The organism is Aliiglaciecola sp. M165 (assembly GCF_007197995.1).
Classification (GTDB): domain Bacteria; phylum Pseudomonadota; class Gammaproteobacteria; order Enterobacterales; family Alteromonadaceae; genus Aliiglaciecola.
Genome location: NZ_VKKH01000001.1, coordinates 461,372 through 506,043 on the forward strand (window position 1 = coordinate 461,372; position 44,672 = coordinate 506,043).

41 protein-coding genes (1 of these 41 cut by a window edge) are annotated in these 44,672 nt (G+C 43.1%); 13 read left to right on the forward strand and 28 right to left on the reverse strand.

From position 1 onward, the window contains the following. The 3 genes in view from FM019_RS01995 to FM019_RS02005 are tightly spaced (at most 21 nt apart) and all read right to left on the reverse strand, a layout consistent with a single transcriptional unit that may run on beyond the window. Positions 1-1,694, reverse strand: the 5' portion of a protein-coding gene (locus FM019_RS01995) for a methyl-accepting chemotaxis protein (RefSeq protein WP_143834210.1). The gene continues 253 nt to the left of window position 1, outside the view; the window shows 1,694 of its 1,947 coding nt (coding positions 1-1,694); its start codon is at positions 1,692-1,694; the stop codon falls past the left edge of the window. Positions 1,695-1,715: 21 nt separating this feature from the next. After that, on the reverse strand, positions 1,716-2,573 hold the full coding sequence (ubiA, locus tag FM019_RS02000; RefSeq protein WP_143834211.1) for a 4-hydroxybenzoate octaprenyltransferase: 858 nt from the start codon (positions 2,571-2,573) through the stop codon (positions 1,716-1,718). After that, positions 2,574-3,152, reverse strand: a complete 579-nt coding sequence (locus tag FM019_RS02005; protein WP_260681496.1) for a chorismate lyase — start codon at positions 3,150-3,152, stop codon at positions 2,574-2,576. A gap of 158 nt (positions 3,153-3,310) precedes the next feature. On the opposite strand from FM019_RS02005, the gene FM019_RS02010 reads away from it, so the two are divergent. Beyond that, positions 3,311-3,715, forward strand: a complete 405-nt coding sequence (locus FM019_RS02010; RefSeq protein WP_143834212.1) for a flagellar basal body-associated protein FliL — start codon at positions 3,311-3,313, stop codon at positions 3,713-3,715. On the opposite strand, the gene glpG is transcribed toward FM019_RS02010, so the two are convergent. From glpG to FM019_RS02045, 7 genes are all read right to left on the reverse strand, one after another. Then, positions 3,696-4,571, reverse strand: a complete 876-nt coding sequence (gene glpG / locus FM019_RS02015) for a rhomboid family intramembrane serine protease GlpG (protein WP_143834213.1) — start codon at positions 4,569-4,571, stop codon at positions 3,696-3,698. The genes FM019_RS02010 and glpG overlap by 20 nt on opposite strands. Positions 4,572-4,574: 3 nt before the next feature. Further along, a complete protein-coding gene (gene glpE / locus FM019_RS02020) occupies positions 4,575-4,901 on the reverse strand; it encodes a thiosulfate sulfurtransferase GlpE (protein ID WP_143834214.1) in 327 nt (108 codons plus the stop codon). Positions 4,902-4,930: 29 nt separating this feature from the next. Next, a complete protein-coding gene (gene tdh, locus FM019_RS02025) occupies positions 4,931-5,953 on the reverse strand; it encodes an L-threonine 3-dehydrogenase (protein ID WP_143834215.1) in 1,023 nt (340 codons plus the stop codon). After that, positions 5,950-7,146, reverse strand: a complete 1,197-nt coding sequence (locus FM019_RS02030; protein WP_143834216.1) for a glycine C-acetyltransferase — start codon at positions 7,144-7,146, stop codon at positions 5,950-5,952. The genes tdh and FM019_RS02030 overlap by 4 nt, the downstream gene beginning before the upstream one ends. Positions 7,147-7,295: 149 nt before the next feature. Further along, positions 7,296-9,749: a bifunctional diguanylate cyclase/phosphodiesterase gene (locus FM019_RS02035; RefSeq protein ID WP_143834217.1), complete on the reverse strand. Its 2,454-nt coding sequence runs from the start codon at positions 9,747-9,749 to the stop codon at positions 7,296-7,298. A 2-nt stretch (positions 9,750-9,751) separates the two neighbouring features. Beyond that, positions 9,752-10,933, reverse strand: a complete 1,182-nt coding sequence (locus FM019_RS02040) for a TonB-dependent receptor (protein ID WP_143834218.1) — start codon at positions 10,931-10,933, stop codon at positions 9,752-9,754. Between the two features lie 3 nt (positions 10,934-10,936). Next, the gene (locus tag FM019_RS02045; protein WP_143834270.1) at positions 10,937-11,377 is read right to left on the reverse strand and encodes a hypothetical protein; all 441 of its coding nucleotides are present in this window, start codon (positions 11,375-11,377) and stop codon (positions 10,937-10,939) included. 185 nt (positions 11,378-11,562) lie between these two features. Between FM019_RS02045 and waaA the strand changes: the two genes are divergently transcribed. After that, positions 11,563-12,873, forward strand: coding sequence for a lipid IV(A) 3-deoxy-D-manno-octulosonic acid transferase (gene waaA / locus FM019_RS02050; RefSeq protein WP_143834219.1), 1,311 nt, complete (start codon positions 11,563-11,565; stop codon positions 12,871-12,873). 33 nt (positions 12,874-12,906) lie between these two features. On the opposite strand, the gene FM019_RS02055 is transcribed toward waaA, so the two are convergent. Further along, positions 12,907-13,944 (reverse strand): glycosyltransferase family 9 protein, encoded by a 1,038-nt coding sequence (locus FM019_RS02055; protein WP_260681497.1) that lies wholly within the window; start codon positions 13,942-13,944, stop codon positions 12,907-12,909. Positions 13,945-14,025: 81 nt separating this feature from the next. Here FM019_RS02055 and FM019_RS02060 point away from each other — a divergent pair, with 81 nt between their 5' ends. Continuing rightward, positions 14,026-14,739 (forward strand): 3-deoxy-D-manno-octulosonic acid kinase, encoded by a 714-nt coding sequence (locus tag FM019_RS02060; protein WP_143834220.1) that lies wholly within the window; start codon positions 14,026-14,028, stop codon positions 14,737-14,739. Positions 14,740-14,742: 3 nt separating this feature from the next. Here FM019_RS02060 and FM019_RS02065 read toward each other — a convergent pair whose 3' ends face one another. From FM019_RS02065 to FM019_RS02075, 3 genes are read right to left on the reverse strand one after another with little or no spacing between them, the layout of a single operon-like run. After that, positions 14,743-15,522: a glycosyltransferase family 2 protein gene (locus FM019_RS02065; RefSeq protein WP_143834221.1), complete on the reverse strand. Its 780-nt coding sequence runs from the start codon at positions 15,520-15,522 to the stop codon at positions 14,743-14,745. A gap of 4 nt (positions 15,523-15,526) precedes the next feature. Beyond that, positions 15,527-16,300, reverse strand: a complete 774-nt coding sequence (locus FM019_RS02070; protein WP_143834222.1) for a glycosyltransferase family 2 protein — start codon at positions 16,298-16,300, stop codon at positions 15,527-15,529. A gap of 12 nt (positions 16,301-16,312) precedes the next feature. Then, a complete protein-coding gene (locus tag FM019_RS02075) occupies positions 16,313-17,779 on the reverse strand; it encodes a capsule assembly Wzi family protein (protein WP_143834223.1) in 1,467 nt (488 codons plus the stop codon). A gap of 179 nt (positions 17,780-17,958) precedes the next feature. On the opposite strand from FM019_RS02075, the gene coaD reads away from it, so the two are divergent. After that, entirely contained in the window at positions 17,959-18,441 is a 483-nt protein-coding gene (gene coaD, locus FM019_RS02080; protein ID WP_143834224.1) for a pantetheine-phosphate adenylyltransferase, read from the forward strand. A gap of 163 nt (positions 18,442-18,604) precedes the next feature. Here coaD and mutM read toward each other — a convergent pair whose 3' ends face one another. From mutM to radC, 5 genes are all read right to left on the reverse strand, one after another. Then, positions 18,605-19,420: a bifunctional DNA-formamidopyrimidine glycosylase/DNA-(apurinic or apyrimidinic site) lyase gene (gene mutM, locus FM019_RS02085; protein ID WP_143834225.1), complete on the reverse strand. Its 816-nt coding sequence runs from the start codon at positions 19,418-19,420 to the stop codon at positions 18,605-18,607. Continuing rightward, a complete protein-coding gene (locus tag FM019_RS02090) occupies positions 19,420-19,884 on the reverse strand; it encodes a hypothetical protein (RefSeq protein ID WP_143834226.1) in 465 nt (154 codons plus the stop codon). Before FM019_RS02090 ends, mutM begins: the two co-directional genes overlap by 1 nt. Before the next feature lie 148 nt (positions 19,885-20,032). Next, positions 20,033-20,188, reverse strand: a complete 156-nt coding sequence (gene rpmG / locus FM019_RS02095; RefSeq protein ID WP_026376527.1) for a 50S ribosomal protein L33 — start codon at positions 20,186-20,188, stop codon at positions 20,033-20,035. A gap of 11 nt (positions 20,189-20,199) precedes the next feature. Continuing rightward, positions 20,200-20,436 (reverse strand): 50S ribosomal protein L28, encoded by a 237-nt coding sequence (gene rpmB, locus FM019_RS02100; protein ID WP_143834227.1) that lies wholly within the window; start codon positions 20,434-20,436, stop codon positions 20,200-20,202. Between the two features lie 324 nt (positions 20,437-20,760). Continuing rightward, positions 20,761-21,435, reverse strand: a complete 675-nt coding sequence (gene radC / locus FM019_RS02105; protein ID WP_143834228.1) for a RadC family protein — start codon at positions 21,433-21,435, stop codon at positions 20,761-20,763. Positions 21,436-21,599: 164 nt separating this feature from the next. Between radC and coaBC the strand changes: the two genes are divergently transcribed. Together coaBC and slmA are read left to right on the forward strand one after the other, a co-directional pair. After that, complete coding sequence (gene coaBC, locus FM019_RS02110) at positions 21,600-22,790, forward strand: bifunctional phosphopantothenoylcysteine decarboxylase/phosphopantothenate--cysteine ligase CoaBC (protein ID WP_143834229.1); 1,191 nt, start codon at positions 21,600-21,602, stop codon at positions 22,788-22,790. Between the two features lie 60 nt (positions 22,791-22,850). After that, positions 22,851-23,441 carry a nucleoid occlusion factor SlmA gene (gene slmA / locus FM019_RS02115; RefSeq protein ID WP_143834230.1) on the forward strand — a complete coding sequence of 197 codons (591 nt, stop codon included), beginning with the start codon at positions 22,851-22,853 and terminating at the stop codon, positions 23,439-23,441. Between the two features lie 77 nt (positions 23,442-23,518). Here slmA and FM019_RS02120 read toward each other — a convergent pair whose 3' ends face one another. Next, positions 23,519-25,171 carry a M28 family metallopeptidase gene (locus tag FM019_RS02120; RefSeq protein ID WP_143834231.1) on the reverse strand — a complete coding sequence of 551 codons (1,653 nt, stop codon included), beginning with the start codon at positions 25,169-25,171 and terminating at the stop codon, positions 23,519-23,521. Between the two features lie 210 nt (positions 25,172-25,381). On the opposite strand from FM019_RS02120, the gene FM019_RS02125 reads away from it, so the two are divergent. The 4 genes from FM019_RS02125 (at position 25,382) to FM019_RS02140 (ending at position 29,009) form a co-directional block, all read left to right on the forward strand. After that, positions 25,382-25,951: a TetR/AcrR family transcriptional regulator gene (locus tag FM019_RS02125; RefSeq protein WP_143834232.1), complete on the forward strand. Its 570-nt coding sequence runs from the start codon at positions 25,382-25,384 to the stop codon at positions 25,949-25,951. A 257-nt stretch (positions 25,952-26,208) separates the two neighbouring features. After that, complete coding sequence (locus FM019_RS02130) at positions 26,209-26,535, forward strand: DUF1820 family protein (RefSeq protein ID WP_143834233.1); 327 nt, start codon at positions 26,209-26,211, stop codon at positions 26,533-26,535. 130 nt (positions 26,536-26,665) lie between these two features. Continuing rightward, the gene (locus FM019_RS02135; RefSeq protein WP_143834234.1) at positions 26,666-28,417 is read left to right on the forward strand and encodes a DUF885 domain-containing protein; all 1,752 of its coding nucleotides are present in this window, start codon (positions 26,666-26,668) and stop codon (positions 28,415-28,417) included. Positions 28,418-28,496: 79 nt separating this feature from the next. Then, positions 28,497-29,009 (forward strand): hypothetical protein, encoded by a 513-nt coding sequence (locus FM019_RS02140; RefSeq protein ID WP_143834235.1) that lies wholly within the window; start codon positions 28,497-28,499, stop codon positions 29,007-29,009. A gap of 35 nt (positions 29,010-29,044) precedes the next feature. Here the strand turns inward: FM019_RS02140 and FM019_RS02145 are convergent, their stop codons facing one another. Further along, positions 29,045-29,512 (reverse strand): EVE domain-containing protein, encoded by a 468-nt coding sequence (locus FM019_RS02145; RefSeq protein ID WP_143834272.1) that lies wholly within the window; start codon positions 29,510-29,512, stop codon positions 29,045-29,047. Positions 29,513-29,618: 106 nt separating this feature from the next. Here FM019_RS02145 and imuA point away from each other — a divergent pair, with 106 nt between their 5' ends. The 3 genes from imuA to FM019_RS02160 are packed head-to-tail and all read left to right on the forward strand — an operon-like array spanning position 29,619 to position 34,816. Then, positions 29,619-30,302, forward strand: a complete 684-nt coding sequence (gene imuA, locus FM019_RS02150; RefSeq protein WP_143834236.1) for a translesion DNA synthesis-associated protein ImuA — start codon at positions 29,619-29,621, stop codon at positions 30,300-30,302. Between the two features lie 2 nt (positions 30,303-30,304). After that, complete coding sequence (locus FM019_RS02155) at positions 30,305-31,729, forward strand: Y-family DNA polymerase (protein ID WP_143834237.1); 1,425 nt, start codon at positions 30,305-30,307, stop codon at positions 31,727-31,729. Between the two features lie 12 nt (positions 31,730-31,741). Further along, positions 31,742-34,816, forward strand: a complete 3,075-nt coding sequence (locus FM019_RS02160; RefSeq protein WP_143834238.1) for an error-prone DNA polymerase — start codon at positions 31,742-31,744, stop codon at positions 34,814-34,816. Positions 34,817-34,856: 40 nt separating this feature from the next. On the opposite strand, the gene FM019_RS02165 is transcribed toward FM019_RS02160, so the two are convergent. The 7 genes from FM019_RS02165 to FM019_RS02195 all read right to left on the reverse strand — a co-directional run bounded on the left by FM019_RS02165 (position 34,857) and on the right by FM019_RS02195 (position 43,490). Next, the gene (locus tag FM019_RS02165; RefSeq protein ID WP_143834239.1) at positions 34,857-37,808 is read right to left on the reverse strand and encodes an Ig-like domain-containing protein; all 2,952 of its coding nucleotides are present in this window, start codon (positions 37,806-37,808) and stop codon (positions 34,857-34,859) included. Positions 37,809-37,921: 113 nt separating this feature from the next. Continuing rightward, the gene (locus FM019_RS02170) at positions 37,922-38,341 is read right to left on the reverse strand and encodes a thioesterase family protein (protein ID WP_143834240.1); all 420 of its coding nucleotides are present in this window, start codon (positions 38,339-38,341) and stop codon (positions 37,922-37,924) included. 7 nt (positions 38,342-38,348) lie between these two features. Next, positions 38,349-39,512, reverse strand: a complete 1,164-nt coding sequence (locus tag FM019_RS02175) for an iron-containing alcohol dehydrogenase (protein WP_143834241.1) — start codon at positions 39,510-39,512, stop codon at positions 38,349-38,351. A gap of 57 nt (positions 39,513-39,569) precedes the next feature. Continuing rightward, positions 39,570-41,672, reverse strand: a complete 2,103-nt coding sequence (locus FM019_RS02180) for a YjbH domain-containing protein (RefSeq protein WP_185969148.1) — start codon at positions 41,670-41,672, stop codon at positions 39,570-39,572. Further along, complete coding sequence (locus FM019_RS02185) at positions 41,669-42,391, reverse strand: capsule biosynthesis GfcC family protein (RefSeq protein ID WP_185969149.1); 723 nt, start codon at positions 42,389-42,391, stop codon at positions 41,669-41,671. Before FM019_RS02185 ends, FM019_RS02180 begins: the two co-directional genes overlap by 4 nt. After that, positions 42,388-43,059, reverse strand: coding sequence for a YjbF family lipoprotein (locus tag FM019_RS02190; protein WP_143834243.1), 672 nt, complete (start codon positions 43,057-43,059; stop codon positions 42,388-42,390). The genes FM019_RS02185 and FM019_RS02190 overlap by 4 nt, the downstream gene beginning before the upstream one ends. Positions 43,060-43,130: 71 nt before the next feature. After that, a complete protein-coding gene (locus FM019_RS02195) occupies positions 43,131-43,490 on the reverse strand; it encodes a hypothetical protein (RefSeq protein WP_143834244.1) in 360 nt (119 codons plus the stop codon). Positions 43,491-44,672: the final 1,182 nt, after the last annotated feature.

Consider the following 44,672-nt stretch of genomic DNA (forward strand, 5'->3'; position numbering starts at 1 on the left):
CTAGCTTCTTGCACACTCAAGTTCATTTGCTCACGGCTTTGTTCCATGCTTTCACGGGTATCCTGTGTTGCTTGCTGTAGCTTACTGATAATTTCATGGATTTGATTCGTTTGCGCCTGAGTTCTTTGTGCCAAGGTCCTTACTTCATCAGCGACGACTGCAAATCCTCGACCTTGCTCTCCTGCTCGCGCTGCTTCAATGGCAGCATTGAGTGCAAGTAAGTTAGTTTGTTCAGCGATTTCGTTGATTGCACTTGATACCTGACCAATATCTTTGCTGTCTTCTACCAGACGGTTTAGAGCTTCTTGCGAGCGGCTTGATTCGTTTTGCATGTCTTTCATCACTGTCTGCAAACCATTGACCAGTGTAAGGCCTTGTTGAGCCTCTTTTACCGCGTTGATTGCTGACTCGGAGGCTCTTTCAGACAATTCGTCCACATCTGAAGCCACTTGAGTCAAGGTCGACATTGAGCCAGAGATAGAATCAGTCCCAGATTTTTGCTTCTGTACGCCATCAATGGTTCGTTCAGTTACTGATTTTAAATTTAGCGAAGATTCACTTAGTGTTCGAATTGCTTCACTCAACCTGAAAACCAGATTTTCGAAGTTTTCTGCCATGTGATTCATATCATTCGCTATGTCGCGCATTTCGTCACGACCTTCAACACTTACGCGGGTTGAGAGTTTACCTTCGGCTATGCAATGCACGCCCATAACAACCCGTTTGATATTTTCAATCACAGATTGGTACATACCCGTAAAGAGATAGGCTGCAAGCAACACAGCAATAAGTGAGATCGTAAATATAATCCGATTTTTAAACACCGCGCTATCGATTCTTTGGGCTAACTGCTCCGCCAAAACTGGCTCTAAGGAGGATTCAAACTCATAGAGTTTTTGGTTGGTATTTAAACTTACACGATTCAACTCGTCTCTTTGAATTTCAAAGCTATCTGGGTCTAGTATCCGTTCCTGGATCATCGATTTGTATGCTTCAAGTTCTGACTTGAGACTTTTCCATCGATTTGCCAACTGCGCGGCTATCTGTCTATTAGATTCAAGGCTAACGGCTAAAGATTCATCGACATTCATGATCATCAAAGATAACTTCTGGTTAGCGTTGGATAAATCGATGTACGTATCTGGAGTAAAACTGCCGCTGTCCAGAACAACTCGCGCTAAGTCAGCAGTTTTGGCAACCTGCGCCTGTGCTTGCGGTAAAGTTTCAACCAAAGTTGTTACCAAATAGCTGGTCGCTAGCTCTAAATCTAATTCGAGGTTGCTGTAGTCAGCAATAGACTGATTCAATGCAATGAGCGCACTAAAAGACGTGTTCCTGTCTTGCTGCGTCAGCGACTGTTGATAACGATTCAATCTGCTTGAAACAGGTTGCGCATCAAGTTCACTAAGTTGTTGTGTGATACTGGAAAGCCCACTGGAAAAATTGCTGCTGCCATTTATTAGTGCCTCAGCGAGCTTGCGCTGTTCAACACTTATTTGATTTACAAGCTCAAGACCTTCAAGCTCTTTTTCGGTAAAGCGGATTTCTTCGCTATATTCGAATTGCAATAGCGCTAAGCTCAGCACAAGGGGAACAATAAAGATGATACTAATGAGGATAAATTTAACGGAGTAATTAAATTGGGCCATTAATCGTTTAGCAGGGGCACACAAACTTACAAGCATTTCACCCATATTAAATTTACCTTGTCATGTTCAGATCAAATAGTGGCAAACTAATCCTATGGTGATTACCATGCCTACATAGTGATTGTTCAAAAACGATTTAAAACATTTTGTTTTATCGCGCTCATGAATTAAAAATTGTTGATAGCCAAATAATATTGCACTGACTACCAAAGAAACATAAAACGGCCAAGACAACATCATGACTTTTGCTATTAAAAACAATAGCCCCAAGGTCACCAATTGCAAGAATCCAATGATTAACTTGTCCATTGGACCGAACAAAATGGCCGTTGATTTCACACCAATGCGTAAATCGTCATCTCGGTCTACCATTGCGTACTGAGTATCATAGGCCACAGTCCACAATAAATTAGCGCTATACAACACCCATGCTATCCACGGAACTTCTCCAGACACTGCCATAAACGCCATTGGTATTGACCAACTAAACGCCGCTCCCAGGACCACTTGTGGAAAATGTGTGTAGCGCTTCATAAAGGGATAGACCGTCGCCAATAATAAAGCGCCAAACGACAAAATTATGGTCTGCACATTTAACGTGAGCACTAACAGCAAGGCGATGATTAGCAAGCCAACAAACAAGCCAAGGGCTTCTCGCTCGCTTACCTCACCAGACACTATGGGTCTTGCTTTAGTGCGCTCAACTGAACCGTCTACATGGCGATCAGCATAGTCATTGATGACACAGCCCGCGCTGCGCATCACTATCACACCCAACACAAATACAACCAATACATCTAACGGCGGTTGAGCTTGGGATACTATGACAAGCGCCCAAAGTGTTGGCCATAATAACAAATAGATACCAATGGGTTTATCGGCACGCATGAGCCTAATGTAAGCGGAAATTTTTGAGCGAGACATCTATTCTCCGTTTAATTGTCGATACGCCGGACATCGAGGAAGGAATATTTCAGCAACCATAAGTTGTAATCGATTGAATTGAAATACCGAACGTCTACCCCAAAGTTGAAAGCGCGGATCGACATGAATATGAGTTTGGAAAGGATCTCCAGCGTCAATTTTAAGCAATTGAAAGGGCTGTCGAACAAACCTTTCGTCATTAAAAATAATTTGTCCTAACGGCCGCCTACCCAAGTTAGCCAAATCCATATCGCACAAAGCCTGCGGCAAAACTGAGCGTGCAAACACCCAAGGCTGACCATTGCCCGACAAAATGACTTCACGAATCTGAAATCGCCCATCACCAGACAAAGAAAGTTGTTTCATCTCCTCAACTTCTGGCTGCATTTGCCGTTGACCTATAAGAGTGAGGTCAAATCTCATACATTGAGATTGCAGCCGTTCCGTTAACGAACCGGTATCGAGTAACCAATTTTTAAGTAGAGGATCGGGAACAGAAACTCTATCTGCGGGGTTCCATGAATTGGGAACATCGACAGGAAATGAGATGTGCGTGGGCGAAGAAACCTTATTATTCAATTTCACAGCTGGGTATGGTTAGTTATGCTTTATCATATCAACAGCAAAGGATAGACTAAAGATACTAGACTAAAGTTGTGTTCAAATAATTAAGCTCTTAGTCAATAATTGCTAAACTTGACGACGAATAATCAAATAAGGTGTGCAGAGAACAAACTATGAGGCGAATTTTTTCGACAGTTACAATTTTGTTTGTCTTGAGCTTCAGTGCGAATGTCGTTCAGGCGCAAAATAATTTTGCCTATTATGGTTTGGAGCCAGACATCGTAACCAACTTTTTAGGTCCAAACGCGAACAATTTGGGCTTTGTGCGCACGACTATGGAGCTAATGCTAGAAGACGTTGAGTATATCGAAGCAATAGAGCACCACTCTCCCCTTCTCAGAGCTACCATTATCGATATTATCGGTCGCCAACCTAAAGACAAGGTAAAGTCGCTGACGGGCCGAGAAGATATTCGCCGTATGAGTCTAGAAAGGATCCGTGAGCTGATGCAACAAGAAACCGGTAATCCTATGATCAAAGATTTGATCATCACCAAGTTTATTGTTCAGGGCGGCTAGCGTTTTTGTTTCCGATTTGAACAAACAGCCAAGCAAGAATACAACCTATCACCAAGCCAATGGTATGCGCTGTGTTAGCCACAGACACCCACAACCAGTCTAAATAGCCTAACACTAACCAAACTAACGAAAAGCCGATAATAAAATTGGGTAGGCTGAGCCCCCAAGACGGACGCAACCAGCCGCACCACCAAACAAAACCGATGATCCCGTAAACCACACCAGACAAGCCGCCAAAGTTTGGTCCGGACATCACTAATTGCGCAAGATTGGATAAAATAGCGGTGCTTAGCAGGATTAACAATAAAGAAACGCTGCCAAATTTGCGCTCAATTTGCGCCCCTAAACTGCCCCACCACATTAAGTTAAATATAATGTGTAGTTCAGAAAAATGCATAAACGCTGGGGACACCAAGCGCCACCATTGTCCACTTTCCACTAACTGAGGCAAAGTCTGAATTCTAAAGTTATTTAACACCCAGGAAAAACCACCCATAACCGATAACAAATATACGGCTATGCATAAGAGTAATATGGACCAGGTAAGTGGCGCAGAGAATAATGATTCTTTTAAATTAAAGCGTCCTAGCCCTGGCAATTGACTTGTTAATTTGACAGGTTGTTCATTTTGCCAGGCCGCCGACTGATATTTTGGATCATTGGGTCTGTCCAAAAATTCCTTGGTAATTTGATGTGCTTGATGAATATCTTTTGGATCAGACAGTACGATCTTGTGGGGGAATGGGGGTTGCCCATTTACATATTGTGCGTTGATATTTTGATTGTTGAGATAAGCGGTTAAAACCCGAGCCGCATTTTCCTGTTCAAACCCTACAAGTTCACCGGTTTCATTCATTGATTATGATTCGTTACTTGAGACATAAGGTTTTGATTGTCGCCACGCTTCAAACCCGCCATCCATGCTATACACTTGCTCAAAGCCTTGATGAATAAGAAATTGTGCAGCTTGCTGACTACTGATTCCGTGATAACAGCAAACAATCACAGGCATTTCAAAATCGGTCTCATTCATGAAATTGTGCAAAGTACCATTGGTTAAATGAACAGAACCTTCTATGTGGCCCGCCTCAAACGTCTGCTCGTCGCGAATATCAACCAACTTTGCTTTGTCTTGACTTAACAACTCAAATGTCTGATCAACCGATATATGTTCAAACTGTTCCAACTGCTTTCCCACTTAACTATTGTTTGAGATTACCAACTTAAAATCACTTTGCCCGATTGACCAGAGCCCATTACATCAAAACCTTTTTGAAATTCCTCAACCGGATATTGGTGAGTAATAATGGGTGCCAAATCCAAGCCAGACTGGATCAAACTTGCCATTTTGTACCAGGTTTCAAACATTTCCCGTCCATAAATGCCTTTAATTGTAAGACCTTTAAAGATTACTTGATTCCAGTCTACCGCTACATCTTTGGGAGGTATTCCCAACATGGCCACTTTACCGCCATTATTCATTTTGTCCAACATATCACGGAACGCTACTGGAACACCTGACATTTCCAAACCCACATCAAAGCCTTCTGTCATGCCGAGCTCAGACATAACACTTGCCAAGTCTTCTCTGCTAACATCCACTGCGCGCGTGGCGCCCATTTTAAGGGCCAAATCCAAACGATATTCGTTAATGTCAGTGATGACCACATTTCGTGCTCCGACGTGCTTTGCCACGGCAGCCGCCATGATCCCAATGGGTCCCGCACCGGTGATCAGCACATCTTCGCCAACTAAATCAAAGGATAGAGCGGTGTGCACAGCATTACCAAATGGGTCAAATATTGAAGCCAAATCATCACTGATGTTGTCGGGGATCTTAAAGGCATTAAACGCAGGAATAACCAAATACTCAGCAAATGCGCCAGGTCGATTAACACCGACACCTTCAGTATTGCGGCACAAGTGGCGACGTCCAGCACGGCAGTTACGACAATGTCCACAAGTTATGTGACCTTCACCAGACACGCGGTCACCAATGCTAAAGCCGCGAACTTCTTCTCCAATTTCAATTACGGTACCCACATATTCGTGACCCACGACCATAGGTACCGGAATGGTCTGTTGAGACCACTCATCCCAGTTGTAAATGTGCATGTCTGTGCCACAAATAGCGGTTTTTTTAATTTGAATTAACAAGTCATTGTGGCCAACTTCTGGTTTGGCGGAGTCCGTCAACCAAATCCCTTTTTCAGGATGCAGTTTTGCAAGGGACTTCATGCAATCACTCCTAACTCTTTACCTACTTCAATAAAGGCGTCGATCGCTTGATCGACTTGCTCTATTGAGTGTGCCGCCGACATTTGGGTTCGGATCCTAGCCTGACCCTTGGGTACTACTGGGAACGAAAACCCCACAACATAGATACCACGTTGCAACATTTTATCAGCCATCTCGCTTGCCAATTTAGCATCCCCTAACATGACTGGAATAATGGCATGATCTTTCCCACACAAAGTGAAACCAGCTTGCTGCATTCTTTGACGAAAATGCACGGCGTTTCGGTTTAAACGTTCGCGTAATTCGTCGCCGTTGCTCATCATATCGAACACCTTGATTGAAGCAGCAACGATTGGTGGCGCAACGGAATTGGAGAATAAATAAGGACGAGAGCGTTGTCGAAGCCACTCTACAACATGCTTTTTACCCGAGGTATAGCCACCAGACGCTCCTCCTAACGCTTTGCCAAGAGTGCCGGTAATGATATCAACACGTCCCATCACATCATTGTATTCATGGCTGCCGCGCCCCTGTGCACCTACAAAACCCGTTGCATGACAGTCATCAACCATTACCATGGCGTCATATTTCTCTGCTAGATCGCAGACGCCTTTTAGGTCAGCAATGACGCCGTCCATTGAAAACACACCATCGGTAGCGATCAATTTGAACCGTGCGCCGTCTGCGTCGGCTTGTTTTAGCTGGTCTTCCAAAGCCGCCATATCATTGTTCGCATAACGATAGCGCTTCGCCTTACACAAACGAATACCGTCTATGATACTTGCATGATTCAGCGCATCTGAAATTATAGCGTCTTCAGGCCCCATTATGGTTTCAAAAAGTCCGCCATTAGCATCAAAGCAAGAGGGGTACAAAATGGTATCTTCCATACCTAAAAACTGACTGATCTTCTGCTCAAGTTCTTTATGAATATCTTGAGTTCCGCAAATGAACCTGACTGAAGCCATACCAAAACCGTGCTCATTCAGACCTTGTTTCGCTGCGCTAATCAGTTCATCGTTGTTGGCCAACCCTAAATAATTGTTAGCACAAAAATTCAGCACATGACCACCGTTACGCACGTCAATGTCAGCCTTTTGGGCAGAGGTAATAATTCTTTCTGATTTGTATAATCCGTCTTGTTTGACTTGCTCAATCTGGTCACTGAGATGTTGGTAAAAGGCCTGGCTCATAAATACCCCTAAACGAAATTTGTCTCTATGGTAAAAGAAAACATCGCTTGGGCATACGATTAAAGCAGCGTGATTGAATCATTCTATTTGGAAAATCAGTTTTCAATCTGTAATGTTTTGATTACAGCGAGTTATTAACTTGACGCTAATTAAGTCTCGACTTGTGCGTTGCCATAACACCATACACCGTCTTTGCAATAGTTCTCAAGATCAGCAAATAAGCGAGATTGAGGGATAGGCTTAGCAATATGATAACCCTGTGCCATATCGCAACCAAACGCCTTTAGAATTTCAATTTGCTCAGGCTCTTCGATCCCTTCGGCTATCACTTTCATATCAAGGTTCTGCACCATTGCAACGGTCGATGCTACGATTTGCCTGTCAGCATTGCTTTTCAACATGCCATCAATAAAGGCGCGGTCTATTTTAATGTATTGAGCAGGCATTTTTTTGAGATAACTTAGCGAAGAATACCCCGTACCAAAATCATCAATTGAAATCAGAAAACCTTTATGAATTAGGGTGCGCATTATTTGCGTAGTGCGCTCAATATCAGACACCAGCGTTCGCTCGGTTAATTCCAATTCAAATAGATTGGGATTGAGGCCCGTCTCGTGAATTTTTTCTTGCAAGTACACTATTAGGTCAGGGTCTAAAAACTGGATTCCCGCCATGTTGATAGCGATCTTCAAATCTGGATAGCCCTTATCACGAAACGCTATCAATTGAGAAAACGCGTTTTCGATACACCAGTAGCCCAAAGACAACATAAACTCGGTGTTCTCTAGCATAGGAATAAAATATCCCGGCGAAACCTCCCCACGCTCTGGGTGATCCCATCTGAGTAGCGCCTCAAAACCGATTAACTTACCGGTACTTAGCTCAATTTGTGGTTGCAAGGCAAAACTGAAGTGATCATCGATCAAGGCCCCCCTTGCTTCGTCCTCCAACGCGACTTTATCCATTGCTAATTTCGACATACTCTCATCGTAAATTTTGTAGCTATTGCCTCCGGCAGCTTTCGCTTGATACATAGCAATGTCGGCATGACGGATGACCTCTGCAACCTCCGTATTGTGGGAAATAGTAATGGAAAGCCCAATGCTTGTTGAGACATAGAAACGCGTAGCGCCCACGTTAATCGGTGCTCGAAATCTATCCAACAACTTGTCTGCTACTTTAATTGCTCCATCTATCTCGTCTAAGTGGGCGAGTAATATGGCGAATTCATCTCCCCCCAGGCGATAAGCCATATCGGTTTCTCTGACCACGCTCTGAAAACGAATGGCGGCTTCAATTAGCAATTCGTCACCCACTGTGTGTCCATAGCTATCATTGACCTTTTTGAAATCGTCCAAGTCAAATAACAACAAAACAACAAACCCTGGCTTGCGTTGCAGGTTAGCGATAGATCTTTCTAAATCAAAAAGTAGCATGTTGCGATTCGGTAAATTGGTAAGCTGGTCGAACATGGCGATTTTTTCAAGCTCACTGGTTTTGGCTTGAACTTCTTCATCCAACTGTTCCAACTGAATCGCCAATTCGTTTGCAGAGTCATTTAAGCTATCTAATTCGTCTTTGAAATAATGAGAATTGGTTTGCGATTGAGTTTTAAAACTCTTGTACTGTCTCTGTGACAACAAAGGCAGTCTTGCAGCGAGCAGGATGAGTCTTTTTCGCACGCTGTTAGTCAACAAATACAACAACAATATAGCACTAACAAATACTACCGTTGCCGTAACAAAAATACTTTTTTGGTAGTCTTTATGGGCTTTCATCACCGGCGTAATGTTATGTGCTGCAAGCACAAAATCTCGTTCCGAATTGACGGTAGACATAGGGATTAGAGCGACAAAATAGTCTGCACCATCTAAATTAACGTGCGCTCCCTCTAACAACAACCTGTCCAGTGACATGGACTCAGGAAGTGAGGCAATTAATGGGGCAATAAGCTCGTATTGTCGCCTTGCCAGAGGACCCCGAATGAATAAAGATTTTGCGAATTGCACTTTTGGCTCACCAGCCATGTGCACCAAGGCCAACGTTGCGTCGGTTGAACGATTTAAAAATGCAAAAGTATCGAGTAGTCCCATGCTCAACGTGAGCACTGACATGTCGCTATTCCTTTCTAATATCGGGACTGAAATAACCTGAATGCATGTTTCGGAGCAATAGGTGATCGCTTCAGAGCGTTGAGTATTGAAAACATCTTTTGTTATGTTCTTTACATAGTCAGGAACAGTAGTTTGAGTACTGAAGACTTTGGATTGACTGCTATCGTACAACCACATATCTTCAATTTGCCAATTGAGTTGCAGATACTCATAGCGAGATTGTAGTGTTTCTGCCAAAGCATTGATTTGTTCTGGTTGGTTCTCATGAAGCCTGACAAAAATCTCAACCCACGCTTCGATTCGGTTTCGAAACATCTGATTTAGTAGTAAATACTGGCTTTGATTTTGTTGTTTGATTTCCTGCTGTTTAAGCACAAAATCCTGATTAGTTTTTTGCAACCACAAAATCGACATAGACGCGCTAAGGGCAAGTAGAACACCCAATAGAAGAAGTATCATTTTTTTAGGGAGACTGATAAACGGCTTCATATCTAGAACCAATACATCAATTGGGCTGCCCAAATATTCCAGTACTTTTGGTCATTAACTTCGACATTAGGTATTAGCACTGGGGCCAACCGTCCAGTTCCTTTCACTCGGTGAAATTCCAATTGTGTGCGCCAGTTTGGCGCTGGATCCCAACTTAAACCCAATGTAAAGGTGTCTTGAAATCCAAAGTATGCAGGAATGGCACCCATGGTGGCCGCTTCTCGAATTCGACCATCCCGATCTTTACGATTTTGGTCATAAAGGCTTAACCTTGCTGTGAAAGTCAAATCAGAACTATAAAGGTAGCGCCCTTGAATATAGCCACCTTCGGCCGTAGCATCGTCAAAAAAGTTCGGAAAGAGAATATCTGTGTAAGCCGTTCTTTCGCGGAATAGTTCTCCGGCAATTTGCCAATTGGAAGCTGCATAGCTTGCTTGGATCAGTAGGCGTTTTATCGAAACGTCACCATCGACAAATGAGTCATCTGCTCCTTGAGTATACTCAAAATCCGAATCGAGTATTCCAATTCCCAAGCGAACATTGCTGCGTTGCCAAACCGTATTAAATTGTTGCACAAATTTTTGTTTAAAATCGCCTGTGAACCGCTGTCCGACAAGATTAGACGTCTGCTCCCGGCTGATTGGCGAGCTGCCATAGCTCCAATAATATTCCCAATCACCCCAACTATTTGATGTATTGGCGACAACGGCCAATCCGTCTACACCCAAGGCAACGTCTCTGAAGCTATCGAAATAGATAGATTGTGGCAAAATAATTGTAGGTCGAGTATGAGGAACGTCTCGCGTTGCAGAGTACATCCAATGATAATTTTTGACTCTACCTGCGTGCACATTCACCTGCCAATCAAGCGAAGCAACTGCTTTCCAGTCAAAAAACAAGTAGTCAGCCCTGATGCCCTCCGGGTAACGGTTTCCGCCATTAAGATACACCGCTTGACCAGCAACTCTGAAGCGTGAGCCTAAACGATAAGACCCGTTAATTCCAATTTCGGTAAGCTTTAAAGAAATATCACCATGATCGTCAACAAAATTACTATTTTGAGCATCTATAAGCCCTTGAGCGACAAAACCATGCCATTGCAACGCTTTGGGCGAGTCTGCTCGAGAGGTCAGACAAACAAGTGCTGTCGAAATGGCAAACAAGACATAAATGGGTCCTTTCATTAATTAGTCCTCCACCACTATGATTTTATGAAGCGATGTTAATTTCGAAATATCTGAAACATAACCTATGGCACCAGGTGTTTTGGCGATGAATTCAAGCATTTTTTTCTCGCTTTCTACGTTTATCGGCTTTTCACCAAGACCTGAGTAAGCAAGCTTCTCCCAAAGCCTTTCAACTTGATAAGGAAACATGTTGAGGAGGTCTATGCATAACGTTTGGTGCACAGGGTTATTTGAATCGAGCGTGTAGACAACAATTGGCTGCCCGTTTGGCCAGACCGTTTGCCGCATGGAAACAATTTTTCTAAGCTGCGCGGAAGAAAGTTTAATAATATTAGTGTTTGTGTGAGCAACGACATAAACCGACGACTCGTCGGCATACGTGGGTGGCAGCACAAATAGCGTGAGCAATAATAAAGTGACTCTGGCCAGTCGACTTATCAATCCTTTCACCTATATTTCAATGCAGGAACTCTCCTGAGAATGTAAGATTAGCTCAAGCCAGTTAAACTTGCGTGATAACCTAGCGGTTAGTCGCAGATTTAATTGACTTTTTTCCTGTTTGATCAAATTAAATTTACAAACAACAGATAATTCGATTCTTTGTATAGAGTATATTATTTACCAACATGTCACAATCTCATCAATCACATACAGCGCTATCCTTATCCTTTTCTGAACGAATGGCGCTTCTGGCATACTCTTGCCTGTTCTATCTGATTTTACCGGTACTTTTTTTACACTGGCTCTTTAATAAAGTACTTAGAAAAGCCGATTTTGATCAAAAACGTCTTTCGCGATTTGCTTTTTACAACAACGAGTTAAGGCCTTGTGATCTAATGATTCACTGTGTTTCCGTTGGCGAAACAGCCGTTGCAGCGACCTTGGTAAAACAGTTGTTGGAACGACAACCTCAATTAAAGATTACGCTGACAACTACGACTCCAACAGGTGCAAAAAATGTCAGTAATTTGCTCGCTGAAAAGGTTCAGCATATTTATTTGCCATTTGATACAGGATGGTTGATGTCCCGCTTGCTCAACAGACTGAAACCTAAATGTGTACTGATCGTTGAAGTGGAGTTGTGGCCAAACCTCATAAGGCAGTGTACAAAAAGAGGCATACCGATTAGCGTTATCAATGCGCGCATGACCAAAAATTCAGTAAAAAGTTATCTCAAACTCAGCCCATTGGTGCAACCAATGATGCGCGGCTTAGAAAAAGTCTCTGCACAATCTCAACGGGATTACGACAATTACCTAGCCCTCGGATTTCCTGAAGATAGGCTCATTAACGCAGGCAATATAAAGTTCGAGTTAGCTGCGACAGAAACCCCTGTCACCCATCCATTAGTGGAATTACTCAACCAATCCACTCGACCAATTCTCATCGCAGGAAGCACCCATGAACCCGAGGAAAAAGTTTTACTTGATGCGGTTAAGATACTTGCAAAAGACTTTCCCCAAATATTACTAATTTTAGTGCCGAGGCACCCGCAACGTTTTGACAAAGTTGCCGAGATATTAAACACATCCAAGATATCATTTAGCCGCTGGAGTCATACAAACGAGTTACCTAGTTCTACGTCAGTGTTGCTGGTAGACGAAATGGGCTTGCTAATGTCTTTGTACGCTTGCGCTGATATTGCATTTGTGGGTGGCAGTATCGCTGACCGCGGTGGGCACAATGCATTGGAACCAGCATCTCTTGAGCTACCAGTTATCATGGGACCCAATCAATACAACAATCCAGAGATTTGTAAAATACTGCTTGAGAACGGCAATTTGCGTAAGGTTGCCGATGCTGCCGACATTGCTCAGCAGTGTCAGTTGTGGTTTCGCGATGAAGCATTAAGACAAACAGCAGGGCAAGCAGGCACGACTGTCATAGCTCAAAATCGCGGTGCCCTTTCAAACACTATCGCGTTTTTGGGTTTGTAGCCAACGCCACTGAGCGTGAAGAATTAGGATTGTCTAGACCTTTTCAACTAACAACTTGTCAAATATCTTGACCACTGCCCCAACCTCAATACGCGCCATTAAATTTTCGCCTTTGGCGCGTTTTCCCCAAGGTAGCTCAGGCCATGCTTTGCCAGTTTGCTCCTTGATTGCCTCGTCATACACAGAAACCACATGGGCCAAATCGTTGTAGGGCCCTGTACGTTTTGGATTACTGTGAGCATATAAACCGATAACAGGCGTAGCAACCGTTGTTGCCATGTGCGCTGGCCCGGTGTCTGGCGCAATGACCAGTTCAGCGTGTTTTAACACTCCGAGCATTTCTTTTAATGAGGTTTTTCCAATCAAGTTTTGGCAGGAGTTTTCCATTGAGGACTGGATCTGTTCGCCCAGTTGTTTATCAATCGCAGCCGGACCACCACACAGCACAACCGTGAATCCACAGTTATGAGCATGGTCAGCGACCGCTGCATAACGTTCTGGTAACCAATTACGCTCGGCTTTGCTTGCAGCTGGACTAATGACAACATATTTGTTGAACTGGGTTTTAAGCTGACAACCCATTGCTTCTTCGTCTTGTGTTAGAGGGACATTCCAATTGATTGATGAGCTTTTGGGCATACCAATGGCATCAGCAAAGCCCATGAAGCCCTCCAATACGTGAGCATGTTTTTGTGCTGCAATACGCTTGTTGGCAAACAGCCAATGCAACTCTTTACTGCGAGCCCAATCAAAGCCTATTTTCACTTTGGCGTTTATGACCCGAGACACCCAGTTTGCACGAAAAGCCACTTGCATTAAAAACAGTGCATCAAAGTGCTCTTCACGAAGGGATTCTCGCAATGCTAAAACCGCTTCTTGGCCTTTGCTTTTATCAAATATGATAAATTTCACATTCGGCATGCCCTTCAAAAGCTGATATTCCACTTTGCCAATGATCCAGGTAATTTCAATACTTGGTGAGTGTTCAATTATCCGCTCAACCATAGCAGCTGCGTGGCATACATCACCAATGGCAGACAAGCGTAAAATGCAAAGTTTCTTAATATTCAAAGTATTGCCAACAAACAAGGCTGTAAACTGTGGCTAATTTCATTACACTTTGCATCAATAAACAAGGGCTAGACACATTCAATGCATTCACAACCACTCCAATGGCAAGATAATCAGGTAATTTGGCGCGCCCCGGACTTGCTGCCGAATATCGATGTAAACGGCTTTGACGGCCAATGGTGGAAGCATAACGGTAACTTAACAGGTGAGTCGGTAGGAAGAGGAACGACTTACTTCTTTCGTCACCAGCAGCACGAGTTTGTCTTGCGCCATTATCTGCGAGGCGGCCTTATTGGCAAGCTCTTAACCGACCAATATCTATACACCGGGCTGGAAAACACACGAGCCTGGCAAGAAAAAGACTTATTGAGCCGTATGATTAATATGGGCCTACCTGTCCCGACTCCTGCCGCTGCAAGAGTAGAAAAAGTAGGCCTGTTTTATCGCGCTGACCTTATCACAGTTAAAATTCCCGATGCCCGCGATCTCCACCACATGTTGTTGGAGTCAGAGCTTTCTGACGACGTCTGGCATAACATCGGCGCCACCATTGCATGTTTTCACAAACAACAGGTCTACCATCACGACCTAAATATTCACAACATCATGTTGGATGATGCAGGCAAAGTCTGGCTGATAGATTTCGACAAATGTGCGATTAGGGCGGGCGATTATTGGAAACAGCAGAATATTGAACGTTTACGCCGTTCATTGGGAAAAGAAACGAGCAAATACAACAATTATCAGTTTACCCAACAAAACTGGCAAAAGCTTCTCAAGGGTTACGAGAACTAAACGCTAGTCTTGCTGCTTCTTAGAGCGCGTTCTGTAATGCAGTTCATGCAATTTAGCTTCTTTCAAAAAACCATACATTGCATCGATGGTTGCATGCACTAGTCCTCTGCGGCCTGATAAAAACATCTTGCGCAAGAAATAAGCTTTGATAAACATCAATGGAAATATCAAGAGCAGTTTCAACCAAGAGGGTCGCTTCCCATTGTTAAACTTCTCCTGAGCTTTTAAAGAAGAATATTTATTCTGTTTCGTCATTAAAATATCTGAACTATGGTAGCCGTAGTGGATTACGCGGCCAGGAATAGACGACAATTTTGCACCATCAATCAAACGCACATTCTCATGTACTAAACGATCTGTAGGAAAGGCTATCTTGTCTTTTTTGTAGATCCTAACAATCGAACGTTTTGCAGATGAGGGCGACATCGATTCACCCCAGAATATATCTTCAAAGTAAATTCGAAAGGCATCGGCTTCTTGGGCGTCGACACTTTGTTGGATCAAAGCTGCATGCTCAGCCGAAATACTTTCATCAGCGTCCAAATTAAAGACCCACTGATTTTGACATAGGCTCATTGCATAAGATTTTTGTTTGGCAAAACCCAACCAATCCTGGTGGTGGATTTTTGCGCCATACCGCTTCGCGATTTCTAGGGTTTTGTCGGAGCTGCCAGAGTCCACCAGCACAATTTCGTCAAAACACTGAACAGACTTGAGCATTTTTTCAAGGTGCTGCTCTTCATTTAGCGTAATGACAAAAACACTGATGGGTGTATTCGGCATATGATTACTCTTTTTCGGATTGTTGTTGATTAATCGACCATAACGCCGCGTACTTATGGAATGCATACTGGCCGAGGATCATTGCCATCAAAAAGCCTCGTTTACCATCCAAGAAACCCAAGCGAAACACGTACTGTTGAACAAAATCAACAAAAAACCTCAACACCGCATAGCTTAGCGAGGTGCGTTTATTCTTTTTGGCTTTTTCTTGGGCACCAAGCACACCATATTTAAGGTGTTTTTCTTGTGCATGATAGTAGTCTCGCCAGCTATAATGCAAAAGTGCAGTTTTTAGAACTTTGATTTTTTTGAGTGGCATTTCTAACGATTCATGCACACTTCGGTCTTTAAAGTTAGCGCCTTCTTTTAAGAATATTTTACCTTGTGGCGATGAATATCTGCCATGTTTTAGGGGTTTACCAAATAGGTAGGTATGCCATGGGATTTCTAACATTGTCACATCTAAGTCAGCCTGAGACATCACCTGATCTATCTCAGCCTTGAGTGCTTCGGTAACCACTTCATCAGCATCGATATTCATCACCCAATCATGCTCACAATAAGCCAATGCGCGATTGCGTTGAGGCCCAAAGCCTGGCCAATCGGTTTGGTACACCTTATCGGCATATTGCTGGGCAATTTCGACTGTGCCGTCTGTACTGCCAGAATCCAGAACAATGAGTTGGTCGACCCACCCTGCCAAAGGCTTAAGCGCCGCTTCAATGCGATCGGCCTCGTTGCAGACGATAAGAAAACATGAAATTTTGCGTCTTTGCATGGGTTTGTTCACTTACAGGCTATATTTTATCTCGGCAAAAACCGTGACGTCATGATCTGTACCTTGCTCGTTAACTTTGCTTGAGTCAAGAACACCACCAATTTTCAATTGCCAATCGCCCCAAACAGTCTGGTAGTAGCCACTCAACTGGGTAATTTTTTCAGTGAGTCCTAGCGATTCGATTGTAGGATCTGTTGTCGAGTCGTTATCATCAATGTCTATTTGTCTGATTGTCGCTTCAACCACATCACCATTGGCAAAGTGCTTTAGAAAGCCAAGTGAAATCATACTGGCATCCGACTCACGGCTATCACCTAGTTCACGGGTATAATATCGATACCCCGATGAGTAAGTACCGCTCTCGTAGAAGCAAGTTGTCACATCGACAATAGCTTGATCACAGGATACGTTGGTATCGCTGGCTTCCAGGTAAATTTTGGCACCAAATAGATAACTGGAAATCCCCACACTACTGGCGTTGTTCGCCACATTGAATTCACTTGAATCACCTTCATCTACAAATTGTGCATAGATATTGACCGGTATATCTGCTGCAATAAATGTATATTTGAAATCCAGTCCAGCCAAATGAGAGCCCACGTGTGTTTCTTCGGTTGGGTCACAGGTATCTGTGCCATCTGGGCAGCGCTTGTGGAAGGTTAAAACCTTTAAGAAATCACTGGCACGGTCTGGTTGACCGTCACCGCCCCACACGGCAACCCAAGATAATCCTACTTCTAAATTCGACACCGGTTTTGCAGTAAAACGACTGGCCCATATTTTTGCATCAGGCACATCTCGGCTGTCTTCCAATTGCCCCACTTGAGCGGTGGCATACCAAGGCCCTAAGAATGACAACCAAGGCGACTCTGATGCGGCGGTACTAGAACGTGACAAGGCAAGGGTTGGAATAGGGCGAGCATTATTGGAAAACACCAGGCTATTCGAGTGCGCTGGGCCCCACCACTGATCGATGGCTCCCAAACGAAGATTCCAGTCTCCAAATTGGTAGGCGATGAAACTTTGGTCATAATTCTTTTCACCACCTGGCTCAAAGTTGACTGATATTTTAGTCGCCAGTCTTTTGAAGCGTGTTTCAGTACTTAGATTTAAACGTCCTTTCTCACCTTGTTGCCCGTCAAAACTAGCCAGCCTGCTACGCTCGTTTGCTCCATAACCTGTGGCGGAGGCGAATGTGTCGTTACGTTTTTGCAAAATGAGATAGTGCGTTAAACGTCGCGCGGAAACCGCTGCTGCGTCTGGCATATCTGTAGTTTTGAGTTGCTCTAACTGGCGTGAAATCCCTTTCCAAGGAACAGGAAAGGTTGTTGCTGTCGAATCTAAGTAGCCATATTCAGTAAGAATCTGAATATCATAGTGTAATTGGGGATCAGTCGTGCCAATCCACGGTGACGCTGATACTTGATGATGAAGGAATAAAAAACATAATGATAAAACTAACACTAGACTAAAGCGCACTTACTACTCCTTTTTGCGGCAATGTCATTTGGTGAATCCAATATAGGTTGCTCCTGCTATGTTGCAAAATAAACAATACGTTGCTTTGGCTTTGGACAACTTCCAATCACCCTTGGATTTATTCGCAAGCGTATTATAAGCTGTGTGTTTAAAATATAGAACCGCGCAGAGTTGTTTATATGCATAAAAAAGCCATTTACCCAGGCACGTTTGATCCAATCACTAATGGGCACGCCGATTTGATAGAGCGGGCATCCAAGATGTTTTCTTCTGTGACGGTATGTATTGCGTCCAATCCTAGCAAGAAACCGTTGTTTACGTTGGAGGAGCGTGTTGAACTGATCAAGGCAGTGACGTCTCATTTGAATAACGTAGATGTCATTGGTTTTACTGGGTTACTGGCAGATTTTGCAGACTCGTTAGATGCAACCATTCTGATCAGAGGTTTACGCGCAGTTTCAGATTTTGAATATGAATTTCAATTGGCAAACATGAATCGACGACTTAATCCCAAATTAGAAAGTGTGTTTTTAACACCGGCTGAGGAGAACTCGTTTATTTCTTCGACCCTAGTCAAGGAAGTTGCCATGCATCGAGGCAATGTTGAGGGATTTTGTCACCCTGTTGTGCAAAAAGCATTGGATATTAAACTGCATAAATGACGTTTAGACGCTATTTATCTCCCTCTCGAAGGATGGGCTCTCACAACTATCTGAATTGCCTGGCCATTACTCCACTACCAATAGATTCCAGATCAAAAGCGTTTCTGGAATGACGTGGTTTTGTAGATTCCAGACCAAGAGCGTTTCTGAAATGACGTGGTGATTATCGCTTTTGGCATTTGGGACAATAAAATGTGTTCCTTTGCCCTAATACGACAGATTTAATTGGCGTTTCACACACGGTGCAAGGTTGTTTCGCTCGACCATACACTAATAATTCTTGAGCAAAGTACCCGGGGCTACCATCTGCTTGCACAAAGTCTTTTAAAGTGGTGCCGCCTTGTTCAATCGCCTGCGCTAAAACGCGTTTTATAATTGGTGTCAATGTCTGATAACGTTTTTTGCTTACTTTCCCTGCTGGCATGCGTGGGTCAATTCCGGCTAGAAACAAGGATTCGTTTGCATAGATATTTCCTACTCCTACAACGACTTTATTGTCCATAATAAAGTTTTTAACACATACCTGTTTACCTCTAGATAACGCGACCAATCGCTCACTATCAAACTCGTCGGTCAGGGGTTCAGGGCCAAGAGAGCTAAGTAATTCGTGAGACGTGTCGTTGCCGTCTAACCATAAACATGAGCCAAATCGTCTGGCATCATTTAGTCGCAGGCACAGCCCATCGGCTAGTTGCATATCAATATGATCGTGTTTTTGTAGAGGTGTGTTTGTAGGTACAACTCGCAGCCGGCCAGACATGCCTAAATGGAGCATGATGCTACCCGCAGAGGTGTCGATTAACAAATACTTTGCACGACGACGAATTGACGCGATTTCTAACCCTTCGACTTTATGCACATCGTCAGGTACAGGCCAACGTAACTGTTTATTGCGAACCACAACTTTTTCAATAACCTTGCCCAACATATGTGGGGATATACCTAATCGACTGACTTCAACTTCGGGTAACTCAGGCATCACGGCTCCTTGGATAAAATAAGTTGATCAACTGTGATGTTACGTACAATAAATTGTTGCTGCTGATGCAATACAACCGTATGAGCACCGTTGTTATAAAGTTGGAATACCCTGCCACTATTTTCACCGGCCAACCATGCAATGACCACGACAGGCATCGAATTGGGCAAGGTTCCGTCAAACGCTTCCATGGTTAAGTTTTGCCAACGAGTTACCACCTCTTGCAATTTAGCTTCACTGATATTTGCTGGAGGATTCGTTCGCCAGCCTTGACCAATTTGTTCAATGGTTACTTGTGGTGTTTGCAGTGTCACAAGTGAAGATTGTTCAGGTAATAGACGCTGTGGTGTGTTTTCCTCACCATCACCTACCAGAATGTTATTCGTTGTGTTAAACAACAAAATCATCAGTATCATGGAAAAGATAAGTACGTTATTCCAAGCTTTTTTGGACAATCTGATCATGGTTCGTGCGTAAATTGAAGGGAATAATTACATGATACGACAAAAAGGCGCACGGAACAGTGCTTTAATGTGATTGTTGATTTGACAAGCTGATAACGCAAAAAACCCGGTATAAACCGGGCTTTTCGGGAGACAAAACAAGCAGGTTTTACTTGATTTTGGCTTCCTTGAACATAACGTGTTTACGAACTTTAGGATCAAACTTTTTGATCTCCATTTTGCCCGGCATGTTACGTTTGTTTTTGTCAGTGGTGTAGTAGTAGCCAGTACCCGCTGATGAAACTAATTTGATTTTATCGCGCATGGTAGTGCTCCTTAAACTTTCTCGCCACGGGCACGGATATCAGACAAAACTGAATCAATACCTTTTTTGTCGATAATACGCATCGCTTTTGGCGTAAGGCGTAATTTAACGAAACGGTTTTCACTTTCAACCCAAAAACGGTGGGTTTGAAGGTTTGGCAAAAAGCGACGACGGGTCGCGTTTTTCGCGTGAGAGCGGTTGTTACCTACCGCTGGACGCTTGCCAGTTACTTGACATACTCTGGACATCGTATTTGTCTCCAAAACAACTTTTAACAATCTGCTTCACTTTCATTAAGCAAAGCTAATAAATCACACTAAACGCATAGCGGTAGTGACAAGAGGGCGCACTTTATACAGTAAATAGCCCCCCCGATCAAGGTTTTTGTCAGAAAAGATCAATATTTCGTCAGTGACTTTTGTCCCAAAAAATGACCCAAATTCGCATACATGCCTTGGCTGATTTACCTGCTTTTTAGCCTAGACTGAGGCAGCATCAAAGTGATGGAAATCTTTTACAACAGCGTTTATTTTCTTAACCTGAGCCCAACTTGGTGTAATTTATCACCTTTCCTAAAGCAGACCCTGCTCTGCAAACGATTCACAATGCCCATCACCTATCACAATATGATCAAGCACAGTGACATCAATTAAATCCATCGTTTGCACAATGCGTTGCGTAATGTATTTGTCTGCCTGACTAGGCTGCGACACACCGGATGGATGATTGTGACTGAGAATAATTGCCCCCGCATTAAGCTCAAGTGCATGCTGAACAATCACCCGGGGATAAACGCTTGCGGCGTTGATCGTGCCAAAAAACAACTTTTTAAACTGGATGAGCCGATGTTGGCTATCCAAAAACAGTACCGCAAAGACTTCGTTGGGTTCGTCGCGCAGTTCACTGATTAAAAACGATTTGGTTTGTTGGGCGCTTTGCAATGCCCTGTCTCGCTTGAGTGGTTCAGCCAGATAGCGTTTGGACATTTCCAGCACGGCTTGTAACTGTGCATATTTTGCCTGTCCCAATCCTCTCGCACTGCAAAACTGTGTTTTTGAGGCGTTGAGTAAATCTCGTAACGAACCAAATTGTGTTAAGAGCCGTTGAGCCAGTTCCACTGCATTGCACCCTGATACTCCGGTTCGTAGAAATATCGCCAACAACTCTGCATCTGAGAGTGCTCCCCCACCCAGCCGCAACAGTTTTTCTCGCGGCCTATCTTGTATTATCCATTGTTGAATTTTCATGCATCCTTGCCTGATTCAGTTGTAAGCAAAATGAAAATCTTGCCTGTGCCTGGAATAAAACCTAGCAAAAACAAGCTTAACACGCCAATATTAAGGCTTTAGATCTATACCAAGGGTGAAGAACTAGACTTTTTGCCCAACAAATTGTTAGAAAATACGGTGATATGACAGTAAATAAACAAAAAATCCTACTTGGTGTAACCGGTGGAATCGCTGCATACAAAGCACCAGACTTGGTGCGCAAGTTAACCGCAACGGGTGCAGACGTGCGAGTTGTGCTGACCGAATCCGCAGAGCATTTTGTTAGCCCTCTTTCATTGCAGGCTGTGTCTGGCAATCCAGTGTCCAATGATCTATTGGACCCAGCAGCCGAAGCCGCGATGGGACATATTGAGTTAGCTAAATGGGCCGACACACTGATCATAGCACCTGCTACCGCAAACTTTGTTGCCAAGCTTGCATTGGGTCTTGCTGACGATTTGTTATCTACACTATGCCTGGCGACAACAGCTAAAACGTATGTCGCACCTGCAATGAATCAACAAATGTGGCAAGCCCCGGCAACTCAAACAAATTTAGCCACACTTTCTAGCCGAGGGATAGAGGTTATTGCTCCAGATTCTGGCGAACAAGCTTGCGGTGACGTGGGTCCGGGAAGAATGCCAGAGCCACAAGCCCTGGCAGATTTGATTACGCAACCAGCGCAGGAAAAAGTGCTGAGTGGCAAACACATCGTTATCACCGCGGGTCCGACTCGAGAGGCTATTGATCCGGTGCGTTACTTGAGCAACCACAGTTCTGGGAAAATGGGTTACGCACTGGCCACAGCGGCTTTAGCATTGGGTGCTGATGTGACCCTGGTCAGTGGGCCAGTTGCTGTATCAGCGCCTTTGGCTGCTAACCTTATTAATGTTGAAAGCGCCCAACAAATGCATGAAGCCGTTATGCAAACGATAGACACCGCAGATATATTTATTGGTTGTGCTGCAGTGGCAGATTACCGTCCGGTAAACGTGGTCGATCAGAAGATTAAAAAGGATAACAATGAGTTAACGCTTACTTTTACTAAAAACCCTGATATTCTTGCTGATGTTGCTAAACTTGAACGAGCGCCTTTTACCGTCGGCTTCGCGGCAGAAACACAAGACGTGAGTTTCTACGCTAAAGGTAAATTGACCCGCAAAAACCTGGATATGATCGCTGCTAACGACGTATCCGACAAAAGCATTGGATTCAATAGTGACAACAATGCATTAACGGTTTTTTGGAAAGAGGGTGAAAAAAAGCTTGAGGTGGCCGATAAGAACCAACTAGCCATGCAGCTGATGCAGCTAATCAACGAACAACTTAGATAAAAACATGCGTAGAACTCAATCAAAACAATTGATGGTCTTGCAGACAGGGAGACATCATTAATGCCTGCTTCAAAACGTCCTAACCGCCGAGCTCAGATCCTTCAAAGCTTGGCAAGCATGCTAGAAACCAACCCAGGACAAAGGATTACCACCGCAAAGTTGGCAGCCGAGGTCGGCGTATCAGAAGCAGCCTTGTATCGCCACTTTCCCAGTAAAGCGCGTATGTTTGAGGGACTCATCGAGTTCATCGAAGAAACCCTGTTTTCTCGAATCAATAAAATTATCACTGAAGAAAAAGATAGTGCAGTAAGAATTCAATTGATCATGCATTTGATTTTGGGCTTCTCTGAGAAAAACCCTGGTATTACACGGATTTTAAATGGCGACGCGCTCATGGGTGAACAAGAACGCCTGCGTGGTCGTGTAGCACAAATTTTTGAAAGATTAGAAACGCAGCTTAAACAGATCCTCAGAGAACGAAAGCTTCGGGAAGGCAAGTCATTACCCGCAGACGAAGGGATCATAGCCAACATGTTGATTTGTTATACCGATGGGCGTATTAACTTATTTATCCGAAGTGAATTCAAGCGCCGACCTACAGAGAATTTTAAAGAAAGCTGGCACTTTATTGCTAAACAGTATTTTTCGTAAATAACCCCAACTAAGAATAAACAGAATTTGTAAGGGCGGTTTTAATCGCCCTTTTTTATTGTCCAGTTAGCTGCTGTTTATTTGCTAAAAACACCACCGAAGAAATCGCCTTCATTCCATTGAGAACGTTTTGGTTGATTGCTAAGTGTTAAGCCTATTTGAAAATTCACTTCAGTGAATTTTTTCGCCGCTTTCCAATTAAACGTTTGGTTAAGGTCATCTGTTGGTTTGTGATAATGGGTAGCTAAGAAGTTGTTAAATTGTTTACTACCATCCACGTCTGGGTCTGCAGATTTGAGCCCAGGCACTAAAAACACCGAAGGAATACCTTGTTGCACAAAACCATAGTGATCCGAGCGAGTGAACAAGGCCAATTGAGGCCAAGGGTCAGGGCTCAACTCAATTCCGACATTTTTGGCTGCTAAAGCAACAGATTCTTGCATATCGCTATGGTTGGCACCAAACGCAATTACGTCACCAAACTCATAGGTTAAGATTGGCATATCCAGATTAACGTTTGCCACAATATTCTCTGCAGGAACTGTAGGATTTTGCGCAAAGTATTTTGAGCCGAGCAAACCTTTTTCTTCTCCAGTTACTGCGAGAAAAATAATAGAGCGCTTAGGTCTTTGAGGTAATTGGCTGAATAATCGAGCGGTTTCAAGCATCACTGAAGTGCCACTAGCATTGTCCATTGCACCATTGTTAATGTTGTCTTTTTTAACTGTTTTGGCAAAACCAATATGGTCGGAGTGCGCGCTGTACACAACATACTCATTTTTAAGTGTTGGATCAGAGCCTTCAAGCATTGCCACAACATTTGGGCTGGTGATTTGTTTGAAAGTACTTTTGCTGCTCAGCTTAATACTTGCGGGCAAATCAAAGCCTTTTGGCGTTCGTCCTTCTTCTAATTCCGCATAAATTGTTTCAAGACTCATAGGTGCATCTTCAAACAATTGTGCTGCAACATCTCTATGAAGCAACGCTCCGCCACCAAGCTCTTCATATGCACCAACCGGATTGCCGTCGTTGCCAAGAAAACGAACAGTAGGTACATGTAGGTAATTCAGTGAGTTTAGATAAGGACTGACTTTTTCAGAAAGTGGGGTGGGAATAGTAACGTAACCAATAGCACCGTTAGCGATGGCATGTTTTCGCTTTTCTGCCCCTGAACCAAAGTGCGCCCCTTCTTCGCTAGGAAAGGACACTGGTTTGCCCGAAAGCGCAACGATCACCTTTCCTTTTACGTCTAACCCTGCATAGTCGTCGTGGCCAAGTTCAGGTGCAGTAATACCATAGCCGGCAAAAACCAGATTACCTTGCACCAAGGACTCTTCCAGCCCCGCGTTCGCATAAGCAATAAAGTCTTTTGGATAGTCGAAACTTTTTTCACCCTTTGGCGTTTGAATGATAAGTTCGGGAGAGCTTTGATCTATGAATGCTTGTCTAAATGCAATTCGTTGAAAGTAGGTACCCTCATCACCCGCTGGTGATAATCCATACTTTTTGAATTCAGATTCGATATATTTAGAGGCGATTTCGTGACCCGCAGAGCCCGTGTCTCGCCCACCTAACAAATCGTCTGCTAAAAAATAAATGTGAGATTTAATGCGATGCACTTCAGCTTGAGCGTTTAAATCCGCAGTCGTGCCATTATTCGTTTGTGATGATTGGCATGCTGCAATCATTATTGTGCCGATCAAGCCAAGGCTGATTGATTTTATTTTCATAAACTGGAATTCCGTAAATCGTTAGCAAAGTGCGCGTTGGTCTTTGCAGTTAAATCGGATGACGCTAATTAGTGTCGGTAGGTACACTATGCCATCGCTCTTTACTTTTCCAGCTTGACACTAAAAAATCCTCAGCTAGTCTTGTAAAGAATACGTGTTCTTGCAATGCGAATGTATTGTAGAACCTCTCATACTCAAGTTGAAAACGTTATGCCTCGTAAAGCACTATACAATGTTGATGATGTGTTAGAGCAAGCCATTGCGGTATTTTTAGAACATGGTTATTACGGCGCGATCATGGACGAAATTATTGCGCGCACCGACTTCAACCGACGCGGGTTTTATTTGGAATTCGGCTCCAAACAAAAATTCTTGTACATCGTTCTTGCACATTATCAAGAGAAACACCTTTCGATTGCTTTTAAACATTTGGAAAACAATCAAGGCATGATGTCAATTGAAGGTTTTTTTGAAGACTACGTATCGCTTGTGAAAGGTCGCGGCTGTCTACTAATCAACATCATTACTGAGCTGGGTTTCGACGATGAAAAAATTCGCGACATCGGGCGTCACTATATTGACCGTCTGCAAATTGATTTTATCGGTTGTCTGGAAAAAGCACAGCAAAATGGTGAAGTCCGTTCTGACATCAACATTGAAGCCACTGCATTACAATTAAGTAGCTATGTGCAAGGTTTTGCGGTAAATGGGATTTTAGCTGGTGATACCGATGAATTATATCTCGCGACTAAAGCATTATTGGGCCCTCTAACCCGCTAATGTCTGGTGTTTTCGTCGCGTGTTTCTTGTTAGTGGCAAGCCTTATAATCTGCTGCCATGACAGGCAATATTCCCACATTCCAATATAGGAACAATTATTCTTTTTAGTATTTCGAACAGTTAAGTAATTCCCGTCGATAATGATTGCCCTAGGGCAGCAGCAACCTGAATGATAAGTGTAATTCCCTTGGACTTTGTTTGAGTTCTGGGTAGAATTCGCGGCTGTTGTTATGCCTTTTTGAGTCAATAAGCATTGTATGGCCAGTAAAAAACCTTTGTTCCGAGTCCAATTTGTGAGTAATGGCGAGCGTTACGAATTGTATGTGCGTGAAGTTAGCCAAGGTAACATGTTTGGATTTGTCGAGATTGGCGATTTTGTTTGGGATACGCATACAAGCCTGGTGCTTGATCCAAGTCATGAAAAACTTAAAGACGAATTTGCTGATGTTAAGCACACCTATATCCCTATGCACAGCGTTCTGAGAATAGATGAAGTGAACAAACAAGGTACAGCTAAAATCACAGAGCTTTCTGACAAAGTGACTGCTTTCCCCAGCCCAATCTACACAAAACCTGGCAAATAAATACAAAACGACGCTGCGTTTATCATGCTGTTCATACCAAATAAGCTGTGCAAATAACCTAGTTTACTTGTGTTTGTCCCTGCTTTTACCGTAAGCTTTGCGAGTCAAATTTGAACATAAGAAACCCATTATGCGATTGTACATTCGATTGTTTTATCCCTGTCTAATTTTGTTTTTTTCTCAACACAGCTTTGCCTCTGAAGAGCAAAAGTTGTCGGAATTAATGGATGAGATTTGGCAGTATGAATTGTCTGTTTCGCCAATGTCTGCCACTTCGCGAGGTGTACATGATTATGATGATCAGCTAAGTGACATGTCACCCAAAGCTTTGGCCAAACAAAACGTGCAGTTCGAGCGCTTTTTATCACGCTTAAATGCTATTGATAAATCACAGCTTTCCCGCACACAACAGATCAATTTGATGATGCAGCGTTACCGTACTAAGAATACTGTCGATCGTTACCGTTTTAATTATCACTATGTTCCGTTGACGTCCGAATATGGTTTTCACAGCAGTATGGCTGGGTTGCCAAAACTTACCAAATTTAGACATATTGAAGATTACCAAAATTATTTGCGCCGTCTTGAGCAAATACCGACGTTTTTTGACCAACAAATACATTGGATGAAAAAAGGTTTAGAAGTCGGTATGACTCAGCCCAAGGTGGTGATGCAAGGCTTCGAGGAATCTGTTAAAGCCTATTTTTCAGGCAAGGTTGAAGATAATGGTTTTTATCAACCTTTCTTGCAGCTAACTAAAATACAAGGTTCAGAAAAGCAGAAAACCCAGCTCATGGAAGAAGGCAAAGCGGTCGTAGAAAAATCAGTTATGGCAGCTTATCGTGGCTTTTATGACTTTCTGGTTGCGCAATATATTCCCAATGCCAAAGAGGATATTGCCGCTAAGAACTGGCCAAATGGCGAGGCGTTGTATCAAAATCGCACCCGTTATTTCACCACTACCGAGCTTAGTGCTGACGAAATACATGAAATTGGTCTGGAGGAAGTTGCTCGTATCCGCGCAGAAATGCAGACCATCGTTGACGATTTGAAGTTTGATGGCGACATCAATCAGTTCATTGATTTTTTACGCACCGATCCGCAATTTTATGCTAAATCGGCTGAAGAGCTACTCAAGCATGCATCATATTTCGCCAAGAAAATGGATGCCAAGCTTCCTAAACTATTTTATAAGCTGCCTCGCACTCCTTATGGTGTAGAAGCCGTTCCGGCAGAGATCGCTCCCAAATACACAACGGGCCGTTATGTTTCACCGCGCCGTGATGATGAGCCGGGTTACTATTGGGTGAACACTTACGCTTTGGACAAACGTCCTTTATATGCAATTCCCGCTTTAACGCTGCATGAGGCAGTTCCTGGGCATCACTTACAAAACGCTTTAGCTAGTGAAATGACTGATTTGCCTAATGTGCGTCGTTATACTTACATCTCAGCGTTTGGTGAGGGTTGGGGATTGTATTCTGAATTTTTGGGCAAAGAAGTGGGGATTTATGAGTCGCCCTATGATGATTTTGGCCGCTTGAGCTATGAAATGTGGCGCGCGTGTCGTTTAGTGGTTGATACGGGCATGCACCTGAAAGGCTGGTCCCGCCAACAAGCGCTTGACTACATGTTAGAAAATACGGCCCTATCGGAACATAATGTGCGCACCGAAATTGACCGTTATATTTCCTGGCCAGCACAGGCGTTATCATACAAAATTGGTGAAATAGAGATTAAACGATTGCGCCACTATGCAGAGCAATCATTAGGCGATAAGTTCGATATTAGAGCCTTTCATGATGCGATTTTACAGCATGGTTCGATTCCACTTTCTGTGCTAAAAGAAAATATTGAACTATTTGTTAAGGAAAATCAGTAATAATTCGGTTTAAGTTACGGTCTTGAGTATCACACGCGTATGAGTTGTCACGCGTCTACACAGGTAATTGAGGAATAAAATGATTTCGTTTGGTGTAATTGGCTTTTTGGTTTTGGTGTTAATTTATTTTGTGGTGCGCCAGCAGTCTATGCAGGCTGAGCTGAACAAATTACGAAATCAAATGAAGTCACTAGATAGCCAAAGTAAATTTTCGCTCGGTGCTTTGGTGATGCTTTCTGGACAAATGCAAAAGATTTATCAAGCTCGGCTGGATAGTCTTCAAAAACATGCACTGATGAGCAATGATGATCACCGGTTAGCTAGCTTCATTATTGGTCAGGTAGAGTTTGTTATTATGCAGTGCTGTGAAAAGCGTGCAACGGTTGAGGAAGCGCTTCATAAAGGGTTGGCTAATACTGATCTGGACATGGAGCAAATTAACAAGTACATCGCCAAACAGCCGTCAGAAATTCGTATTCCCTGGTGTAAAAATACCGTGGGTGGTTTTGTTGCTGCCTGTCATAACCTGACCTCTGAACGGGTCAAGGCCAAAGATCCCAGAGAGCTAGACGAAACAACACCATCGTCTTAGATTTATACCACTCCATATCAAGAAGTGGTTGGGTATTATATTGCTTCACATGCTGCCAAAAGCTGTTTAAATTCAGGCTCTTGGACTGGCATGATAGACAACCTATGACCCTTTTTAACTAACCCAATTTCGTTGATTTCGGGCATGGTTTTAATGTCTTTGAGACTTAATACAGCATTAAATTTTTTAACGAGTTTAACATCCACCATGTACCATCTCGGGTTGTCTTGCGGTGATTTGGGATCGTAGTACTTTCCTTCTGGGTCAAATTGAGTGTGATCGACATACCCTTCTTTGACGACTTCAGCGAGTCCGGCAATGCCAACGTTTTTGCAGCTTGAATGATAGATAAAAACCTGGTCGCCTAATTTCACATCATCGCGTAAAAAGTTTCGAGCCTGATAGTTACGAATGCCATCCCAGTGTTCAGTTTGATTAGCGCTGTTAGCGAGATCATCAATGCTAAACGCGTCAGGTTCGCTTTTAAATAGCCAATAGTTCATATCGTCTTTCCATTTCATGAATGCCTTTCAAGCATAAACCTTATACCAAAACTTGCATCTGTGAAATTGATCAATATACTGTATATAAATACAGTATATTTTTCTTATGAACAACTTAATCGAACAACTGCAAAACAAGCGCCTGATATGGCGAGCTAACCAGCAAAACGGCTTTGTTAAGGGTAACAGTACCGGCTTTAAGGAGTTGGACCAAGCTCTGCAAGGTGGTTTTCCTGAGCATGGCGTAGTCGATATCGATACGCCAATCGGCATTGGTGAGCTGCGTTTGTTATTGCCCGCATTACGAGCACGGCAGCAGCAACATCAGCGTTTATTAGTATTTATTGGTGCGCCCATGCAAATCAATGGAGAGATGCTTGCTGAATTTGGCATTCCCCTTGAGAAAGTTTTGCTTGTTCAACCACAAAGCGCTGAGCATGCCTTGTGGAGTGCAGAGCAATGTTTAAAAAGTGGTTGCGCCCACAGTGTTTTATTGTGGCACCAGGATCTTGAAATATCACAGGCCAAACGCCTGCAATTAGCCGCTGAACAAGGCGACGCTTTGCATTTTATCTTGCGCCATCAACGCCAGTTGGGTTTATCATTGCCAGTTAACCTGGCCATGAAGCTACGCCCGCACCAACAAGGTATTAGCGTGCAAGTCACCAAACGCAAAGGTGGCTGGCCTGAGGCTGCGTTTAATATCGATATGAGTCCCATCTGGCCACAACTCACTCTTAGCAAAGATAACAATAATATTATTCCTTTCCCGCAATCTAAAGTGAGTTAGCTGTGCAAACGTTGTGGCTATATTTGCATTTCCCGCATTTGCAGTTGGACGGCTTAACCGACGCATCGGAGTCAGCCGAATACCCGCTTATCATACTGCATGATAAATCCAATACAGTGCTACAACTCAACCAGGCAGCAATCGATGCAGGCATACGCCGCGGGATGGGTTTGGGTACGGCGGCAGCCCTAAACGAACACTTACAGGTGCTGGCTTATCGCAAAGATGTAGAGCATAAGAAACTGCTCGAAATCGCCGAACATTTATACTTAGTGACGTCTGATATTTGTCTGTTTCCACCAGATGGCCTGCTACTGCGCATCCATAACATGTTGCGCCTGTATGGGGGGTTAGCTGCTTATTGGCGCACGTTGAAAGCTCAGTTGGCACATTTCCCTGTTTACTATCACTATGCGACCGGCCAGTCGCCTTACGCTGCGCGTATCCTGTCTCGCACAGCATGGAACCAGGTCAGTGACCATCTGCCCATGCACAAGCATCAAATGGGTCTTCGCGCGCTCTCAGAGTCGGAACTTGATGAGAAAACTATCAATAAACTTAAACGCGTGGGGATCCATTCTATTGGCGATTTATTAGGGTTATCTCTAAAAGATATCGCCAAACGGTTTGATATTGATTTGGTGACTTACTTAGGCCGTTTGACTGGAGAGTTTCATCATCCTATCCACTTTTTTCATCCGCAATCCAAGTTTAATCGTTATCTGGAGCTGCTTTATGAAATCAGCAATGCCGACACCTTGTTACGGCCGATACAGCGACTGTTGGGCGGGCTTGAGCAATTTTTGAAACTACGAGATTCTCTCACCCACAAAGTCATTTTTACCTTACACCAGCGAGATGCTGAAGATCTGATCTTGGAAGTCGGCTCGGCCCAAGCAGAATATCAAGCCGCTAAATGGTTATCACTGACAGAACTAAAATTGCAACAGTTACAACTGCAATCGCCAGTGTATGCATTAAATCTTTGCACCGGCAAAATCCAATTACGTAGCCCCGATAGAGGCGATTTGTTTACCGCCAGCAAAGGTACTCTGAGTTGTCTGCAGTTAATTTCTCTGCTGCAAGCCAAGCTAGGTGAACAGGCAATCGGGCAAGTGATCTTGCAGGACGACTTTCGTCCGGATCAAGTGAATCGATACCTGAGCTTCCAAGACGGTGTCGCAGAACAGGCCAAGGCTGCCAATATTGATTTACAAGCCGTTCGTCCCAGCTTTTTGCTCAAAGAAGCGCAGCCGTTAAATGAGAAAGTCACCATTATGCATGGCCCTGAACGCATCAGCACGGGTTGGTGGGATAATAGCGCAATGACTCGGGATTATTTTGTTGCTCACAACCTACATGGTCAGTGGCTTTGGGTATATCGTACCCCCTCTGCACAATGGTATGTGCATGGGCTTTTTAGTTAGATTGTCATTGTCATGGCCTATGCTGAGCTTTTTTGTCAAACCAACTTTAGCTTCTTGTGCGGCGCGTCGCACCCACAAGAAATGGTTCAGCAGGCACACTTCTTGGGTTATGAGGCAATCGCCATTACCGATGAATGTTCCGTCGCTGGCGTCGTCCGAGCTTATACAGAAATCAAAGACCACCAGCTTCCAATTAAGCTAATAGTCGGCAGCTATTTTGAATTAGGTACTACTCTTAAATGTGTGCTGCTGTGCCCAAGTCGCAAAGCTTACGCTGAACTGTGCCGAATTATCACCAATGCCCGTCGCCGCTCACCAAAGGGTGAGTACGAATTAGCCCAGTGGGATTTGAAGACCATTAAACACTGTTATTTGCTGTGGTTGCCTACTGGGAATATCAAAGAAGATGAACACTGGGCATTGTGGTTTCAAAAACATTACTCACATCGTTTATGGATAGCAGTACAGCGACATTTAACCAGCAATGAGCAGGAGCATATCAAGCATTGTCAGAAGCTGAGTGACATGCATCAGATCCCCATCACTGCTTGTGGTGGAGCACTCATGCATAGTCCTAACAGACAAGCTCTGCAACATGTATTAACAGCAATCAAGCAACGTACACCTGTCAGTGATTTGGGCAGAATACTCAGTTCAAATAGCGAACGCTGTTTGCGTAGTCAGGATAAACTCAACAAACTTTTTAAACGTACTTGGCTAGATACTGCAACCCAGATAGCACAGAAATGTACTTTTAGCTTGGCTGAGCTGCGTTATGAATATCCTGCAGAGTTGATCCCTAAAGGCAAAACACCACAAGAGCACCTTCGAGAGTTGGTCGAGATAGGCATTAAGCAGCGCTTTCCGGAAGGCATTAAACCCCATGTTCGCGAGATTATAGAGAAAGAGTTGGTACTCATAGCAGAACAAGAATATGAATTCTTTTTTCTGACTATCTATGATGTTGTGCAATTTGCTAAACAGCAGAAAATCCTTTACCAAGGCCGAGGATCCGCCGCAAACTCGGTGGTGTGTTATTGCCTGGAAATCACCTCCGTTGATCCCCGCCAAATCAATGTGCTGTTTGAACGCTTCATTTCTAAAGAGCGTGATGAGCCCCCCGACATCGATGTTGACTTTGAACATCAACGCCGTGAAGAGGTCATTCAATATATCTATCAGAAATACGGACGGGAGCGTACAGCCATTGCTGCCACCGTATCCAGTTACCGCTTTAAAAGTGCATTACGAGAAGTGGGCAAGGCTCTAGGTATCAATGAGACACAACTCGACTTTTTTATCAAAAACATTAATCGCCGAGACAGCGGTTTAAACTGGCAGGCGCAAATTGCTGAGCTAGGTTTGGATCCTGCATCACAAAAAGGCCAGCAGTTCATTTCCTTAGTGAATGAAATCATGGGCTTTCCCAGGCACTTATCGCAGCATGTGGGGGGCTTTGTGATTTCTTCTGGGCCGTTATATCAACTAGTCCCGGTCGAGAATGCTGCCATGCAGGATAGAAGCGTGATCCAGTGGGACAAAGATGATCTGGAAAGTTTAGGATTATTGAAGGTTGATGTATTGGCTTTAGGTATGCTCACCGCAATCCGCAAATCATTTCAACTTATCGAACAGCACTATCAGCATCACTTGAGTATTGCGCAAATCACCAAAATGGAGGACGACCCTCAGGTATACAAAATGATCCAACAAGCCGATACGGTCGGTGTATTCCAGATTGAATCTAGAGCGCAAATGAGTATGCTACCTCGCCTTAAGCCAAAAAATTATTACGACTTAGTTATCCAAATAGCCATAGTGCGTCCTGGTCCAATCCAAGGTGACATGGTGCATCCGTTTTTGCGTCGTAGGGACGGAAAAGAGCCTATCTCCTACCCCTCAAAAGACGTTGAGAATGTGTTAAGTCGAACAATGGGCGTGCCCATTTTTCAAGAGCAAGTTATACAACTGGCGATGGTCGCGGCAGGCTTTACCGGGGGTGAGGCGGATCAACTGCGCCGCGCCATGGCGAGTTGGAAAAAAAATGGTCAGCTCATGCAGTTTCAGCATAAGTTAATTGATGGCATGTTAAAACGTGGCTACACACAAGACTATGCCGAACGGATATTTAATCAGATTTGTGGCTTTGGAGAGTATGGATTCCCCGAATCCCATTCGGCCTCTTTTGCAGTACTGGCTTATGTCTCTTCCTGGCTAAAATATTATTACCCCGCGACGTTTTATGTTGGCTTGTTAAACAGCTGGCCAATGGGCTTTTATCCGCCAGCACAATTAGTCCAGGATGCAAAGCGACATGGCATTACCGTGTTACCAATTTGCGTGAATCACTCTGACTACGATCACTTACTTGAATGGAACAACAAAGATTATGCGATCCGGTTGGGGTTACGAATGGTCAAAGGTCTATCAGAACAAGCCTCGCATACCTTGGTTTCGCAGCGCCCTGAACAAGGTTATCAAACGATTGTGCAGATCAAACAACTGGGTATTTCACGGGATCAAACTGAAGCCCTGGCCAGTGCCAATGCGTTCGCCAAATTAGCCGACAATCGCTATCACGCCAGATGGGCTCTGATGGAATCCGAATCCGAACTGCCCTTGTTAAAAAATCAGGAACAATCATTCTTATTTGATTCTACACCAAGCAATGTGGAAGAAATGATTGAGGATTATGCCGCAACAAGCCTATCATTGAGTCATCACCCTATTCATTTATTACGCGAAGCCAATGCATTAGGAAAGTACACCCCGGCCAACAAGCTTGTCGACAAGAAGCACAAATCTGTCGTAAGCGTGATAGGTGTGGTAATTGGACGCCAAGCGCCCGGTACAGCTGCTGGAGTCACCTTCATGACATTAGAAGACGATACGGGTTGCAGTAATGTAGTGGTATGGCAAGCCACCGCGCGGGCGCAAAAAAAGGCGTTTCTAAAATCCAGAATTGTAAAAGTCAGCGGGATATTAGAAAGAGGTGATGCAGATGTGACCCACATTATTGCAGGTCGCATCACCGATTTGAGTCACTTACTTGATGAACTTAAGACCGACTCAAGAGATTTTCACTAAACAGTTATGGGCTTGTATAAAACAAGCCCATAACTAAACACTAGTGTTTGCGCGCCGCTAAACCGCGAAATACAGACAATAACAGCATTCCCATTAACACGGAGATAGGCATAGAGCCACCACCACTAGAATCACCGCCATTATTAACCACTGGCGCCTGGGAAATATTTACAGTTAGATTTACTGAAACTTCTCCTCCCATTCCATCAGATGCAGTCACAACAAATGAGTCAGAACCTGAAGTGCCAGTGTTTGCAGTGTAGGTAACAACGCCTGAACTAGAAACAGACACAGCACCTTTTGCCGCTTCGCTTGTTACAGTATAGGTCATAGCATCATCATCCATGTCAGTAATACCCAATTCCATCGTAACGCTTCGCCCTTCTGTCACATCTCCAGACAAGGTCGCAGAAGCTGCCACAGGCATGTCATTTACAGGTGCAACTTCAATTATCACAGTTTGTGTAACAGGATCACTGTTTCCGTCTGTAAATTGCACTTCAAACGTATCAGTACCAAAGAAGTTTTCATTAGGTTGATACGTCAAACTACCATCGGCAAGAAGCTCAATAGTACCGTTCGCTGGTGCAGTGACAACTTCATAGGTCAATGAATCACCGTCAACATCTGTGGCAGCAATAACGCTGGATAACGGAGAATCTTCGTTTACCTCTAGACTAAGTTCAGTCAATTCCGGTGCGTCGTTAACAGGTTCAACAGTGAAAGTCAGTTCAACCTCCACACTATTCTCGTGAACATCTTTAACCAGCACTCTTGCAGAGGTTTCACCAGTGAAATTCTCATTTGGTACAAAGACGAGGTCCAAAGTACCTTCTTCTATGGTTAAAAGGCCTTCTTCGGAAGCCTCTGATAGGTCAACAGAGAGTGAATCCCCTTCTGGATCTGTTGCTACAAGGGAAAATGAAACTAAACTATCTTCCTCAACATTTAACATTACTGAGTCAGAAGATGGTCCTTTATTAATCTGAAAAGCTTCAACCGTTCCAGAATAAATGCTTGTTTCATAGAAGATCCCCTGATTCTCTATAAACCTTGAAGAATTATCCCAATTTACCCCAAAAGATAAGGTAGTCGACGAAATAAATGTCAAATCACCTTCACTCGATACTTCATATAAATATGTGGTGTCATTTTCGTTGTATCTGAGAGTGCCAGCGATTAGATAACCATCAACTATCGTTAAATGACTAACCGAGCCTCTAATTTCAAGCTCAGAAAAGCTGTAGCTATTTACAAGGGCGGATTCATTGTTGACGATTTGCCATATTTGAATCTCATCTGACAAAAGCACGAAAAGAAAATCCTCTGAACCAGCGTATGAATTAATGTAGCTTTCAAAAGGCAGTACTTTTGGTTTGACATCCGAAATTTCAGGCGAGTTTTCAAAATAATACAAATTTTGCCATTCACCGTTGAACTTCAAAACAACATGACCCGACGCTTCAATAAAACGTTCCATCGAATACAAATCTTTTCCAGTGTCTAACTCGATGGACTCTGGAGCCTCAATTGGTGCAAAGTGGGAATTTGCTTTGTAACGATATAGAGTGGAGTCATTGTAGCCCCTAGCAAAAATTGCATCATCAATAACATATTCACTCACTAACTCCCCAGATTCCGGAGGATCAATTTGTATATAAGCATCAGAGTTTAAAATCTGGGATATTTCAGAAGTATAAAAGGTTGAAGAATTGGTACCAATAAACACAGCGTCATTATTGACCAATAGGTTGTTGTATGTGCGGTGATCATCTACAAAAACACTACGCTGATGTGCTAAGTTAGCTGGATCAGACACATCAAGTTCATGAATAGAGTTCTCTTTGACAACATAGATTTTATCGTCAATTAATGCTGGAATTCCCGTAGTGCCTGATTGAAAGTAAAAAGGGGTGGCATCAAGATTTCCTACTTCATCTTTTACCATCTCACCAAAAAACCGGCTATTCCGCAGAAAATACCGACCATTATCGATAAATAAATGGAATATATACAAGGAGTTAGTGCCATTTCTTATCAACTTAGGTTCTTCTATATTTATCGATGTAGGATCACTGACATCAACTTCTAACAAAGAGGGTCTAATTACTGGAATGTAGAGCTTTTGATCTGAATACACCATATCAGCTGAACCAAGAATGAAAGATGTTTCTGCAGAATCGGTGCGAACATAAGAATCTGATAGTAAAGTAAAAGTTGAAAAAGCATAGCGATCAGTAATGGCTGAAAAATTTCCATCTGTCATATAAACGACATTTTCAAAACTTTCTTCGTCTGCATCACGAAATATGAACTCAGAAATTAATTCAGTCCCTGTATAATTCAACTTTTCTATGAAAAACGCTCTTTCAACATCAGTACCATTTCCATAATCTTGTCGATTGTAGGCTACGAATACATCATCCCCAACTACGCCTACTGCTTTTATGTAATGGTATATCCGTTCATCATAGTCATTGTCGTATCCTTGGTATAACCCAACCAGTTCAAATTCCTCTCCTAAGTAGTCTATTAAATATATTTTGTTGCTTGCGTCAGCGTAGACAATACGACCAGAGTCTGCATAAAATGAATTTCCATAACTAAAAGCACCATCAATTGAAATCTCGTAAACGAGCTCCAGTTCGTCAAGACTATCTATATTGTAAAATCCAAGCGACCTTTCCTGAGCAACGACTAATAATTCATCAAACGAGTAGATCCACAATACTCTTTGGTCAAACTTCAATTGCGTAATTAAAGCGTCTTGCTCGTTGATATCTAAACTCTGTACATCTACTACATTGCTGTTTGCTTGTGGATGGAACGCGTAGTCGCCCATAATGACTGTATCACTACTATAGTAATTAGAACCCCATGCATCGATCTCAACAAATTTGGCTTTTTGTGCTGCTGAAAATGAAGCAAATGAGGATAAAATGATCAAGATCGACAAGCGACCGGATATAGATATAAATGAGGGAATATTCATACAACGAATTCCTTGTTAAACTGCTTTCCATAGTGCTCTGACGGCACTTATTAAGTTTTCAAAAGTACCTTTTATGTACCTTTTAGTCAAGTTGTTAGCTTAAACCTCGATTTTCAAACCTTTAAGGCATCTGAAATAGACAATGGGATGGGCACACTCAGACTGCTCTGCTTATCAACAAATACATGCACAAAGTGTCCATTTGCTGCTGCAATCTGTTCACCTTGTTTAAATACAGCGACCTCATAGGTTACTGAGCGATTTCCAAGCGTTCCGATGGTGATGCCAACTTCAATGGCCTCTGGGTATGCTAAAGGGGAATGATATTGGCACTTTGATTCAACCACGTAACCAACTACATTGGCGGTGTGAATGTCTAAACCACCTTCCTCAATGAGAAACCGATTTACCGCAGAATCAAAAAAGCTGTAAAAGCGCACGTTATTGATATGGCCATAAATATCGTTGTCGTCCCATCGTGTTGTGATGGGATAAAAGACTTTGTAGTGTTCGCGTTTTAACTTTTGATCCATTGATTTGTCAGAATGCCTGTTTATATAGCCTGAGAGCATCCGCCTCATTTAATTCTCTAGGATTATTGACTAATAAGCGTTGTTGCAACATGGCTTCACTTGCCAATAGAGGTAAATCTTCTTCGGCAATACCACATTGTCTCAATTGATCAGGCAATGCAACTTCATTGATTAAACCCACTAAATATTCGATAAGGGCATTCGCATTAGATTCTTCGTCGTCTCCAAGTTTATTTTTGGGACATACGATATTTGCCAGTTCAGCATAATGCTTAACTGCATGGCTCAAATTAAACCGCATAACATGAGGTAACATCAAGGCGTTACTCAACCCGTGAGGTATATGAAAGTGCCCACCTAACGGATAGGCTAGTGCATGCACTCCTCCAACGGGCGCATTCGCAAACGCTTGACCAGCCAACATTGATCCCAGCAACATCGCCCCTCTGGCTTCAATGTTTTTCCCGTCGAAAACGACTGTTCTTATATTATTTGATAATAATATTAAGGCTTTGCATGCCAGAACATCTGAAATCGGATTCTTTTTAATCTTACTGGTGTAAGCTTCAATGGCATGCACCATTGCATCGACACCTGTGGCCGCTGTCACGTTTGCTGGCAACCCAGTAGTAAGTTTGGGATCAAGAACTGCATGATCGGGTAACAAGGTAGGAGAAACAATACCCGCTTTAGTTGTTTTACCTGTTGTGACAATCGATATCGGTGTGGCTTCTGAGCCCGTTCCTGCCGTAGTTGGAACTAGGATCAGGTCAATGCGAGGAGATGTAATTTGATCAACACCAAACATTTTATCCAAAGCTTGATTGCAATCCGGATGAATTAAAACTGACACTAACTTAGCGACATCTAAACTACTTCCACCGCCAAAGCCAATAACGAGACCACTTTGCACATGCCTTCCTAAATCCGCTGCCCTTAAAACAGTTTCATAAGAGGGATCAGCCTCTACATCAGAAAAAACATTTACATTGATACCATGGCTTTTTATCTTTGCGACAGATTGATCGAGCAGGCCTAGCTCAACAATTGTGGAGTCGGTCACTATCAAAATAGAGTTTACATTATGTGCAATAGATAAATCACACAGAGCTTCATGAACAGGCCTACCGTACATCACGTTAGGAGTAAAAGTGGCGTTAAAAGAATTCATCCAGCTCCTGTTGAGAAGTAACGGCCCGCAACCGAGTTGCAGGCCTAAGGCCTGTGATTAATCATAAAAGGGTGAACGCACCTCAGTCAAACTTCTAAGTTTGACCGGCCTTTGCAGCATTTGCCCACCATCTCGACCAATTGGCACCCACGGGATACGTCCACGACCTTTTGCTGGTGTAAAGGTAAACAAATCAAACGGAATAGAAATGTAGAAACCTTTAGTGAAACTACCCTCGCCGTATTCTTCCGCTGACACATTGGTAAACGCAGCATATGCACCCACTATAATGCCGCTGTCAAAACGCTTGGCGAAATCGATGTTTACCCCTTTATCTTTAGCCAAGAATTGCCCGGCGCTTATGGAGAGCTGCATGTTAGGCAAAAACTCGGGTTCCCAATATATGCTGGCATGCCCAGTTAGTGCTTTGTAATCAAAAAAATCCGTTTCACTATCAAAGTCACGTTGTTGAACATAGTTAACGTCAAGCCCAAAATAAATATTGCTATCAACTGGACGATACATGACTTCTCCGCCAATACCACCGAACATAGATTCCAGATAACCCGCATATGCTTGTGCATAAGTATTGGTTCCTACTTTATCGAACCAATGCAAATATGTATTCTCCATAGTAACGTTACTTCGCGTAACGTACTCTCTCACCTGTGTCCTGACTCGAGGTAGGGCTGATTCTTCTCTGTCAACGAGAAACCTGAATTTATCGAAGTTCTCAACTACTGTAACTTTGATCCCACTTCGAACTGAAAAGTTTGGATTAAAGGTATAGGTGGCATTAACAAACGCTCCACCTTGATACAGATAAAAATCTTCCGGACTACCGAAGGTCTGGATCCAAAATGCTTCCGCTCCCAGTGAGAAACCTGAAGTTTTGTTGGGATCAAAATGTTCAAATATATCAGCAGAAGGATCTTTTCTCTCGTAGGAATTTTTGATGTCGGTGTCTAATGCTTTATAAGCCGCTGCAATCTTAAATTCATTCGCATCTATTTCAGTTTCTAAAAGAGGGATATTAGAAGACCCTTCAATAATACGATAGGATTCGACAGAATCTGGTAGTTCAGAGGCTAATATCCTGCCAATTCTCTCGATAGACTCATCTTTGTCTTTGAACGCCAATTGTCTACCGTAATAGATCACTTGTTTATCTTCTTCGTGAGCAGAATTAATAAGAAAACCACCGTCATTGATCAAATCATTGTACATCCTGGATCGATCTACGCTCTCCATTGATTCAACTGGTGTTGAATTTACTATAGGTCGAGGAGGTGTTTTTAATTTGACCTGCTCAACAGTATGCAAATTTAAATTATAGGAAACGCCAAAACCTATGGTGTTTCCTCTTTGATAGCTAAGGTTGAAATCCCAATTTTTATAACGATAAACAGCACCATAATTCCATTTACTATCTTGCTCAAGCACACCAGCGCGATCATTAACGTAATCATTTCCATCATATTCTAGTTTTAAGGTTAAACCGTCGATAGGAGTACGATACTCAATCCCCCCGAACACTGACGATGGCCCTTTAAAAAACTCGTTGAAGTCGATTTTCCCGCCTCGACCAGAAAACCCACCTGGACGTTCACAAAATGAGTCTTTGAGTTCGCACAGAGGATTTGTAATATTCCCACCTGCCCCTAAGTAGCCAGTTCCAAAACCCAAATGAAAATCAATAGGACCGACTGCCTTACTAAAGTTGACGAACTCACTACTAAAGAACCCTGTACCACCGATATCCATAAATCCGACAGACACATCAGGTAAGTAGAAATTCTCCTTAATCAGCCGGAACTTTACGTCTATGCCTTTATCTTTTAATGTTTGGTTTCCACTAAAACTCTCAAAAGGACTATATAGTTGGGTTCTTACGTCGGTATAACGGACTGTAGACTCCATCCATGGAAATAACTGAATGCTGGCTGTCCAAAATCGATATTGGTCAATATCATTATAATTTGCAGTAAAAGACCCTTCTTCCCGCATCCTTGCAGTTGGGGTCTGTATGAGACCTACACCACCTCTAATCATTTGTGTGTAAGTAGTTGAATCCTCTATATCTGTAATTTTGTCAGTATCAACTTGATTAGCCATGGCAGAACATGCAGACAGGCATATAATCGTAATGAATGACCTCATGGCATAAACTTCCTGTTAATGGCGAGTCGAGCTACCGCTTCATTGGTTTCTTGAATTGAAGGAAAAAACTGGTTTTCCTGAACTGGAATGTAGATTTGAGACCCAGGCATTACTAAGGTGCACTGACTATTCCAATAAGCAATGGGGGTTCTTGATATCAAGCCATTAGGTGAGATCACATAGACATAGTTGCTGTCGGCAAACGACGCTTTTTGCAAAGATCCAACTGTGTCCTCTATGCATGTGTTCTCTTGATAAGTTAGTGACTCCTCTACTTCTACAGCACCAAATACATATAAAGGTCTATTACGCGTTGATAACATTAACAAGAACTTTCCGTCTTCCATGACGGGGTTATTTTTAAGACTAAATCGTGCAAGATCATAGTCGATATCGATAACTACTCTGTCAGCCAAATCCCACGACTTGACTTGTGTTAAGAGTAAATTTCTCGCAATTTCTGATATGTGTGACTCACCATTGGATAGAGCATTAACCAAATTTTGTTTTTTTGATAAGGCTTTATCACTGTTTAGCTTAAATAGTTTTGAAGTATGCCAATACCATTCTTGTTCCTGTTCGACAATTGACAGCACATCAGAAATTCTAGGATTTTCTTCAAACCTATAGTGTTTATCATTAATTTGTAGCTCTACATTAGCAATAACTATGCTTGGAGCGGCAAACAAAAATAGTATTACGAATTTAATAAAATTCACTTGGAGGGTTCCAACAATCTTAGTGCACGACTCACGTACGTAATGTCAAACACATCACCATCAGGCGTCACTTTTTGGTTTGATTTTAGTAGCTTTTTGGTTTCTGAATGATACCAGAATGTATTTTGCCATTCGTCTTTTCCATGTTTAACACTATCAAACATGACATTTTCGCTCACTACATCGACAGTAAATAGGTGTCCTTGAATTTCGATCTCTTTATTGGACTCGATATTAAATTTCGATCGAGCTACTACACCAAATTGATCGGGTTCGGAATCAATATATCTTTGCCAAACCTCAGATTGTCCAATCCCTGTGAACGATGTTTTTAAAGGATCTGAACTTAAGTTTGTAATCGCCAACAAATCGTTTTTAAATCCCAAGGATCTGACAATACGACCATTTTCAGTAATTAACATAGCGTTGTCAGAAGACAACCACTTGTATCTGCCCCTTTCGATAAATGCCAAAGCCATGGTAGCGACAGGTCTTTGCCCGCTTTTGATGAACAGCAAGTCAACCGGACTATCAACGATTTCTTGATCACTAAGAGACACTCCCACTTGGCCATCAAAATATAGTTTTACGTTTTGAATGTAGGCTTGTTGTGTTGAAGAACAGGCGAAAAGAAAACAACTAGAAAAGATCAGAAATAAAAACTTCATTAAAAAGTCACAAAATAGTAGAACGCTAATAAAAAAGCCGCCCTGAGGCGGCTCTTACAAATTCTTTGCGATTATGCAGTTGGTTCGTAAGTGAACGTAACTGTAATAGTCGTTGGGCCAGCGCCAGTGTCTGTCAATGTATTAGTAGTACCAATACAAACTCCACCTACTAATTCATCATCTCCATCACAAGAAGGAGGAGGAGGAGGAGGTGGTGGTGTAGGACCTGGTCTTGCAGGAGCAGAACCATTGCTGTTAGAGATCGTTGCGCCAACAATTACTGCACCGACAACACCAGCTGTTATAACTCCAGTAGAAACACCACCAAAAGCTGCACCGCCCGCATTAGCGCCGCCAGTTTGCTCTTGTGCTTGTACGTTTGCCGCCATGCAAGATGCTGCTACAGCCAAGCCGATTAACGATTTTTTCATTGTTTATCCTTAAAATAAAGTCACTTAAGCGAGGATGATAATAGATAAAAAAAATGATCTCAATGGTTAATTAGCGATCAAGGCAAATATTTTATCAATATTATTAGCCAAATCTGAATTTTATCTCGTTAGTCACTTTTTTTTACATTGAGTGTTCCTATTTGGAGACGAATACCAGTAAATATTTTCTCTCTAATTAGTTATCAATTTCCGTACTACAAAGCATAAAGGTATTATTACGCAAAGAAGAAATGGAACTTCGGTACCGCACTTGTTTTAGGTGAGTTCTGTGCGGGAGTTCATTTTGGGTTTAATTTGATTTTAAACACAGGCGATTCACTAGTCTCTAAGATTGACCCACAGGGATCCCGGCACTGAGTGCGCCACTGCGTGCGCGACATAAGAGCGTTTCGGGGACGACGTTTATCTCATTTTACTCTAGCATGGGGATGAAGGCGGTTGTTGTTAACTTCGCAGAAGCGTTAACCGACTGAACGGGCAGCATGGATGCGTACGCGCACGGCCAGTGTGAAGACAGCTACAGGGAAGTATGACAACTAATTACTGACTACGAAGTAAAGAATTGCATGATCCGGATGGGTTAGGTTTCACCATCGGTGTTGCGCAGTTTACTGCGCTTATACGAAAAAGGCCTTTTCGTGTAATAGGAGCCTGACACAATTGCGTGCGCCACTAGCGTGCGCCACTAGCGTGCGCCACTAGCGTGCGCCACTAGCGTGCGCGTGTAACTCCTCTCGCATGGGGGTAAGCGAGGATGCTGTTAGTTGCGTAGCAACGTTTGACGAGTGCACGACTCGCAAGGATGCGAGGCTGGATGCAGCCACATGGATGTGTGACACCTAACTATTGACTACGAAGTAAGGTATTGCATGACACTTGATGGGTTAGGTTTCCCCTTTGGAATTGCTCTTGCGCGCAGCGCTTTAGAGTAAGGCCACCTGATTTGATATCAATAAATCGATGAATGTTAATTAACTTACAAGCATAAAAAAAGGCCACCTGATTAGGTGGCCTTACTCTAAATAGGAGCCTGACACACTAGCGTGCGCGTGTAACTACACTCGCATGGGGAAACCCCACACTACCATCGCCGCTAACACGTTTCACTTCTGAGTTTGGGTGAAGGCAGTTGTTTTTAGCTTCGCAGAAGCGTTAACAGAC

What these genes read in the sequence shown, in the direction of transcription:
- FM019_RS02120 (WP_143834231.1), bottom strand. Translation starts at nt 25,171, where the DNA reads ATGAAAATAAAATCAATCAGCCTTGGCTTGATCGGCACAATAATGATT.
- FM019_RS02035 (WP_143834217.1), bottom strand. Translation starts at nt 9,749, where the DNA reads ATGAAGCCGTTTATCAGTCTCCCTAAAAAAATGATACTTCTTCTATTG.
- FM019_RS02170 (WP_143834240.1), bottom strand. Translation starts at nt 38,341, where the DNA reads ATGGATCAAAAGTTAAAACGCGAACACTACAAAGTCTTTTATCCCATC.
- FM019_RS02030 (WP_143834216.1), bottom strand. Translation starts at nt 7,146, where the DNA reads ATGAGCCAGGCCTTTTACCAACATCTCAGTGACCAGATTGAGCAAGTC.
- waaA (WP_143834219.1), top strand. Translation starts at nt 11,563, where the DNA reads ATGTCACAATCTCATCAATCACATACAGCGCTATCCTTATCCTTTTCT.
- tdh (WP_143834215.1), bottom strand. Translation starts at nt 5,953, where the DNA reads ATGAAGTCCCTTGCAAAACTGCATCCTGAAAAAGGGATTTGGTTGACG.
- FM019_RS02125 (WP_143834232.1), top strand. Translation starts at nt 25,382, where the DNA reads ATGCCTCGTAAAGCACTATACAATGTTGATGATGTGTTAGAGCAAGCC.
- FM019_RS02090 (WP_143834226.1), bottom strand. Translation starts at nt 19,884, where the DNA reads ATGATCAGATTGTCCAAAAAAGCTTGGAATAACGTACTTATCTTTTCC.
- mutM (WP_143834225.1), bottom strand. Translation starts at nt 19,420, where the DNA reads ATGCCTGAGTTACCCGAAGTTGAAGTCAGTCGATTAGGTATATCCCCA.
- rpmB (WP_143834227.1), bottom strand. Translation starts at nt 20,436, where the DNA reads ATGTCCAGAGTATGTCAAGTAACTGGCAAGCGTCCAGCGGTAGGTAAC.
- FM019_RS02195 (WP_143834244.1), bottom strand. Translation starts at nt 43,490, where the DNA reads ATGAAAAAATCGTTAATCGGCTTGGCTGTAGCAGCATCTTGCATGGCG.
- FM019_RS02180 (WP_185969148.1), bottom strand. Translation starts at nt 41,672, where the DNA reads ATGAGGTCATTCATTACGATTATATGCCTGTCTGCATGTTCTGCCATG.
- FM019_RS02140 (WP_143834235.1), top strand. Translation starts at nt 28,497, where the DNA reads ATGATTTCGTTTGGTGTAATTGGCTTTTTGGTTTTGGTGTTAATTTAT.
- FM019_RS02165 (WP_143834239.1), bottom strand. Translation starts at nt 37,808, where the DNA reads ATGAATATTCCCTCATTTATATCTATATCCGGTCGCTTGTCGATCTTG.
- coaD (WP_143834224.1), top strand. Translation starts at nt 17,959, where the DNA reads ATGCATAAAAAAGCCATTTACCCAGGCACGTTTGATCCAATCACTAAT.
- rpmG (WP_026376527.1), bottom strand. Translation starts at nt 20,188, where the DNA reads ATGCGCGATAAAATCAAATTAGTTTCATCAGCGGGTACTGGCTACTAC.
- FM019_RS02145 (WP_143834272.1), bottom strand. Translation starts at nt 29,512, where the DNA reads ATGAACTATTGGCTATTTAAAAGCGAACCTGACGCGTTTAGCATTGAT.
- coaBC (WP_143834229.1), top strand. Translation starts at nt 21,600, where the DNA reads ATGACAGTAAATAAACAAAAAATCCTACTTGGTGTAACCGGTGGAATC.
- FM019_RS02060 (WP_143834220.1), top strand. Translation starts at nt 14,026, where the DNA reads ATGCATTCACAACCACTCCAATGGCAAGATAATCAGGTAATTTGGCGC.
- FM019_RS02070 (WP_143834222.1), bottom strand. Translation starts at nt 16,300, where the DNA reads ATGCAAAGACGCAAAATTTCATGTTTTCTTATCGTCTGCAACGAGGCC.
- FM019_RS02190 (WP_143834243.1), bottom strand. Translation starts at nt 43,059, where the DNA reads ATGAAGTTTTTATTTCTGATCTTTTCTAGTTGTTTTCTTTTCGCCTGT.
- glpG (WP_143834213.1), bottom strand. Translation starts at nt 4,571, where the DNA reads ATGAATGAAACCGGTGAACTTGTAGGGTTTGAACAGGAAAATGCGGCT.
- FM019_RS02065 (WP_143834221.1), bottom strand. Translation starts at nt 15,522, where the DNA reads ATGCCGAATACACCCATCAGTGTTTTTGTCATTACGCTAAATGAAGAG.
- radC (WP_143834228.1), bottom strand. Translation starts at nt 21,435, where the DNA reads ATGAAAATTCAACAATGGATAATACAAGATAGGCCGCGAGAAAAACTG.
- slmA (WP_143834230.1), top strand. Translation starts at nt 22,851, where the DNA reads ATGCCTGCTTCAAAACGTCCTAACCGCCGAGCTCAGATCCTTCAAAGC.
- FM019_RS02040 (WP_143834218.1), bottom strand. Translation starts at nt 10,933, where the DNA reads ATGAAAGGACCCATTTATGTCTTGTTTGCCATTTCGACAGCACTTGTT.
- FM019_RS02130 (WP_143834233.1), top strand. Translation starts at nt 26,209, where the DNA reads ATGGCCAGTAAAAAACCTTTGTTCCGAGTCCAATTTGTGAGTAATGGC.
- imuA (WP_143834236.1), top strand. Translation starts at nt 29,619, where the DNA reads ATGAACAACTTAATCGAACAACTGCAAAACAAGCGCCTGATATGGCGA.
- ubiA (WP_143834211.1), bottom strand. Translation starts at nt 2,573, where the DNA reads ATGTCTCGCTCAAAAATTTCCGCTTACATTAGGCTCATGCGTGCCGAT.
- FM019_RS02010 (WP_143834212.1), top strand. Translation starts at nt 3,311, where the DNA reads ATGAGGCGAATTTTTTCGACAGTTACAATTTTGTTTGTCTTGAGCTTC.
- FM019_RS02160 (WP_143834238.1), top strand. Translation starts at nt 31,742, where the DNA reads ATGGCCTATGCTGAGCTTTTTTGTCAAACCAACTTTAGCTTCTTGTGC.
- FM019_RS02175 (WP_143834241.1), bottom strand. Translation starts at nt 39,512, where the DNA reads ATGAATTCTTTTAACGCCACTTTTACTCCTAACGTGATGTACGGTAGG.
- FM019_RS02135 (WP_143834234.1), top strand. Translation starts at nt 26,666, where the DNA reads ATGCGATTGTACATTCGATTGTTTTATCCCTGTCTAATTTTGTTTTTT.